Annotated in this window: 54 protein-coding genes and 1 pseudogene (1 of these 55 running past the window's edge); 28 read left to right on the forward strand and 27 right to left on the reverse strand. The window is 73.6% G+C overall.

The genetic code is table 11. The features are described 5' to 3' along the window. Window positions 1–201 carry the end of a glycoside hydrolase family 6 protein gene (locus tag VFZ92_RS15705; protein ID WP_330876661.1) on the forward strand. It extends 1,560 nt beyond the left edge of the window, so only the last 201 of its 1,761 coding nucleotides appear in the window; the start codon falls outside the window, past its left edge; its stop codon occupies window positions 199–201. Between the two features lie 90 nt (window positions 202–291). On the opposite strand, the gene VFZ92_RS15710 is transcribed toward VFZ92_RS15705, so the two are convergent. Beyond that, entirely contained in the window at window positions 292–666 is a 375-nt protein-coding gene (locus VFZ92_RS15710) for a hypothetical protein (protein WP_330876662.1), read from the reverse strand. A 182-nt stretch (window positions 667–848) separates the two neighbouring features. Between VFZ92_RS15710 and VFZ92_RS15715 the strand changes: the two genes are divergently transcribed. From VFZ92_RS15715 to ilvA, 4 genes and pseudogenes are all read left to right on the forward strand, one after another. Next, window positions 849–1,475, forward strand: coding sequence for an SGNH/GDSL hydrolase family protein (locus tag VFZ92_RS15715; RefSeq protein WP_330876663.1), 627 nt, complete (start codon window positions 849–851; stop codon window positions 1,473–1,475). A 111-nt stretch (window positions 1,476–1,586) separates the two neighbouring features. Continuing rightward, a complete protein-coding gene (locus tag VFZ92_RS15720) occupies window positions 1,587–3,200 on the forward strand; it encodes a peptide chain release factor 3 (RefSeq protein WP_330876664.1) in 1,614 nt (537 codons plus the stop codon). Between the two features lie 840 nt (window positions 3,201–4,040). Beyond that, on the forward strand, window positions 4,041–4,715 hold the full coding sequence (locus VFZ92_RS15725) for a DUF1062 domain-containing protein (protein WP_330876665.1): 675 nt from the start codon (window positions 4,041–4,043) through the stop codon (window positions 4,713–4,715). Window positions 4,716–4,828: 113 nt separating this feature from the next. After that, window positions 4,829–5,785, forward strand: a pseudogene (ilvA, locus tag VFZ92_RS15730) (threonine ammonia-lyase IlvA); the annotation flags it as partial. A 14-nt stretch (window positions 5,786–5,799) separates the two neighbouring features. Here the strand turns inward: ilvA and VFZ92_RS15735 are convergent. Further along, a complete protein-coding gene (locus VFZ92_RS15735; RefSeq protein ID WP_330876666.1) occupies window positions 5,800–6,012 on the reverse strand; it encodes an RGCVC family protein in 213 nt (70 codons plus the stop codon). Window positions 6,013–6,209: 197 nt separating this feature from the next. Here VFZ92_RS15735 and VFZ92_RS15740 point away from each other — a divergent pair, with 197 nt between their 5' ends. Beyond that, window positions 6,210–7,667, forward strand: a complete 1,458-nt coding sequence (locus VFZ92_RS15740; RefSeq protein WP_330876667.1) for an alpha/beta hydrolase — start codon at window positions 6,210–6,212, stop codon at window positions 7,665–7,667. Here VFZ92_RS15740 and VFZ92_RS15745 read toward each other — a convergent pair. The 4 genes from VFZ92_RS15745 to VFZ92_RS15760 all read right to left on the reverse strand — a co-directional run bounded on the left by VFZ92_RS15745 (window position 7,610) and on the right by VFZ92_RS15760 (window position 10,752). Further along, the gene (locus VFZ92_RS15745) at window positions 7,610–8,308 is read right to left on the reverse strand and encodes a DUF2306 domain-containing protein (RefSeq protein WP_330876668.1); all 699 of its coding nucleotides are present in this window, start codon (window positions 8,306–8,308) and stop codon (window positions 7,610–7,612) included. The genes VFZ92_RS15740 and VFZ92_RS15745 overlap by 58 nt on opposite strands. A gap of 80 nt (window positions 8,309–8,388) precedes the next feature. Further along, a complete protein-coding gene (locus VFZ92_RS15750; RefSeq protein ID WP_330876669.1) occupies window positions 8,389–9,063 on the reverse strand; it encodes a response regulator transcription factor in 675 nt (224 codons plus the stop codon). Continuing rightward, window positions 9,060–10,193 carry a sensor histidine kinase gene (locus VFZ92_RS15755; RefSeq protein WP_330876670.1) on the reverse strand — a complete coding sequence of 378 codons (1,134 nt, stop codon included), beginning with the start codon at window positions 10,191–10,193 and terminating at the stop codon, window positions 9,060–9,062. The genes VFZ92_RS15750 and VFZ92_RS15755 overlap by 4 nt, the downstream gene beginning before the upstream one ends. Before the next feature lie 34 nt (window positions 10,194–10,227). Continuing rightward, on the reverse strand, window positions 10,228–10,752 hold the full coding sequence (locus tag VFZ92_RS15760) for a PadR family transcriptional regulator (protein ID WP_330876671.1): 525 nt from the start codon (window positions 10,750–10,752) through the stop codon (window positions 10,228–10,230). 41 nt (window positions 10,753–10,793) lie between these two features. Here VFZ92_RS15760 and VFZ92_RS15765 point away from each other — a divergent pair, with 41 nt between their 5' ends. From VFZ92_RS15765 to VFZ92_RS15775, 3 genes are all read left to right on the forward strand, one after another. Then, window positions 10,794–11,168 (forward strand): nuclear transport factor 2 family protein, encoded by a 375-nt coding sequence (locus VFZ92_RS15765; RefSeq protein ID WP_330876672.1) that lies wholly within the window; start codon window positions 10,794–10,796, stop codon window positions 11,166–11,168. A gap of 180 nt (window positions 11,169–11,348) precedes the next feature. Continuing rightward, the gene (locus tag VFZ92_RS15770; protein WP_330876673.1) at window positions 11,349–11,669 is read left to right on the forward strand and encodes a hypothetical protein; all 321 of its coding nucleotides are present in this window, start codon (window positions 11,349–11,351) and stop codon (window positions 11,667–11,669) included. Continuing rightward, entirely contained in the window at window positions 11,666–12,802 is a 1,137-nt protein-coding gene (locus tag VFZ92_RS15775; RefSeq protein WP_330876674.1) for a hypothetical protein, read from the forward strand. The genes VFZ92_RS15770 and VFZ92_RS15775 overlap by 4 nt, the downstream gene beginning before the upstream one ends. A gap of 39 nt (window positions 12,803–12,841) precedes the next feature. On the opposite strand, the gene VFZ92_RS15780 is transcribed toward VFZ92_RS15775, so the two are convergent. Beyond that, a complete protein-coding gene (locus VFZ92_RS15780; RefSeq protein WP_330876675.1) occupies window positions 12,842–15,010 on the reverse strand; it encodes a discoidin domain-containing protein in 2,169 nt (722 codons plus the stop codon). Between the two features lie 287 nt (window positions 15,011–15,297). Here VFZ92_RS15780 and VFZ92_RS15785 point away from each other — a divergent pair, with 287 nt between their 5' ends. From VFZ92_RS15785 to VFZ92_RS15795, 3 genes are all read left to right on the forward strand, one after another. Continuing rightward, window positions 15,298–16,212 carry a DUF1996 domain-containing protein gene (locus tag VFZ92_RS15785; protein WP_330876676.1) on the forward strand — a complete coding sequence of 305 codons (915 nt, stop codon included), beginning with the start codon at window positions 15,298–15,300 and terminating at the stop codon, window positions 16,210–16,212. A gap of 127 nt (window positions 16,213–16,339) precedes the next feature. Beyond that, a complete protein-coding gene (locus VFZ92_RS15790; protein ID WP_330876677.1) occupies window positions 16,340–18,358 on the forward strand; it encodes an ATP-dependent Clp protease ATP-binding subunit in 2,019 nt (672 codons plus the stop codon). 70 nt (window positions 18,359–18,428) lie between these two features. Beyond that, window positions 18,429–20,033 (forward strand): CocE/NonD family hydrolase, encoded by a 1,605-nt coding sequence (locus VFZ92_RS15795; RefSeq protein WP_330876678.1) that lies wholly within the window; start codon window positions 18,429–18,431, stop codon window positions 20,031–20,033. Window positions 20,034–20,099: 66 nt separating this feature from the next. Here the strand turns inward: VFZ92_RS15795 and VFZ92_RS15800 are convergent, their stop codons facing one another. The 3 genes from VFZ92_RS15800 to VFZ92_RS15810 form a co-directional block, all read right to left on the reverse strand. Then, entirely contained in the window at window positions 20,100–20,663 is a 564-nt protein-coding gene (locus tag VFZ92_RS15800) for a dihydrofolate reductase family protein (protein ID WP_330876679.1), read from the reverse strand. Window positions 20,664–20,729: 66 nt separating this feature from the next. After that, on the reverse strand, window positions 20,730–21,404 hold the full coding sequence (locus tag VFZ92_RS15805; protein ID WP_330876680.1) for a response regulator transcription factor: 675 nt from the start codon (window positions 21,402–21,404) through the stop codon (window positions 20,730–20,732). Next, window positions 21,401–22,645: a sensor histidine kinase gene (locus tag VFZ92_RS15810; protein WP_330876681.1), complete on the reverse strand. Its 1,245-nt coding sequence runs from the start codon at window positions 22,643–22,645 to the stop codon at window positions 21,401–21,403. Before VFZ92_RS15810 ends, VFZ92_RS15805 begins: the two co-directional genes overlap by 4 nt. A 204-nt stretch (window positions 22,646–22,849) precedes the next feature. Here VFZ92_RS15810 and VFZ92_RS15815 point away from each other — a divergent pair, with 204 nt between their 5' ends. The 4 genes from VFZ92_RS15815 to VFZ92_RS15830 all read left to right on the forward strand — a co-directional run bounded on the left by VFZ92_RS15815 (window position 22,850) and on the right by VFZ92_RS15830 (window position 27,819). Then, window positions 22,850–23,542: an ABC transporter ATP-binding protein gene (locus VFZ92_RS15815; protein ID WP_330876682.1), complete on the forward strand. Its 693-nt coding sequence runs from the start codon at window positions 22,850–22,852 to the stop codon at window positions 23,540–23,542. 44 nt (window positions 23,543–23,586) lie between these two features. Then, window positions 23,587–25,848 carry an FtsX-like permease family protein gene (locus VFZ92_RS15820; protein ID WP_330876683.1) on the forward strand — a complete coding sequence of 754 codons (2,262 nt, stop codon included), beginning with the start codon at window positions 23,587–23,589 and terminating at the stop codon, window positions 25,846–25,848. 127 nt (window positions 25,849–25,975) lie between these two features. Beyond that, on the forward strand, window positions 25,976–26,710 hold the full coding sequence (locus VFZ92_RS15825) for a sugar phosphate isomerase/epimerase (RefSeq protein WP_330876684.1): 735 nt from the start codon (window positions 25,976–25,978) through the stop codon (window positions 26,708–26,710). After that, entirely contained in the window at window positions 26,707–27,819 is a 1,113-nt protein-coding gene (locus VFZ92_RS15830; protein ID WP_330876685.1) for a Gfo/Idh/MocA family oxidoreductase, read from the forward strand. The genes VFZ92_RS15825 and VFZ92_RS15830 overlap by 4 nt, the downstream gene beginning before the upstream one ends. 46 nt (window positions 27,820–27,865) lie before the next feature. Here the strand turns inward: VFZ92_RS15830 and VFZ92_RS15835 are convergent, their stop codons facing one another. Then, the gene (locus tag VFZ92_RS15835; protein ID WP_330876686.1) at window positions 27,866–29,659 is read right to left on the reverse strand and encodes an ABC transporter ATP-binding protein; all 1,794 of its coding nucleotides are present in this window, start codon (window positions 29,657–29,659) and stop codon (window positions 27,866–27,868) included. Beyond that, complete coding sequence (locus VFZ92_RS15840; protein WP_330876687.1) at window positions 29,656–31,308, reverse strand: ABC transporter ATP-binding protein; 1,653 nt, start codon at window positions 31,306–31,308, stop codon at window positions 29,656–29,658. The genes VFZ92_RS15835 and VFZ92_RS15840 overlap by 4 nt, the downstream gene beginning before the upstream one ends. A gap of 141 nt (window positions 31,309–31,449) precedes the next feature. On the opposite strand from VFZ92_RS15840, the gene VFZ92_RS15845 reads away from it, so the two are divergent. Continuing rightward, the gene (locus VFZ92_RS15845) at window positions 31,450–32,091 is read left to right on the forward strand and encodes a TetR/AcrR family transcriptional regulator (RefSeq protein WP_330876688.1); all 642 of its coding nucleotides are present in this window, start codon (window positions 31,450–31,452) and stop codon (window positions 32,089–32,091) included. A 277-nt stretch (window positions 32,092–32,368) separates the two neighbouring features. On the opposite strand, the gene VFZ92_RS15850 is transcribed toward VFZ92_RS15845, so the two are convergent. From VFZ92_RS15850 to VFZ92_RS15875, 6 genes are all read right to left on the reverse strand, one after another. Then, window positions 32,369–33,016, reverse strand: coding sequence for a maleylpyruvate isomerase family mycothiol-dependent enzyme (locus VFZ92_RS15850; protein ID WP_330876689.1), 648 nt, complete (start codon window positions 33,014–33,016; stop codon window positions 32,369–32,371). Between the two features lie 37 nt (window positions 33,017–33,053). Continuing rightward, on the reverse strand, window positions 33,054–33,602 hold the full coding sequence (locus VFZ92_RS15855) for a TetR/AcrR family transcriptional regulator (protein ID WP_330876690.1): 549 nt from the start codon (window positions 33,600–33,602) through the stop codon (window positions 33,054–33,056). Then, window positions 33,595–34,431: an alpha/beta hydrolase gene (locus tag VFZ92_RS15860; RefSeq protein WP_330876691.1), complete on the reverse strand. Its 837-nt coding sequence runs from the start codon at window positions 34,429–34,431 to the stop codon at window positions 33,595–33,597. Before VFZ92_RS15860 ends, VFZ92_RS15855 begins: the two co-directional genes overlap by 8 nt. Before the next feature lie 74 nt (window positions 34,432–34,505). After that, window positions 34,506–34,844, reverse strand: a complete 339-nt coding sequence (locus tag VFZ92_RS15865) for a LuxR family transcriptional regulator (RefSeq protein ID WP_330876692.1) — start codon at window positions 34,842–34,844, stop codon at window positions 34,506–34,508. 123 nt (window positions 34,845–34,967) lie between these two features. After that, window positions 34,968–36,137 carry an AI-2E family transporter gene (locus VFZ92_RS15870; protein ID WP_330876693.1) on the reverse strand — a complete coding sequence of 390 codons (1,170 nt, stop codon included), beginning with the start codon at window positions 36,135–36,137 and terminating at the stop codon, window positions 34,968–34,970. Window positions 36,138–36,241: 104 nt separating this feature from the next. Further along, a complete protein-coding gene (locus VFZ92_RS15875; RefSeq protein WP_330876694.1) occupies window positions 36,242–36,508 on the reverse strand; it encodes a GlsB/YeaQ/YmgE family stress response membrane protein in 267 nt (88 codons plus the stop codon). Window positions 36,509–36,744: 236 nt separating this feature from the next. On the opposite strand from VFZ92_RS15875, the gene VFZ92_RS15880 reads away from it, so the two are divergent. Further along, window positions 36,745–37,149 carry a hypothetical protein gene (locus VFZ92_RS15880; RefSeq protein WP_330876695.1) on the forward strand — a complete coding sequence of 135 codons (405 nt, stop codon included), beginning with the start codon at window positions 36,745–36,747 and terminating at the stop codon, window positions 37,147–37,149. Window positions 37,150–37,213: 64 nt separating this feature from the next. Continuing rightward, window positions 37,214–37,606: a hypothetical protein gene (locus tag VFZ92_RS15885; protein ID WP_330876696.1), complete on the forward strand. Its 393-nt coding sequence runs from the start codon at window positions 37,214–37,216 to the stop codon at window positions 37,604–37,606. 615 nt (window positions 37,607–38,221) lie between these two features. On the opposite strand, the gene VFZ92_RS15890 is transcribed toward VFZ92_RS15885, so the two are convergent. Further along, complete coding sequence (locus VFZ92_RS15890) at window positions 38,222–38,680, reverse strand: Lrp/AsnC family transcriptional regulator (RefSeq protein WP_330876697.1); 459 nt, start codon at window positions 38,678–38,680, stop codon at window positions 38,222–38,224. Between the two features lie 62 nt (window positions 38,681–38,742). Here VFZ92_RS15890 and VFZ92_RS15895 point away from each other — a divergent pair, with 62 nt between their 5' ends. Genes VFZ92_RS15895 through VFZ92_RS15905 form a run of 3 tightly spaced genes read left to right on the forward strand, consistent with a single transcriptional unit; the run spans window position 38,743 to window position 40,372 of the window. Next, complete coding sequence (locus tag VFZ92_RS15895; protein WP_330876698.1) at window positions 38,743–39,435, forward strand: AzlC family ABC transporter permease; 693 nt, start codon at window positions 38,743–38,745, stop codon at window positions 39,433–39,435. Further along, window positions 39,428–39,757 (forward strand): branched-chain amino acid transporter permease, encoded by a 330-nt coding sequence (locus VFZ92_RS15900; protein WP_330876699.1) that lies wholly within the window; start codon window positions 39,428–39,430, stop codon window positions 39,755–39,757. Before VFZ92_RS15895 ends, VFZ92_RS15900 begins: the two co-directional genes overlap by 8 nt. Before the next feature lie 21 nt (window positions 39,758–39,778). Then, complete coding sequence (locus VFZ92_RS15905) at window positions 39,779–40,372, forward strand: TetR/AcrR family transcriptional regulator (RefSeq protein ID WP_330876700.1); 594 nt, start codon at window positions 39,779–39,781, stop codon at window positions 40,370–40,372. A gap of 4 nt (window positions 40,373–40,376) precedes the next feature. Here the strand turns inward: VFZ92_RS15905 and VFZ92_RS15910 are convergent, their stop codons facing one another. Continuing rightward, complete coding sequence (locus VFZ92_RS15910; protein WP_330876701.1) at window positions 40,377–41,171, reverse strand: SDR family NAD(P)-dependent oxidoreductase; 795 nt, start codon at window positions 41,169–41,171, stop codon at window positions 40,377–40,379. A 148-nt stretch (window positions 41,172–41,319) separates the two neighbouring features. Further along, window positions 41,320–42,177, reverse strand: coding sequence for an alpha/beta hydrolase (locus VFZ92_RS15915; protein ID WP_330876702.1), 858 nt, complete (start codon window positions 42,175–42,177; stop codon window positions 41,320–41,322). Between the two features lie 187 nt (window positions 42,178–42,364). On the opposite strand from VFZ92_RS15915, the gene VFZ92_RS15920 reads away from it, so the two are divergent. Further along, window positions 42,365–44,809: a LuxR family transcriptional regulator gene (locus VFZ92_RS15920; protein ID WP_330876703.1), complete on the forward strand. Its 2,445-nt coding sequence runs from the start codon at window positions 42,365–42,367 to the stop codon at window positions 44,807–44,809. A gap of 7 nt (window positions 44,810–44,816) precedes the next feature. Here the strand turns inward: VFZ92_RS15920 and VFZ92_RS15925 are convergent, their stop codons facing one another. Next, window positions 44,817–46,067: an ABC transporter substrate-binding protein gene (locus VFZ92_RS15925; RefSeq protein ID WP_414719908.1), complete on the reverse strand. Its 1,251-nt coding sequence runs from the start codon at window positions 46,065–46,067 to the stop codon at window positions 44,817–44,819. A gap of 243 nt (window positions 46,068–46,310) precedes the next feature. On the opposite strand from VFZ92_RS15925, the gene VFZ92_RS15930 reads away from it, so the two are divergent. Together VFZ92_RS15930 and VFZ92_RS15935 are read left to right on the forward strand one after the other, a co-directional pair. Further along, window positions 46,311–46,748, forward strand: coding sequence for a hypothetical protein (locus tag VFZ92_RS15930; protein WP_330876704.1), 438 nt, complete (start codon window positions 46,311–46,313; stop codon window positions 46,746–46,748). A gap of 241 nt (window positions 46,749–46,989) precedes the next feature. Further along, the gene (locus VFZ92_RS15935) at window positions 46,990–47,784 is read left to right on the forward strand and encodes an NPP1 family protein (protein ID WP_414719906.1); all 795 of its coding nucleotides are present in this window, start codon (window positions 46,990–46,992) and stop codon (window positions 47,782–47,784) included. Between the two features lie 36 nt (window positions 47,785–47,820). Here the strand turns inward: VFZ92_RS15935 and VFZ92_RS15940 are convergent, their stop codons facing one another. Continuing rightward, entirely contained in the window at window positions 47,821–48,636 is an 816-nt protein-coding gene (locus tag VFZ92_RS15940; RefSeq protein ID WP_330876705.1) for a helix-turn-helix transcriptional regulator, read from the reverse strand. 101 nt (window positions 48,637–48,737) lie between these two features. Between VFZ92_RS15940 and VFZ92_RS15945 the strand changes: the two genes are divergently transcribed. Then, complete coding sequence (locus VFZ92_RS15945) at window positions 48,738–49,784, forward strand: LLM class flavin-dependent oxidoreductase (protein ID WP_330876706.1); 1,047 nt, start codon at window positions 48,738–48,740, stop codon at window positions 49,782–49,784. Window positions 49,785–49,788: 4 nt separating this feature from the next. On the opposite strand, the gene VFZ92_RS15950 is transcribed toward VFZ92_RS15945, so the two are convergent. Beyond that, window positions 49,789–51,069: a class I tRNA ligase family protein gene (locus VFZ92_RS15950; protein ID WP_330876707.1), complete on the reverse strand. Its 1,281-nt coding sequence runs from the start codon at window positions 51,067–51,069 to the stop codon at window positions 49,789–49,791. A gap of 182 nt (window positions 51,070–51,251) precedes the next feature. On the opposite strand from VFZ92_RS15950, the gene VFZ92_RS15955 reads away from it, so the two are divergent. Continuing rightward, window positions 51,252–51,737 carry an SsgA family sporulation/cell division regulator gene (locus VFZ92_RS15955; protein WP_330876708.1) on the forward strand — a complete coding sequence of 162 codons (486 nt, stop codon included), beginning with the start codon at window positions 51,252–51,254 and terminating at the stop codon, window positions 51,735–51,737. A 21-nt stretch (window positions 51,738–51,758) separates the two neighbouring features. After that, the gene (locus VFZ92_RS15960) at window positions 51,759–52,568 is read left to right on the forward strand and encodes an arylamine N-acetyltransferase family protein (RefSeq protein WP_330876709.1); all 810 of its coding nucleotides are present in this window, start codon (window positions 51,759–51,761) and stop codon (window positions 52,566–52,568) included. Window positions 52,569–52,644: 76 nt separating this feature from the next. Here VFZ92_RS15960 and VFZ92_RS15965 read toward each other — a convergent pair whose 3' ends face one another. From VFZ92_RS15965 to VFZ92_RS15975, 3 genes are read right to left on the reverse strand one after another with little or no spacing between them, the layout of a single operon-like run. Next, on the reverse strand, window positions 52,645–54,015 hold the full coding sequence (locus VFZ92_RS15965; RefSeq protein WP_330876710.1) for a fatty acid--CoA ligase family protein: 1,371 nt from the start codon (window positions 54,013–54,015) through the stop codon (window positions 52,645–52,647). After that, entirely contained in the window at window positions 54,015–55,112 is a 1,098-nt protein-coding gene (locus VFZ92_RS15970) for a 3-dehydroquinate synthase II (protein ID WP_330876711.1), read from the reverse strand. Before VFZ92_RS15970 ends, VFZ92_RS15965 begins: the two co-directional genes overlap by 1 nt. After that, entirely contained in the window at window positions 55,109–55,921 is an 813-nt protein-coding gene (locus VFZ92_RS15975) for a 2-amino-3,7-dideoxy-D-threo-hept-6-ulosonate synthase (RefSeq protein ID WP_330876712.1), read from the reverse strand. The genes VFZ92_RS15970 and VFZ92_RS15975 overlap by 4 nt, the downstream gene beginning before the upstream one ends. Between the last annotated feature and the right edge of the window lie 6 nt (window positions 55,922–55,927).

Below are 55,927 nucleotides of genomic sequence, written 5' to 3' on the forward strand. Positions count from 1 at the left end.
CCGGGCGAGTCCGACGGCGCGAGCAAGGAGATCCCGAACGAGGAGGGCAAGGGCTTCGACCGCATGTGCGACCCGACCTACGAGGGCAACGCCCGCAACGGCAACAGCATGTCCGGTGCACTGCCGGACGCGCCCCTCTCGGGCCACTGGTTCTCCGCCCAGTTCCAGGAGCTCATGAAGAACGCCTACCCGGCGCTGTAGTGACCTGAACGACCAGCGGATGCCGTCCTCGTCCCACGCGAGGGCGGCATCCGCCGCTTCACCTCGATCCGGTGGTCGACCCGCGCCACGTCAGGCGACCGCGCCCCTGGCGACGGGCCCGCACCCCCTGACCGACAGCACGACGATCAGCACGCCGCTCAGGGCCGTGCGGGCGTAGACGAGCGTGACCGGTTCCAGCGTGGCCGGTGCGGTGAACTGGGAGAGGACCAGCCCGCCGTAGCCGAGCACCAGCGCGACGCCGAACCGGCGCGCGTTCTTCCACCGGCGCGCCATGACCACCCCGAGCACGCCGGTGCAGATCCGCAGCAGCGGGTCCGTGGTGTCGAACGGGAAGATCGGGTGGAACGCCGTCACCAGGTGGAAGAGCCCGACCGCCAGCGCGATCCACTGCAACCTCCCGAACGGGACGGCCTTCCGCGTCTTCCGCAGGTTGGACCTCGCCACGACGCCTCCTCGCGGATCGTTCGAAGAGTCGCAGCGCACCACCTTTCGCCGCTCCCGTCCTGGGATACCCGCCCGGACGGGCGCGAGTCCACCCGGCAGGGCGAACTCCGAGCGGGTTCCGTCACTGTCCGCTCAGGACGAACAGCGGAACCCCCGGTCGTGCACGGGTCGTTGAGGGGTCGATGACCACTTCGGACCCGACCGTCCTGCGCTTCCACGTCCTCGGCGACTCGCTCGCCGCGGGCGTCGGCTGCACGCGCGCCGAGGAGACCCTCGGCCACCGGCTGGCCCGCGCCCTGCGCGCGGCCGGGCACGGGGTCGACCTCCGTGTGCTCGCCGTGTCCGGCGCCCGTTCCGCCGACCTCGCCGCCCAGGTCCGCACCTCGCTGTCCGCGGGCGTCGACCTCGCCCTGGTCGTGATCGGCGCCAACGACCTCACGTCGTTCGTGCCGAGCGCGGTCGGCGCGGGCCTGGTGCACGACGCCGTGGCCGCGCTCCGCCGGGCGGACGCGCGGGTCGTCGTCGCCACCGCTCCCGACCTGGGCGTCGTCTCCCACGTGCCGCCCGCCTACCGCGGCCTGGTGTCGTCCATCAGCGGTCAGTACGCCGGTGCCCAGGGCGACGCCGTGCGGCGCGCGGGCGGCGTCGTGGCCCCGGTCGGCGCCCAGCTCTCCGCCCGCTTCGCGGCCGACCGCTCGCTGTTCTCCGCCGACCGCTTCCACCCGTCCCCCGCCGGCTACGCCGTGATCGCGTCCGCGCTGGAACCCACCGTGACGGCGGCGGCGGAGCACCGCCTCCCGGCGCGGTGAGCCCCCGGCGACGGGCGGTGACGGAGATAGCACCGATCGGCGCGGAAGGGAACAAGCGGCCAGGGTAGATTTCCGGTGACCCCTGTCAGCGACAGATCGGATGGACCACGCATGACCGCCGCCACTCCGGTGGACACCTCGCCGTCGGCCGCTTTCCGCGAAGCGAGCAGGCGCCGGACGTTCGCGGTCATCAGCCACCCCGACGCGGGCAAGAGCACGCTCACCGAGGCGCTCGCGCTGCACGCGAGGGTGATCTCCGAGGCCGGTGCCGTGCACGGCAAGGCCGGCAGGCGCGGGGTCGTCTCCGACTGGATGGAGATGGAGCAGGCCCGAGGCATCTCGATCACCTCGGCGGCCCTCCAGTTCTCCTACGGCGACGCGGTCATCAACCTGCTCGACACCCCCGGCCACGCCGACTTCTCCGAGGACACCTACCGCGTCCTGTCGGCCGTGGACTGCGCCGTCATGCTGCTCGACGCCGCGAAGGGCCTGGAGCCGCAGACGTTGAAGCTGTTCGACGTCTGCCGCCACCGCGGCATCCCGGTGATCACGTTCATCAACAAGTGGGACCGGCCGGGCCGCGACGCGCTCGACCTCTGCGAGGAGATCAAGCAGCGGATCGACCTGGAGCCCATGCCCCTGACCTGGCCCGTGGGCGAAGCGGGCCGGTTCCGCGGCGTCCTCGACCGCGCCGACGGCAGCTTCATCCGCTACACCAGGACCGCGGGCGGCGCCACCGCCGCGCCCGAGGAGCGGATCGAGCCGTCCCGCGCCCTCCAGGAGGAGGGCGAGGACTGGACCCACGCCGTCGAGAGCGCCGAACTGGTCGACATCTCCGGCGGCGAGTTCGACGTGGCCAAGTTCTTCGACGCCACCGCCACCCCGGTCCTGTTCGGCTCGGGTGTGCTGAACTTCGGCGTGCGCCACCTGCTGGACCTGATCGTGTCCCTGGCGCCCCGCCCCACCCCCAGGCACGACGTGAACGGCGAATCCCGCCCGCTGAACTCCCCGTTCTCGGCGTTCGTGTTCAAGGTGCAGACCGGCATGGACAAGTCCCACCGCGACCAGGTCGCCTTCGCACGAGTCTGCTCGGGCGTCTTCGAACGCGGAATGGTCGTCACCAACGCCACCACCGGAAAACCGTTCGCCACCAAGTACGCCCAACAGGTCTTCGGCCGGGAACGCACCACCTTGGACGTCGCCTACCCCGGCGACGTCATCGGCCTCATCAACGCCTCAGCCCTCCGGGTGGGCGACACCCTCCACGCCGGAAAACCGGCCGTGCGCTTCCCCGGCCTCCCCAGCTTCGCCCCGGAACACTTCGCGGTAGGCCGCCTCACCGACCTGAGCAGGGCCAAGCAGTTCCGCAAGGGCGTGGACCAACTGGCGCAGGAGGGCGTGGTCCAGGTCCTCACGTCAGACCGCCGAGGCGACGGCGTCCCGGTATTCGGCGCAGTGGGCCCCATGCAGTTCGAGGTAGCGGTACACCGCCTACTGGCAGAATTCGGCTGCGTGGTCAAAATGGACCACCTCCCGTACACGATGGTACGACGAATGCCAGACCCAAAACTGCGCTCCACGATCAACCTGGGCAACCGAGGCGAATTCCTCACCAGGGCAGACGGCGCAGAACTGGTGGTGTTCAACGACCAAACAGCACTGAACGTAACCCTGCGGCTCAACGAGGGCTTGGTCCTGGAACCACTGGTAGCCGGCACCACCTGACCAACCAGGCCGAGGGCGGGGCCGGGCCCGGGCCGGAGGGGGCTGGGGCTGAGGGCCAGGCTGGGGCTGGGGCTGGGGGCCAGGCTGGGGCTGGGGCTGGGGCTGGGGGCCAGGCTGGGCTGGGACCGGGCTGGAACTGGAGCTTGGCCTGGGACCGGGCTGGGCGGCGGCCAGGCCGGAGCTGGAACCGAGGCCGGGGCCGGGGCCGGACTGCGACTGGAACTGGAACTGGAACTGGAACTGGAACTGGGACCGGTCAACAAACGGGACCGCAACCAGGAACGGGACCGCAATCGGGAACGGGACCGCAATCGGGTCAGCAGTCGGGACCAACCAAGGCGAGCCGCTGCCTTCCCTAAACCAGTGGCCGATTTTACTTGGGGGATTTGACCCTTACCCTGGTAGATCGGGCAGGTTGACACCACCTGCCCTTTAGCCCGATCAAAGGGTCAAATCGAGGGGCCCCAAGTCAAATCGGCCACCCCCGCCGGGACTTGCAGCCACCCCAATCCCCGCTGAACCAGCAGCCACCCCATTCCCCCACTAAAACCAGCAACCACCCCGCCAAAACCAGCAACCACCCCGCTGAAACCAGCACCCACCCCGCCCCCTCGGAACCAACACCCCCAGACCCACCCGAAAACCAGTTGCCCATCCCCACCAGCCACACCACCATGACGCCCATGGATCAGTAAGTGGCACCACGTGGAACCAGCCGGGTCAGAGGCAACTCCCCGTCTCCTCCACGCACCTCCCCCACCCCGCGACGAGATCACCCGTCGCGCGACCAGGCGTGCCCGTTTCCGCCTACCCCTGAGCCACCTGATCCGACGGGGACCCATGTCCAGCACCCGACCCACCGACCGCAAATCCCTCTGGACCGTCAGGCGACAAGCCCTGCCCACCATCCTCAAACCCTGCCCGGCGTGCGACTCCACCCGCCACCACCCCACGGGCAAGTTCCGCGTCAACGCCAACGGCAAGCTCCTGGACGTCTGGCTGCTGGTCAACTGCGACCGCTGCGGCCGGACCTCCAAGGTCCCCGTCCACGAGCGCGCCCACGTCCACTCCCTCAACCCCACCCACCTGAGGGCGTTCGAGACCAACGACAGGTCCGCGGTCGACCGCCTGGCCGCGGACCCGACCCTGGCGACCAGGAACCAGTACCGCCTCGACTGGACCGACACCTGGTACCTGGACACGGACACGCAGTTCTACGACGTCACCGACGGCACCCCGCTGGAGGTGGTGGTCCGGTTCGAACTCCCCGCCCCCATCCGGGTGGAGAAGCTGGTCACCGCCGGGCTCAACACCACCAGACCCACAGCCAGGAACCTGGTCGCGGAAGGCCACCTCCACCTCCCGCTGCCCCTCCGCTCCAAGGCCCGAACGGACTTCACGTTCCACCTCACCCCACCGAACACCCCACCGAACACCCGACCGAACACCCCGCCAACAACTCCACCGAACACCCCGCCAGACACTCCACCGAACACCCCGAACAGGGGCCGCTAGGGGTCGATCCCGCACCCACCGGGCACGGACCATGGACCACGACGGAGGTGATCCCCTTGACCGCTCAACCACACACGGTGCTCCCGGCCCACCTGGGCCTGCCGGAACTCCGGATCGGCGCGGCCAAGGTGGACGAGGCCGCGCGCCAGCTCTTCGGCGTGGTCACCCGGACCCCCTTGCAGCACAACGCCCGCCTCTCCGCCAAGACCCCCGGCCAGGTCTGGATCAAGCGCGAGGACGCGCAGCCCGTCCGCTCCTACAAGCTGCGCGGCGCCTACCGGCTGCTCGCGTCGCTGGAGGACACGGCCACCGGCGTCGTGTGCGCCAGCGCGGGCAACCACGCGCAGGGCGTGGCCTACGCGTGCGCCGCGCTGGGGGTCCGGGGAACCGTGTTCCTCCCCGGCACCACACCGGCCCAGAAGCGGACCCGGATCGCCGCCATCGGCGGCGAGTGGATCACCATCGCCATCGCGGGCGACACCTACGACGACGCCCGGGCGGCGGCGGAGCGGCACGCGAGGGACACCGGGGCCGTGGTGGTCCCGGCGTTCGACGACCTGCGGACGCTCGTGGGGCAGGGCACCGTCGCCGTCGAGATCATGGCCCAGCTGGGCCGGGTCCCGGACCGCATCGTGGTCCCCGTCGGCGGCGGCGGGCTGCTGGCGGGCATGGCCACGTGGCTGCGGGCCCGGCACAGCGAGGTGGAGCTGATCGGCGTGGAACCGGCGGGCGCGGCGAGCATGGCCGCCGCGCTCGACGCCGGACGTCCGGTGACGCTGCGCGACCTGGACACGTTCGTGGACGGCGCCGCCGTCCGGCGGGCCGGTGACGTGACGTTCCCGATCGTGCGGGACAGCGGCGCGCGGCTGGTGTCGGTGTCCACGGCCGCCGTGTGCGTCGAGATGCTCGACCTCTACCAGGTCGACGGCATCATCGCGGAACCCGCGGGCGCACTGGCGACCAGCGCGATCGGGCGGGCGCTGGACGGCGACACGGGCGGGCTGACCGTGTGCGTCGTGTCCGGCGGCAACAACGACGTGACCCGCTACCCCGACGTGATGGAGCGGGCCTCGCTGGAGGCGCCCTACTTCTCCAGGTAGCCCTTGCTGGAGTTGCTGTACGTCATGCCGCTGGACTCGCCGGAGCACAGGCAGCGGCGGAGGTTGCCGCTCGCGGCCATCGCGGTGCAGTAGCGCAGCGCGACGGGGTCGTGCGTGGCCACCGGGTGGGGGCACACGGCGCACGCCGCGTCGGTCGTGGAGTCGGAAGGGGTCGCGTGCACGTCGGCCGTTGGCATCTGCCCGGTCCTCTGCGTCGTCTTACCTGGTCCGGCGGCCGGGTCGGTGCGACCACGGCGCGGAAGGGTCGCGGTCCCCGGCGGACCGGGGTGGTCAGGGGCGACGGCCCTACGCTACCCCGCCCGCCGGGAACGGACACGATGTGGTCCCGGTCACAGTGAGAACCCGTGAGCGCGTCGTCACCGTCTGGCCCGGCATGACCATCACGAGCACCTCGATCGGAGCCGTCGCGGCACTGGCGGCGGGCCTCCTCACGGCGGTCGCGCCCACGGCGTCGGCCGCTCCCCCATGGCTGACCTGGTCGTCCTGCCCGGACGCCACCGAGGCCGACTGCGCGACCCTGACCGTTCCCGTGGACTGGAGCAGGGAGGGCGGCCCGACCGTCGACCTCGCCGTGGCGCGCCGCCCGGCCACCGATCCCGCCCGCCGCATCGGCGTGCTGGTGGTGAACCCCGGCGGTCCCGGCGGGTCGGCGGCCGAGTTCGCCAAGGAGGCGCCCTCGACGTTCAGCCCCGAGGTCCTGGCCCGCTTCGACGTCGTCGGCGTCGACCCGCGCGGTGTCGGCGACAGCAACCCGATCCTCTGCGACACCTCCGCCACCGGCGTGCCCTACCCGACCGGCAGGCCGGACACGCCGGAGCGCTTCGCGGGGCTGGCCGCGTTCAACCGCGCCGTGGCCGCCGACTGCCGGGCCAGGACCGGGCCCGTCTTCGACCGGGCCGACGCGCGGAGCGCCGTGCGCGACGTCGACGCCCTGCGCGCCGCGCTCGGCGAGCGGAGGATCAGCTACTTCGGCGTCTCCTACGGCACGCTGTACGGGCAGGAGTACGCCGAGCGCTTCGGCCACCGGCTGCGCGCGATGGTGGTCGACAGCGTCGTGGACGGCAGCGCCGACCTGTCCGGCCTGATGCTCCAGGGCGCGCGGGCCGCCGAGGACGTCTTCGCCGAGTTCGCCCGCTGGTGCGGCGCCACGCCGACGTGCGCGCAGCACGGCCGGGACGTCCCTGCGCTGTTCGACGCGCTGCGGGGCAGGGCGGAGCGCGGTGAGCTGCACGAGCCCGGCGCGCCCGACGAGCCGCTGGAGGTCGACCAGCTCGTCGAGCGGACCGTGCGCGCGGGCTACGGCCCGAACTGGGACCTGCTCTCCGCCTACCTCGCGGACCTGGAGGCCCAGACCGGCGCACGGACCTCGCCCGCGACCGACGGCGTCGGCGCGTCCGCGGTCTCGCGCAGGCCGCACCTCGCGGTGCTGTGCGAGGACTTCACCGGCCACCCCACGTCGGCGGACGACGTCGTGAGGATCGACCGCGAGGTGCGCGGGGCGGCGCCGGTGGTGCGGGCCGCGCCGATCTGGAACCGCGCGCTGACGTCGTGCGTCGGCTGGACGGGTCCGGTGCTCAACCCGCCGGGACCGTGGACGCCCCGGCACGCGCCCCCGGTGCTGATGCTCAACTCCCTGCACGACCCGTCCACCGGCCACGAGGGCGCGGTGACCGCGTGGCGGCAGTCGCGCGGTGCCGCCACGCTGGTGACCTACGAGGGCACGGGCCACGGGGTGTACACCCGCACCGACTGCACCCGCGCCACGGCCGACGCCTACCTGCTGGACCTGGTGGTGCCCGCCGACGGCACGCGCTGCCCCGCCGCCGGGTGAGCCCCGCGCCGCGCCGCGACGCGGGGCGACCGGCGGATCACCCACTCGGCGACGACCACGTTGACCACCCAGCCCGCGGCCATCAGCAGCGTCCTGGTGTCCTCGCCCGGCACCACGCCCGCGACCACCCAGGGCAGGTGCGTGAACACCTGCGTGCCCGCGCCGAGGCCGATGGCGTAGCCGCGGACCATCCACGCGCGGTGCGCGGGGAAGTCCCGCCGCCGCACCGCGAGGAAGCCGAGGACGATCGCCGCGGCCATGGCCGTGCCGAACACGAGCCGCAGCGGGGTGAGGAGCGCGCCGTCGCCGGGCGGCTGCGGGTAGACCAGCGCCATCCACAGGCCGGTGAGCGCCGCGACGAGTCCGGCCGGGACCAGGACCCGGCCGGACCGGCGGTGCCAGGCCCGGTGGCGGGCGCGGAAGCCGGGCGCGAACTGGAAGGCGCCCAGCACGCAGAACAGCGTCGCGCCGACGATGTGCAGCACGACGGGCAGCGGCATCGCGACGAAGCGCTCGTTGGCGGACGTGACCTCCGCGCCGCGCGCCAGTTCGGTCACCCGCACGGCACCCGCCACCGAGGGCACCAGGGAGAGGAGGATCAGGGACGCGGGGACGAGCCTGTCGGCCCTCGTGGTCGTCATGGGTGAATCCTGACGACGGCGGGCGCGCCGATCATCGGTGGAAAGGCCAGAGCAGACCTGGTCCGGAGTACCGGGCGGCGCTAGTACTTTCGGTCGGGACCGCCCCGGACGCGGTTCGTCTCGTAGGCCCAGATGGCGATCTCGACCCGGTTGCGGACCCCCAGCTTCGCCATCAGGCTGGCGACGTGGGTCTTGACGGTGCTCAGCGTGATGAACAGCTCGTCGGCGATCTCGCCGTTCGTCCGTCCGCTCGCGACGGTCGCGAGCACCTGCTCCTCCCGCTCCGTCAACGGTTCCACGGGCTGCACCGGCGGCGCGGACGGCCCGCCGTCGGCGAAGGCGCTCAGCAGCCGCGCGGTGACGCTCGGCGCGATCAGCGCGTCGCCCTCGGCCGCGGCGTGCACGGCCTGCGCGAGCAGCGCGGGCCCGGCGTCCTTGAGCAGGAACCCGCGGGCACCCGCCCGCAGCGCCGCGTAGACGTACTCGTCGAGGTCGAAGGTCGTGATGACGACGACCGCCAGCGGTTCGGCGACGGTCGGCCCGGCCAGCAGCCGGGTGGCCTCGATGCCGTCCAGGTCGGGCATCCGGATGTCGAACAGGCACACGTCGGGGCGGAGCCGCCGGGCGAGGTCCACGGCCCGCCGCCCGTCGGCGGCCTCGCCGACGACCTCGATGCCGGGCTGCACGTCGAGGATCATCCTCAGCCCGGTGCGGACGATCTCCTGGTCGTCGGCCACGACCACGCGGACGGTCACGCCGGGACCCCGGTGCGCGGGAGCACTGCGGTGACGGTCCAGCCCCGGCCGGGGTTCGGGCCCGCCTCGCAGGTGCCGCCGAGCAGCCCGGCGCGCTCGGCCATGCCGATCAGCCCGTAGCCCGGCGCAGGGGACGCGGGGCCGGTGTCGCCGTCGTCGCTGACGCGCAGCCGCACGGACGTCGCGTCGGCGGCGACGCGGACCTCGATGCGGGTCGCGTGCCGGGCGTGCCGCCGGGCGTTGGTCACGGATTCCTGGGCCAGGCGGTAGATCGCGGTGCCGACCGACGGCGGGAGGTCGTCGACGTCCCCGACGATCCCCACGTCGACCGCGGGACCGGAGCGCGGTCGGCCCGCGAGCCGTTCGAGGTCGGCGACGCGGGGGTTGGGCGTCCGTTCGGCGGGCAGGTCGCGGCGCAGGACCCGGACCATGGCGCGCATCTCCACCAGCGCGGTGGACGCCTCGGACTCGATCAGCCTGAGCGCGTCGACCGCCGCGTCCGGGCTCAGCGCGGCCGTGGCGATCCCGGCCTGGGCGCGGATCGCGATGGCGGAGACGTGGTGCGCCACGGTGTCGTGCAGGTCGCGCGCCAGCCGTTCGCGCTCCACCAGCTTCACCTGGTCGAGCATCCGCGCCCGCGCCCCGGCCCGGTACCGCACCGCCGTGCCGAGCGACCCGGCCGTGAACGTCACGAGCAGCCCGGCCACGCCGTCACCGGGGCTGGTGTGCCCCAGCGACACCGCGAAGGCCACGTGCGCGAGGATCACCGCCAGTCCGATCACGGCCTCCCGCCCCGACCCCCAGCGGAACAGGGCGTAGACCAGGATGAGCAGGAACGCCATCGTGTAGGACTCGGGCGGGTGCCCGTCGGTGAACAGCGGTGCCAGCCCCGTGACGACGAAGGCGACCGCGAACACCGGCAGCGGGCTGGTCCGCCGCCACAGCAGCGTCGGCACCAGCGCGACGGCGAGCGCGACCGCCACCACCCGCCACGGCGAGTCCGGGCGCAGGAACCCCTCCGCGACGGCGAGCGGTACGAGCACGCCCACGAGCGCCCAGTCCCGCCACACCCTCCCTGGGGCGTCGGACGGACGGGGTTCGCCCCACAGGGAGCGCAGGAGTTCCACCACGCGCCGATCGTAGAAGGGCGGCGACCGTTCCGGATCAGTCCGAAGTACGGTTCACGGTCTCGCGGGCCTCCTCGATCCACGCGAGGTCGGCCTCGGCGCGGTTGATCGCGAAGTGCGCGGTGAGCGCGCGGACGGACCGCTCGACGCCGCCCGCGAGCAGGTCGCGGCAGAAGTCGAGCGTGTGCCGGACCTCGGCCTCCCACCGGTCGAGCTGCGCCAGCAGGTGGTCGCGGCTGGTGTGGTGGCCGAAGTAGAGCTGGATCTGCAACGGCTGCCTGCCGTGCTCGGTCACCGCGTCGAAGCCGTCCAGCCAGGCGCGGAACGCGAGCCGCCCCGCCTCGGTGGCCGTGTAGACGCTCTTGTCCGGCGCTCCCGCCTGGGGCACCACCACGACCGTGGCGTGGCCCCGTTCGACGAGCTTGGGCAGCTCGGCGTAGATGTGCGAGCGGGTGATCGGCCAGAAGTACGCGACCGCCCTGGACGCGCGGGCCCCCAGCTCGTAGCCCGAGGCCGGGCCGTCGAGCAGGAGTCCGAGAACGAGGTGACCACCGGTGGACATGGAGCGAGTATAGTCCAGACTTGACTAGTGAGGAGTTGACTATGGATCCCCAGGACGCCGTCAAGCAGTACGTCCACGCGTGGACCCTGACCGACGAGGCCGACATCCGGTCCGCGCTGGCCGGGTGCTGGGCCGACGACGCGAGCTACACCGACCCGAGCACCGACCCCGTCGTGGGGGTCGAGGGGCTCACCCGGCACATCCTCGGCTTCGCCGAGCAGTTCCCCGACGCCACCATGGCGCCGACGAGCGGCCTGGACGCGCACCACGGCGTCGGCCGGTTCACCTGGCTGCTGTCGTCGCCGACGTCCCTCGTCGCGGACGGGGTCGACCTCGGCCCCGCGCTGCCCGGCCTCGACTTCGTCGAGTTCGCCGAGGACGGCCGGATCCAGCGGGTCGTCGGCTTCTTCGGCTGACACCGGCCGGGGGCGCGGTGCTCCCCGGCGGCACCGCGCCCCGGACCCGCCGCCGCACCACTCCCCTGCGCCGTACAGCCGATTGATCGCCCCGTGGCGGGTGCGCGACCCTGCTGTCATGTCGGACCACAACGGGTGTCGGCGAGCCCTCGCCGCCGACGAGGACCGGGACGGCGACCGGTGACCGGCGGGTACGAGGTCGTCGACGACGACCTGACCGGACACGCCCGCACGCTCGACGGCGTCGGGGACGACCTGGAGGCGGCGCTGAGCGCCGTGGAGCGGGTGAACCTGACCGCCGACGCCTACGGGGCCGTCGGCAGGCGGTTCGTCCCGGTGGCCGAGCAGGTCGCCGCGGCCTGGTGCGACGCCGTGCGCACGAGCGTCGTCGAACTCCTCCAGGCCGCGAAGGACGTGCGCGGCACGGTGACGACGCACCAGCGGGACGACGGTTCCGGTGCGGCCCGCTTCGGCGACGACCCACCGGCGGTCACGTCGTGACCAGCGCCGGGCTGAACGGGCTGGACGCGACCATCCGGCCGGTCGAGGACCTCGCGGCGGCGGGGCTCGGCCGGCTCACCGGGTACGTCCAGCCGTTGCAGGACGCCGTGGACCGCATGAGGGGCAACGCCGCCGTGGTGCGGACCTTCACCGACGCCTGGACGACGGCCGCCGAGAGCGTCCTGGGGACGGCGGAGCGGCTCACCACCGCGGTGGGCCGGGAGACCGCGCGCTGGCACGGGGACTCCGCCGACGGCTACCGGGGCAGGAGCGCCTCCACCGCCGCCGCGCTCCAGGACGCGGCGACGCTCGCGGCCGGGCTGGGCGAGGTGTGCCTCTCGGCGGCGGAGGCCGTCGCCGGGGCGAGGAGGGACGCGGGCGGCCTGCTCGCGGACCTGGTGCGGCGGCTGATCGACTTCGCCAGACCGGCGGTCGCGGCGGAGGGCGTCACGACGGCCGTGCTCGCCACGGCCACCTCGATGGTCGACGCCTGCGCGGGTCCGATCGCCGAGCACGAGGAGCGCGCGGGAACCGCGCTGGCGCGGGCCGAGTCCGCGCTCCTGGCGCTGGTGACGCAACCGAGGACGCGACTGGCCACCCGGCCCGACCACGACCCCGAGCGGGAGACGCCCCCGCGGACCCGGATCAGGCCCGCACCGTGGGAGCGCCACCCCTCCTACGACGAGATGGCCCCGGACCAGCGCCACCGGCTCCAGGAGGCGATGAGGGACCGGACCGCGCACGTCGGCAGGGCCGAGCCGCTGAGCACCGTCAACATCGAGCAGTCCCTGCGCGGCGGGCCGCCGGGCACCAGCCCCGGCGTCGCCCCGGACCCGTCTGAGGTCGCGGTGACGTTCGCGGACGACCGCGTGCGCGCGGCGCGCGACGTCCTGAGCATCGACCCGACCGCGGCGACCGCGGCCCAGGACGTCGACAACGCGCTGCTCAGGCTGTCGCCGTTCACCCGGCTCGGCGACTCCACCACCGCCGAGCTGTGGATCCAGGTCCCCAACGGCACCGGCACCGACGACCTCGGGGCCCTGCACGGAAGGTTGACCGTGCCCCAGGAGGGCATCAGGGCCCACTTCCGCGACCAGACCGGCAGGGTCCTCGGGACGTTCGGCGCCCCCTGACGACCGGTGCGGGCGCCGGGCGCCCGCACCGGTCGGCGCTCAGCGGCGGTACACGCCGAACTCGTAGAGCGCGTAGCCCCACGCGGTGCCGCGCTGCGTGGCGTTGACGCGGACGTACCGGGCGGACGTGGCGACGGGCACGTCGTCCGCTCCCCCGTCACCGGTCGTGGTCGCGAAGACCGACCTCCAGGTGTTCCCGTCGTCGGAGACCTGGACCTCGTAGGCCTTGCCGTACGCGGCCTCCCAGATGAGCTGGACGTGGTTGATCGCGGTGACCGAACCGAGGTCGACCCTGATCCACTGCGGGTCGCTCCAGTCGCTGGCCCACCGGGTGGTGGCGTTGCCGTCGGTGGCCCGCTCCGGCGGGTACGGCGCTCCGTCGCCCACCTGCTGGTAGGACGACGCCGTGGTCGGCTTGCCCTGCGCGACGTTCGTGCCCTGCACCGGCGGGGCGACGACGCGGAACGACTTCGTCTCGATGCCGATGTTGCCCTTGCCGTCCCTGGCGTACAGGTACACCTTCCACACGCCGAGCATCTGCGGCGCGGTCACCGTGAACGGGCCGTTGCCGGTGAACGCCGCGGAGATGATGCCGCCCGCACCGTTGATGTACTTGCTGTTCAGGCCGATCGTGTAGCTGATCGGGTCGCCGTTGGGGTCGCTGACGCTCGCGGACAGCGTGAACGTGCCGCCCGCGGGGACGTCGGTGGTGCGGCTGAGCGCCATGTTCGAGATGACCGGCGGGGTGTTGGCCGCCGCCGCGCCGCCGTACATCTGCCGGACCGCGTAGTAGGACAGGCGCTTCTCGCCGTTGGGGATCAGGTTGAACCACACGCCGCCGAAGTCGCCCTCGGTGCCGTAGTGGAACAGCGTGGCGCCCAGCGCGACACCGGTGTGCCCGGTGACGCAGTTCCACGCGCGGGTGTAGCCGTCGCGCTTCTGCACGTCGGTCGGCTCGGTCGCCACGCCGTTGGCGTCGTTGGGGACCTCCCACTCACCGGCCGGTCCGCCCTCGGTGACGATGTAGGGCTTGGTGTAGCCGCCGCTGATCCAGTCCTGCCGGACGTTGCACACGGCGTTGTAGGCGTTGACCGAGTACAGGTCCAGGTCCGGGGCGTTGGCCTTGAGGTAGGGCCACGCGCCGGTCCAGGCGTCGGTGTTGGTGACGGGGTGGTTCGCGTCGATCGCGTGGATGGCGCGCGCCGCGTCGTTGACGAACCGGGCGTAGGCGTTGCGCTGGTTCTCCAGCTCGGTGCCGGAGAAGCAGTTCCCCATGCCGAGGATGGACTCGTTGCCGACGTTCCACATCAGGACGCCCTGGTGGCCCCTGTACTCGGTGACCCACCGCTGGATCTCCGAGAGCATGGTGGCCTTGTAGGCCGAGTCGGTGACGTAGTTGACGCAGCCGCCGCTGCCGGGGCCGCCGCCGGGCTGGAGCCAGAAGCCCGCCATCACCTTGATGCCGTTCGCGGCGGCGGCGTCGAACAGGGCCCGGCTGGTGGCGTCGGTGCCCCAGGTGCGGATCGTGTTGGCGCCCATGGCCTTCAGGTCGGGCATCCGGGCCGCGGCCTCGGAGACCGGCGGCCCCCAGGTGAGGCCCTTGACCACGTACGGGGCGCCGTCCACGGAGAGCTGCCAGTTGCCCTGCGAGCCGGTCACCCGCGTGACGCCGGGTCCGCCGGGGTTGGGACCGGTCGTGCCGGGCGTGCCGCTGACCTGGAACTCCCACAGGGAGTAGCCGTAGCCGCCGACGCGCTGGGTGCCGAGCACCCGCACGTACCGGCCGGTGCCGGTGACGGCCAGCGTCTGGTTGCCGCCGCTGCCGGTCGTGGTGCTGTAGACCGACCGCCAGTCGGTGTCGTTGTCGGAGACCTGGATCTGGAACGCCGTGGCGTAGGCCGACTCCCAGCGGAGCACGACCTCGCTGATCGTGGCGGTGGACCCGAGGTCGACCCGCAGCCACTGCGGGTCGCTGAACGCGCTGCCCCAGCGGGTGCCGGGATCACCGTCGACGGCGGCGGAGGCGGGCGTGCCCGCTCCCTCGCTCGACGACGCCGTCACGGGTTTGCCCTGCGACAGCAGGGTCGCCGCCTGGGCCGGGTTCGCCGTGACCACCAGGAAGCCCAGGAACAGGGCGACCAGTGCGGCCAGTGCGACGGGACGGGTTCGCCTGCGCTGCGGGGACGCGTCGGGCGGGTGGGTGCGCATGACATCTCCTACCTCGGTGGGGACCGCGCCGGGATGAGCCGCCCCCTACCCGCCGTGGCGGGCAGCAGTGGGAGAGCGCTCTCCGGTGAAGCACGAGTGTTACGAGTAGATGTCGACGCTGTCAAGCTCGCGACCTGCGAAATTGTGTTCCGGTACGACGAATGGCCTGCAACGGACCCTTGACAGCGGATGATCGGGGTCACATCCTACGGGAGAGCGCTCTCCAAGATTGGCGCTCATGCTTCGCGCCGCGACCCTGCGGCGTTCCTCTCCCTGCTGGAGGACCCGTGCTCCGCAAGCTCTCGCTCCTCGTGGCCGGCGCGCTCGCCGCGGCCACCCTGACCACGGCCGGATCGGCGGCCCAAGCCGACGAGCTCGTGACCCACCACGAGTTCCAGACCAACTGCTCGGTGACCAAGCGGGCGCCGGACGACCCGATCATCTTCCCCAACCTGCCGGGGGCGTCGCACGACCACTCGTTCGTCGGCAACAAGACGGTGAGCGCGAGCACCACTCTCGCCTCGCTGGTCGCGGCGGGCCCCTACAACACGTCGTGCGTCAACCCCGACGACCTGTCCGCGTACTGGTTCCCGACGGTCTTCAAGAACAACCAGGCCGTGCTGCCGATCGGCAAGCAGGTCATCTACTACAAGAGCGGCATCCTCGACTACCGCGCCGTCCGGCCGTTCCCGCCGGGCCTGCGGTACGTGGTGGGCAACGCGAACGCGTCCCAGGAGGAGTTCCGCACCGCCCCCGGCGCCGTCGAGGGCTGGGAGTGCGGCAACAGCTTCCACAACTGGGACTTCCCGGCCAACTGCATGGTCGGCAGCCAGGCCAACATCCGCTACCAGGCCCCGAGCTGCTGGAACGGCCGCGACCTCGACACGGCCGACCACAAGAGCCACATGGCGTACCCGGTCAACGGCGCGTGCCCGGCCGGCCACCCCAACCCCGTGCCGATGCTGGAGTTCAAGATCGCCTTCCCGGTGGACGGCGACATGTCGACGGTCCGGCTGGCCAGCGGTCGCGGCTACACCTGGCACTACGACTTCTTCAACGCCTGGGACGCGCCCACGCTGGCCGCGCTGGTGAGCCACTGCATCAACGGCGGTCTCCAGTGCGACCCGAAGGGCTACGACCTCTACAAGCCGAACCGCGGGCAGGCGCTCGGCGACGACTACCGCCTGCCCGGCAGGCCCTGACCGTCCCTTGTGGACGAATGAGGACCGGCGGGAGAGTGCCCCGCCGGTCCTCGGCCACGACGGTGGCGGTCTGGTCCGCGGAAGCGGAGTATCGGGGTGACACCCCCGACGCAGAGGCGGCTCGCACATGGCTGACGACTGGATCGGCTCGCTGGACGACCTGGTCGGCAAGCTGTTCGGCGGTCTGGGCGGCGGCGAGCAGTCCGGCCCGTCGACGCGGCGGACCGACCACTTCGGCCGCGACCTCACCGCCGCGGCCAGGGACGGGCAGCTCGACCCGGTGGTCGGCCGCGACGACGTGATCGACGAGGTGCTGGAGGTCCTGTCCCGGCGGACCAAGAACAACCCCGTGCTGATCGGCGATCCGGGGGTCGGCAAGACCGCGATCGTCGAGGGCATCGCCCAGCGCTTGGCGGGCGGCGAGGTGCCCGCCACCCTGGAGGGAAGGCGGCTGGTCTCGCTGGACCTCGCGGGCATGGTGGCCGGGTCGAAGTACCGGGGCGAGTTCGAGGAACGGCTCCAGGGCGTGATCGACGAGGTGTCGGCGGCCAACCGGATGGTGGTGCTGTTCCTCGACGAGCTGCACACCGTCGTCGGCGCGGGCAGCGCGGAGGGCGCGCCGATGGACGCCGCGAACATGCTCAAACCGGCGCTGAGCAGCGGCAGGCTCCAGGTGGTCGGCGCGACCACGGTCGAGGACTACCGGCGGCACATCGCGAAGGACCCGGCGCTGGAGCGGCGCTTCCAGCCCATCCTGGTCAACGAGCCGTCGCGGGACGAGGCCGTCGCCATCCTGCGCGGACTGCGGGCCCGCTACGAGAGCCACCACGGCGTGCGCGTGACCGACGAGGCCCTCGTCGCCGCCGTGGAGCTGTCCACCCGCTACATCGCCGACCGCTTCCTGCCGGACAAGGCCGTCGACCTCCTCGACCGCGCGGGCGCGCGGGTCCGGCTGCGGGAGAAGTCCGCCGCGCCCGACCCGCTGGGCGTGCAGCGGCGGATCGACCACCTGGAGCGGGAGGTCGAGGCGGCCGGGGACGACCACGGCCGGGTCCTGTTCCTGGAGGACGAGCTGGCCCGCGCGACCGCCGACCTGGAGACCGCGCGCGCCGCGATGGCCGACGCCCCGAGCGTCGACGCCGACGACGTGGCCGAGGTGGTGTCGCGCAGCACCGGCATCCCGGTCTCCCGGCTCACCGAGGCCGAGCGGCACCGGCTGCTGCACCTGGAGGAGCACCTGCACCAGCGGATCGTCGGCCAGGACGAGGCGGTGGAGGCCGTCTCCGACGCCGTCCGCCAGGGCCGCGCGGGCCTCAAGCACCCGGACCGCCCCGTCGGCTCGTTCCTGTTCCTGGGCCCGACCGGCGTCGGCAAGACCGAGGTCGCGCGGGCGCTCGCCGAGGCGCTGTTCGGCTCGCGGGACCGGCTGATCCGGTTCGACATGAGCGAGTTCTCCCAGCAGCACACGGTGACCCGGCTGACCGGCGCGCCGCCCGGCTACGTCGGCTACGACGACGCGGGCCAGCTCACCGGGGCGGTCCGGCGCACCCCGTACTCGGTGCTGCTGCTCGACGAGGTCGAGAAGGCCCACCCGGACGTCTTCAACACCCTGCTCCAGGTGCTGGACGCGGGCCGGTTGACCGACGCGCAGGGCCGGACGGCCGACTTCGCCAACACCGCGATCATCATGACCAGCAACATCGGCGCCGAGCAGCTGCTGGCCGCGGCCTCGTCCGGCCGTCCGGCGGAGGACCTGCGCGAGCCGCTGATGGCGGCGGTCCGCCGCTACTTCCGGCCGGAGTTCCTCAACCGCCTGGACGAGGTGATCCTGTTCCGCGGCCTGGACGCCGACCAGCTGCGGCAGATCACCGGGCTGCTGCTGGAGGAGACCCGCCTGCGCCTGCGCGAGCAGGACATCACCATCGAGGTGGACGAGCAGGCCGTCGACTGGCTCGCCGCCCGCGGCTACGACCCCGAGCACGGGGCCCGTCCGCTGCGCCGCACCATCGGCCGCGAGCTGGACCGGCGGCTGTCCCGCGCCCTGCTCGGCGGTGAGCTGCGCGGCGGCCAGCACGTCGTCGTCAGCGTGGTGGACGGCGCGCCGACCCTGACCGTCACCGATCGGGGGGACCCGACGCCGTCGTGATCACCGGCCGGGTCCGGGAGCTCGGGGTAGCCTCGGGTCCTCGACGTCGACCGCGCAAAGGTGGCCGCCCGTGCTGGAGCGCCTCATCGACAAGGTTCTCGGTCTGCCCGCGGCGCGGGTGCCGAAGCCCGTGGTCACGAGGGATCTGGTGATCCCGATGCCGGACGGTGTCCGGCTGCTGGCCGACCGGTACCGGCCACCGGGCTCCGACCCGCTGCCCGTGGTGCTGGTCCGCTCGCCCTACGGCCGCCGGGGGGTGATGGGGGCGCTGTTCGGCGCGGCGTTCGCCCGCCGCGGCTTCCAGGTCGTGGTGCAGAGCGTGCGCGGCACGTTCGGCTCCGGCGGCGAGTTCCGGGCGTTCCGGCAGGAGGGGGAGGACGGTCTGGCGACCGCGGCGTGGCTCCGGGAGCAGCCGTGGTGCGACGGCAGGCTGGCGATGGCGGGCGCGAGCTACCTCGGGCACACGCAGTGGGCGGTCGCGCCGTACCTCGACCCGCCGCTGGAGGCGATGTGCCTCGGCGTGACCGCGTCGGAGTTCACCACGGCGTTCTACCCCGGCGGGGTGCTGGCGCTGGACAACATGCTGTCGTGGTCGGCCACGATCGGCAGGCAGGAGGAGCGCTTCGCCGCCCTGCCGAACCCGGTGCGGGCCAGGCGCACGCGCGCGGCGATGGCGCACCTGCCGCTGCGCACGGCGGACGTGGCCGCGATCGGCAAGCCGGTGCCGTTCCTGCGGGACGTCACGACGCACGCCGAGTCGCCACTGGACTGGGCCGAGACCGACCACAGTGGACGGCTGGCCGAGCTGGGCACGCCGACGAGCATGGTCACCGGCTGGTACGACCTGTTCGTCGCCCGGCAGCTCACCGACTTCACGGCCCTCCAGGCGGCCGGGGCCCGCACCAGGCTGACCGTCGGCCCGTGGAAGCACGGTGAGCCCGCGAGCGTCCGGCCGATGATCGCCGACCAGACGTCGTGGCTCGCGGCGCACCTGCTCGACGACCGCGCCCAGCTCCACCGCGCGCCCGTGCGGATCTTCCTCCAGCGGGCGGGCACGTGGCTGGACCTCGATCGGTGGCCACCCGCCGAGTCGAAGCCGAAGACCCTCTACCTCCAGTCGGTCGGCGGGCTGTCCGACGACGAGCCGGGTGACTCGCCGCCGGACTCCTTCACCTACGACCCGGCCGACCCGACGCCGACGGTCGGCGGCCCGATGCTCAGCGGTGAGGCCAAGCAGCACGACAACCGGGCCGTCGAGGCGCGCGCCGACGTGCTGGTCCACACCGGACCCCCGCTGGAGCGGGACCTGGACGTGATCGGCGAGGTGACGGCGACCATCCACGTCCGCACCTCCACGCCGCACGCCGACGTGTTCGTGCGGCTGTGCGACGTGGACCCGCGCGGCGTCTCGCTCAACGTCTGCGACGGCGTGCGGCGGGTGTCCGGTGGCGAGGGCGTCCAGGAGGTCGAGGTCGCCCTCGACCCCACCGCCTACCGCTTCCGCCGCGGCCACCGGGCGCGGGTCCAGGTCGCGGGCGGCGCCTTCCCGCGCTTCGCCCGCAACCACGGCACCACCGACCCCACCGCCGACGCCGTCACCACCGAGCCCTGCCGGTTCGAGGTCTTCCACGACCCCGAACGCCCGTCGAGCATCACGCTGTCGGTGTTCGGCTGACGCCACGCGCCCGTCACCCCGGCGTCGTGCCCGGACGCCGGCGAGCGCTCCTGGACGCCGAGCGCGCTACCGGACCACGCGGTGGCGGAGGTGGACGACCCCCGAGGCGAACGTGCGGGTCTCGACGAGTTCGAGGTCGACCTTGCGCCCGTGCGGGGCGAAGTACGGGGTGCCGCCGCCGATCAGCACCGGGTGGACCCTGGCCCGGTACTCGTCGATCAGGCCCAGCTCCTCCGCCTGCGAGGCGAGGGTGGGGCCGCCGATCCCGATGGGGCCCTCCCCCGGCTCGGCCCGCAGCCGCTCGACCTCCTCCGCCAGGCTGCCGGTGGCCAGGCGGGCGTTGCCCCGCACCTCGGACAGCGTCCTGGAGAACACCACCTTGGGCAGCGCGTTCCAGAGTTCGGCGAACTCCAGTTCCGCGGCGTCGAACGCGGGTTCCCGGTCGGTGTCCTCCCAGTAGAGCATCGTCTCGTAGAGCCGCCGTCCCATCAGGTGCACGCCGAGCGCCCGCACCTCGTCGGTGGCGAAGCGGAAGACCTCCTCGTCGGGCACCGCCCAGTCGATACCGCCGTCGGGTCCGATGACGAAGCCGTCGAGCGACAGGGCCAGCGAATAGGTCACGTCACGCATGGGAAATCCTCCTCAAGGGGTTCGACAGTATGACCCGCGACCCCGGAGGAACTCATCGTCGCCGCGTCACACCGGTCGCGCGCTCGGGCTGACCAGTCCGGTCTCGTACGCCACGATGACGGCCTGGACGCGGTCGCGGAGGCCCAGCTTGGCGAGGATGCGGGCCACGTGCGTCTTCACGGTGGCCTCCGAGAGGTGCAGGCGGGTGGCGAGTTCGGCGTTGCTCAGGCCCTCGGCGAGGTGCCGCAGCACCTCCAGCTCGCGCGGGGTGAGGGTGGACAGGTCTCGGTGCGGTGCGGCGGTGCCCGCGTCGCGGCCCGCGAACCGCTCGACCAGGCGGCGGGTGATGGCGGGGGCGAGCAGGGCGTCGCCGGAGCGGACCAGGCGGACCGCGGCGACCAGGTGTTCGGGCGTGACGTCCTTGAGCAGGAAGCCGCCCGCGCCCGCGGACAGCGCCGCGTACACGTAGTGGTCGAGGTCGAACGTGGTCAGGATGATCACCCGCGGTTCGCCCTCCGCGCCGGTCAGGATGCGCCGGGTGGCCTCCAGGCCGTCCATCTCGGGCATCCGCACGTCCATCAGCACGACGTCCGGCCGGGTGCGGCGGACCGCGTCGACGGCCTCGGCGCCGGTCGTCGCCTCGGCGACCACGTCGATCCCGTCGGCGGTGAGGATCATCCGGAAACCGGTGCGGACCAGCGTCTGGTCGTCGGCGACGACGACGCGCAGGGGGGTGGTCACGTCGACTCCAGGGGGATCAGGGCGGTCACGCGGTACCCGCCGAGCAGGCGCGGTCCGCTCCGCAGGGTGGCACCGTAGACCGCGAGGCGTTCCCGCAGGCCGATCAGGCCCCGCCCGTTGCCGGTGGCCGCCGCGGCGGACGGGGTGCCGCCGGTGTCGGTGACCTCCACGCTCAGGGTGTCGGCGCCGTAGTCGACCGCGACCGAGGCGGACGCGCCCGAGGCGTGCTTCACCGTGTTGGTCAGGGCTTCCTGCACCACCCGGTACGCGGCCAGCTCGACGCCCGGCGGCAGCGACCGCCGCTCCCCCGAGACCGCCAGCTCGACGGGCAGGCCCGCGTCCCGGACGCGCGCGACCAGCGCCTCCAGCTCACCGAGGCCCGGCTGGGGTGCCAGCTCGCCCGGCGCGTCGGCGTCCGGTGTGAGCAGCCCCATCACGTGGCGCAGCTCGGACATCGTCGCCCGGCCGCTCGCCTCCACGGCCAGCAGCGCCTCGCGGGCCTGGTCGGGCGCGGCGTCCATGACCTTGCGTGCCGCGCCCGCCTGGATGACCATCACGCTCACGTTGTGCGTCACCACGTCGTGCAGCTCGCGGGCGATCCGGGCGCGTTCGGCCTCGACCGCGCGGCGCTCCGCCTCCGCCCGGTCGCGCTCCAGCGCCAGGACCCGCGCCTGCCCCTCCTCGGTGCGCAGCTTCCACGTGCGCATCCCGTTGGCCGCCACGACGATCGGCACGAGGATCAGGAACGGCGCGTACTCGTTCGGCACGACCGGCAGGTCCGTGTCGGTGAAGGCGCCGACCACCAGCACCGACACCAGCACGCCCGCCAGCGTCGGGACCCGGTAGGGGCTGTAGGCGGCGGCGGTGTACGCGGCGATGACGCAGGCGTAGAAGACGACGCGCGGCGTGCCCTCGGGGGTCAGCACGGCGGCGAACAGCACGGCCCACAGCACGGCCAGCGGGTACCCGCGGCGGTGGACGAGGGCCAGCGCCGCCAGCGCGGCCAGCACCGCCGCCCAGATCCTGCCGTCCGACGGCGTGTCGCGCACCAGCACCGCGCTGCCGAGGAGGGAGGGGTGGGGCTTCGGCGCGTCGCCGCGGTTGAGGGCGTACTCCACCGTGACGACGCCGACCACCAGCGCCAGGCCGACGTCGAACACCCGGCCGCGCGTCGTGGGCGCGGGCGGCGGCCCGCTCGGCCGGGTCCACGCCCGCAGCAGGTCCACCGCCCTCGTCCTCACCGGACCATTCTGGCCGACCGGCCGAGGCCGGGGCATCCTCCGCCGGACCCGCCCCGCCGCACCGCCGGACTACGCCTCGGGGATGACGCGCGACCGGCTCGTCCCAGCTCGGTACCGGAAATGGCCCGCTGTGCGGACTCGCCGCGACCCGCCGCGCTCCTAGCGTCCTCCGGGCCCGGTACGACACCTCCTGGGGAGCCACCGATGACCACACCGCTGATCGACCTGCACGACGTGAGCCGCGAGTACGGCGACGGGCCGCCCGCCCTCGACGGGGTGTCGTTCTCCGTGCGGGCGGGCGAGGCCGTTGCGGTCCTCGGCCCGTCCGGCAGCGGGAAGTCCACGCTGCTCAGCCTGATCGCGGGCCTGGACCGGCCGAACACGGGCACGGTGACCGTGGCAGGCGTGCGGGTGGACCGGCTGGGCGAGGCCGCGTCGGCCCGCTACCGGCGGGCCGCGGTCGGCATGGTCTTCCAGTTCTTCAACCTGCTCGACGACCTGACCGTCGCCGACAACGTCGCCCTGCCCGCCCAGCTCGCGGGGACGGACCGCGCCGAGGCGTCGAGGAGGGCGGTCGAACTGCTCGGGAAGCTCGGCGTCGACGGGTACGCCCGCGCCTACCCCGGCAGGCTGTCGGGCGGGGAGCGGCAGCGCGTGGCGGTGGCCAGGGCGCTGGTGAACCGCCCAGCCCTGCTGCTGGCCGACGAGCCGACCGGGGCGCTGGACACGGCGTCCGGCGAGGACGTCGGCGCGCTGCTGTCCGAGCTGAACGCCGACGGCCAGACCCTCGTCGTGGTCACCCACGACCTCGCGCTGGCCCGCTCGTGCACGACCCGCACGATCAGCCTGGTCGACGGCCGCGTCGCCGAGGACGTCACCGCCGGGCCAGCCCGATGAGCGCCCTGGGGAGGGTGGTCCGCTCCGGGGTGGGCCGCGGGCGCGTGCGCACGGTCGTGGTCGGCCTCGCCGCGGCGGTGGCGGTGACCGCCTCCGTGCTCGCCGGGTCGCTGCTGGTGGCCTCCAGCGCGCCGTTCGACCGGGCGTTCGCGCAGCAGAACGGTCCGCACCTGGCCGTCCAGTTCGACGCGGGGGCGACCACGGCGGCGGCCCTGGAGGCGTCCAGGACCGCGGCGGGCGTCACGGCGGCGGCCGGACCGTTCCCGGTCGTCCCGGTCTCCCCGCGGCTCGACAGCGGACCGAGGGTCCCGCCCATGACGGCGGTCGGCCGGGCCGAGCCCGGCGGGCCGGTCGACGCCGTGGCGCTCGTCGAGGGCACCTGGGTCACCGGTCCCGGCCAGGTCGTGCTGTCGGCCGACTTCCGCACACCGGACGTCCTGGACCGCACGCTGCGGTTCCCCGACCTCCCCGGCGCGCCGGAACTGGAGGTCGTCGGCGTGGCCCGGTCGATCAGCCGCACCGCCGACCTGTGGGTGTGGCCGGACCAGGTCGCCGCCCTGACCCCGCCCGGCACGGCGGGCGGCTTCCAGGTGCTCTACCGGTTCGCCGACGCCGCGACGGCCGAGCAGGTCGACGCGAGCAGCGCCGCGGCCGTCCCCGCGCAGGGGCGGACCGGGTCGCGGTCGTGGCTCGCCGCGCGGCGGGACGCGGTGAAGGAGGTCGCGCTGTTCGTCCCGTTCCTCGTGGCGTTCGGCGCGCTGGGGCTGGTCATGTCCGTGCTCGTCGTCGGCAACGTGGTCGCGGGGGCCGTGGCGTCCGGTCTGCGGCGCGTCGGCGTCCTCAAGGCGCTCGGCTTCACGCCGGGCCAGGTCGTGCGGGCGCACGTGGCGCAGGCGTTGGTCCCGGCGGCCGTCGGGGCGGCGTTCGGCGTGGTGGCGGGGAACCTGCTGGCCGTGCCCGTGCTGGCGGAGACGAGCGAGGTCTACGGCACCACCGTGTCGCCCGTCGCGCCGTGGGTCGACGTCGCCGTGGTCGCCGGAGCGCTGGGCGTGGTGGCGGTGACCGCGTGGACGAGCGCGTGGCGCGCCGGACGGCTGCGCGCGGTCGACGCGCTCGCGGTCGGTCGCACGCCCGGCGTCCGCCGCGGCCTGTGGGCGGCCCGGACGACCGCGCGGCTCCCGCTGCCGCGCGCGATCAGCCTCGGCCTCGCCCACCCCTCCACCCGGCCCGCCCGCGCGCTGGCGATGCTCGCGGCGATCGTGTTCGGCACCACCGCCGTCACGTTCGCCATCGGCCTGGGGGCGTCGCTGACCGACGTGCAGGAGGCCAGGGACCACACCACCGACGTCGTCATCGGCACCGACCGGCCGTCCCCGACCGGCGCGCTGCCCGCGACCCTCGACGCGGACGCGGTCCGCGCCGCCATCGCCGCCCAGCCGGGCACGCTGGCGCACTTCAGCACGGCCCGGCGCGAGGTGGGCATCGCCGCGTTCTCCGGGTCCACCACGCTCCTCGCGTTCGAGGGCGACACCTCCCCCGGCGACTACCGGATGATCGCGGGCGAGTGGTTCGACGCGCCCGGCGAGGCCGTCGTGCCGTCGCCGTTCCTGAGGGCCACGGGCACGGGGATCGGCGACGCGGTCACCCTCGACGACCGGGGCGAGCCGCTGGTGGTGCGGATCGTCGGCGAGGTGTTCGACCTCCAGAACGACGGGATGCGGGTGTTCACCGACGCCGCGACGATCACCGACCCGGTGGTCACGAGCTTCGACGTCGGGCTGCGGCCCGGCACGGACGTCACCGCCTACCTCGACGGCCTGAACGCCGCGCTGCGCCCGCTGGGCGTCACCGCGCGGGCGGGCGAGGAGGGGTCGAGCGACGTGCTCGTCACGATCGTCGCGCTCACGGCGTTCCTCACGCTGCTGCTCATCGCCGTGGCGGGGCTCGGGGTCCTCAACGGCGTCGTGCTCGACACCCGCGACCGCGTCCACGACCTCGGTGTGCACCGGGCGCTGGGGATGACGCCGGGGCAGACGGTCGCGATGGTGCTCGCGTCGGTGGCGGTCGTCGGCGTGGTCGGCGGCGTCGTCGGGGTGCCGCTGGGCGTCGTGCTGCACGACGCGGTGCTGCCCGCGATGGGGCGGGGCGCGGGGACCGACCTGCCCGCCTCGTCGTTCGCCGTGCTCGGACCGGTCGACCTGGTCCTGCTCGGACTCGGCGGACCGGTCGTCGCCGTGCTCGGCGCACTGCTGCCCGCGGTCCGGGCCGCGCGCACCCGCACCGCGACGGCGTTGCGGACCGAGTAGCGGTCGTCCGTTCCACGTCAGCGGGAAAACCGGTTCCCAGCACGGTACTGGCGGCAATTTCTACCACGTGGTAGAGATTGTGGGAGCGCTTCCACACTGCCTCCACCGGAGAAGTCAGGAGTTGGAGATGACCGAACCCTCCGTGCAGCTGTACTCGGTCCGCGACGCGTTCGCGGTCGATCCGAACGACACCCTGCGGCGGCTGGCCGCCATCGGCTTCACCCTGGTCGAGCCCTACGGGGTCCTGGAGAACGCCGAGGTCCTGCGGACCCGGCTCCCCGAGCACGGGCTGAGCGCTCCCACCGCGCACGCGCGGCTCGTGGGCGTCGAGCAGGCCCCGGTGTTCGCCGTCGCGGCCGAGTGCGGCATCGGGGTCGTCATCGACCCGTACATCGACGAGGAGAGGTGGCAGGACGCCTCGGACGTCGCGGCCACGGCCAAGGCGCTCAACGAGGCGGCGGCCGTGGCCGCCGAGCACGGCGTGCGGGTCGGCTACCACAACCACTGGTGGGAGCTGGAGTCGCGGATCGACGGCCGCAGCGCGTTCGAGGTGCTCGCCGACCAGCTCGACCCCGCGGTCGTGCTGGAGGTCGACACCTACTGGGCCACGGCGGGCGGTGAGGACGCCGCGGCGCTGCTGCGGCGCCTCGGCGACCGGGTGGTGGCGATCCACGTGAAGGACGGCGGCCTGAACACCGACGGGACCGGCCAGGTGCCCGCGGGCCAGGGACGGGTCCCGGTCGGCGAGGTGCTCGCGGCGGCCCCGAACGCGCTGCGCGTGGTCGAGTTCGACGCCTACGACGGCGACGTGTTCGCCGGGATCGCCGCCAGCCGCGCCTACCTAGCGGACGCCGACCGGTGAGCGCGCGGGTGGGTCCGGTCGGTGTCGGGGTCATCGGCGCGGGCGTCATCAGCGACGCGTACCTGAAGAACCTCACCTCGTTCCCGGACGTGCGGGTGCTGGCCGTGGCCGACCTCGACCTCGAACGGGCCGCCGAACGGGCGGAGCTGCACGGCGTCCCCCGCTCCGGCGGGGTGGCCGCGGTGCTCGACGACGCGGAGGTCGAGATCGTGGTGAACCTGACGATCCCGGCCGCGCACGTGGAGGTCGGGCTCGCCGCGCTGGCCGCGGGCAAGCACGTGTGGACCGAGAAACCCCTCGCCCTGGACCGGGAATCGGCGCGCAAGCTGCTGGACCTCGCCCAGGAGAAGGGTTTGCGGGTCGCGAGCGCACCGGACACCGTGCTGGGCGCGGGTTTGCAGACCGCGCGGCGGGCGGTCGACGCGGGCCGGATCGGCGAACCGCGCACGGCGCTGGCGATCTTCCAGACGCCGGGCCCCGAGTCGTGGCACCCGGCACCGGAGTTCCTGTTCCAGGCGGGCGGCGGACCGCTGCTGGACATGGGCCCGTACTACCTGACCACGCTGGTGCAGCTCTTCGGGGCGGTCCGGCGGGTCACGGCCACCGCGAGCCGGGCGCGCGACACCAGGGTGATCGCGTCGGGTCCGCGCGAGGGCGTCGAGTTCGCGGTGACGGTGCCGACGTCGGTCCTCGCGCTGGTCGAGTTCGAGCGCGGCGGTTCGGCGCAGGTGGTGCTGAGCTTCGACGCCGCCGTGCCGCGCACCGGTTTCGTCGAGGTGACGGGCACGCGCGGCACCGTCGTGCTGCCGGACCCGAACCGGTTCGACGGGTCCTCCACGCTGCACCTGCCGGGCGTGGAGGACCCGGAAACCCTGGTGGCGGAGGGACATTCCGCGACCAGGGGCACCGGGGTGCTGGAGCTGGCGCGCGCGATCCGGGCCGGTGTCCCGGAACGGGCGTCCGGTGCGCTGGCGCACCACGTGCTCGACGCGATGCTGTCGATCGACGAGTCGGCGGCGCTCGGGCGGTCGGTGGACGTGACGAGCACCGTCGAGGTGCCGCCGGCGCTGCCGGACGGCTGGGACCCGCACACCGCCACCCTCGGGTAGCGGCGCACCGGCCCACCAGCGCGGGTGGGCCGGTGCGCGACCTCCGTCAGTACCGCCGGGACCACGCGCTCCACAGGTCGGCGTACCGACCGCCCAGCGCGACCAGCTCGTCGTGCGTGCCGAGTTCCACCACGAGCCCGTCCGCGACGACCGCGATCCGGTCGCACGCCCGCGCCTGGGTGAGCCGGTGCGCCACGACCACCGCGGTCCGGCCCTCGACCAGCGCCGCGGCGGCCCGTTCCAGGTCGCGGGCGCCGGAGCTGCCCGCCTCGGCGGTGGCCTCGTCGAGGACGACCACGGGCGGGTCGCGCAGCAGCAGGCGGGCCAGGGCGAGCTGCTGGACCCTGGCGGCGGTCAGCGGGTGCTCCCCCGCCCCGACCGCGGTGTCCAGGCCCGCGGGCAGCGCCGCCACCCACGCCCCGGCCCCGACGGCGCGCAGCGCCGCGTGGACCTGCTCGTCGGTGCTGCGCGGGGCGGCGAACAGCACGTCGTCGCGCAGCGAGCCTGCGAACACGTGCGTCTCCTGCGACACCACGCCGATCCAGTCGCGCACCTGGCCGGGGTCGAGGTCGCCGACGTCGACGCTCCCCCGCGCGTCCACCAGCAGCGTGCGCCCCGCCGACGGCGGGAACACCCCGGCCAGGACGCCCGCCAGGGTCGTCTTGCCCGCCCCGCTCGCGCCGACCACGGCCAGCGACGTCCCGGCGGGCACCTCGACGTCGATCCCGCGCACCACCTCGTGGCCCTCCTCGTAGGAGTGCCGGAGCCCGCGCGCCACGACCCCGACCGGTCCGGCGTGCGGCCGGTCCGGCTTCGACGCGGGCGGCGGGACGAGGGTGACGCCGACGATCCTGGCCAGCGCCGCGCCCGCGCGCTGCACGTCGTCGAACGACAGCAGCACCGTGCCGAGCGGGTCGAACAGGCGGTGGAACAGCAGGGCCGCCGCGGTCACCTCGCCGACCGTGACCGCGCCCGCGTCGACCAGCCAGTAGCCGGTGAGCAGGATCGCCGACAGGCCGAGGGCCTCCGCGGCGTTCATCGACTTCATGAACAGGACGAACAGCCGCAGCGCCCGCGTCGCGGCGGTGAGCGTCCGCTCGGACGCGACCGCGACCCGCCGGGTCTGCGGCTCGGCCACGTCGTAGGCGTGCACGGTGGCCAGGCCGTGCAACGACTCCAGCACCACCTGGCCTCGCTCGGCCGCCGCCCGCCGTTCCGCCGCGTACAGCGGACCCGCCTTGGGCAGGTAGGCGCGCAGGCTGACCCAGTGCACCGGGAACACGACGGTGAACGCGAGCGCCAGCCGCCAGTCCACGGTCGCGAACCCGGCCGCCGACACCACGATCGTCGTGCAGGCGCTGAACACCGTGGCGGCCAGGGGGACCGCGGCGACGAAGTTCTCCACGTCCTCGGTGACCCGCGAGGCGACGTCGCCGCTGCCGACGCGTTCCAGCACCCGCGACTCGATGCCCAGCGCCCGCTCCAGCACCCGCTCGCGCAGGTCGGCCGCGACGCGCGCCCCCAGCCGTTCGGCCGCCCGCCGGGCCAGCGCGGCGAGGACGGCTCCGACCACGACGCCCGCCGCCGTGAGGAGCAGCAGCGGCACCAGGTCCTGGCGGGCTCCCGCGCGGACCGCGTCCACCAGCTCGCCGAGGAACAGCGGCACCGCGACGAGCCCGACCCCGGCGAGCAGCGTCAGCAGCAGCGCCGCGACGCACTCCCCCGCGTGGTCCCGCAGCGCCGCGCCCAGTCCGGCCAGGCTCTGCCGGGCGGTGGCGACGGGCAGGGTGGGCGACGCACCGTCCGTCCACACCGGGCGGTCGATCAGGACGGTGCTCACCGCAGCACCGCCTCGGCGTACGCGGGGACCTCGACGAGCCGTTCGTGCGTCGAGACCACGGGTGGTCCCCCACCGTCGAGGAACACGACGCGGTCGCACCGGGACAGCAGGGGCGGCGACGTCGTGACGACCACCGTGCCCCGGTCGCCGGTGCCCCGCAGCGCCCGCAACCCCTCGGCCACCGCGTCCTCGGTGACGGCGTCGACGGCGGTCAGCGGGTCGCGGAGCACGAGCACCGGCGGTTCCGCCGCCAGCGCCCTGGCCAGCGCCACGCGCTGCCGCTGCCCGCCGGACAGGTTCGCGCCGCCTTCGAGCAGCACTCCTCCCTGCCGGGCGAGGGAATCGCGCACCTCCACGGCACAGGCGGCGACCAGCGCCCGGTCGACGGCGGCACCGCCCCGACCCGTGTCGAGGGCGGCGGCGAGCGTTCCGCCGAGCAGGTAGGCGGCGTGCGGCTCGACCAGCACGTGCCTGCGCGCGTCCACGGCGTCCGCCGGGACACCGCCGAAGCTCACGTCGCCCGCCGACGGGGGCACGCGGCGGGCCAGCAGTCCGACGACGGCGTCCGCGGCGGCCGGATCGGTCGTCGCGACGCCGAGCAGCTCGCCCGGCGCGAGGGTGAAGTCGAGCCCGGTCACCGGCCCGACCGACACGGCCCGCACGGACAGCGGCCCGAGGTCGGTCCCAGGGGCCCGCGGTCGCACCGGGACGGTCAGCAGGGCGGCGACGCGGGCCGCGCCCGCGCGGGCGCCCGCGACCTGCTCCACGCTGGAGGCGATGCGCCGCACCGGTTCCGCGACGAACGACGCCATCACGACGACGGTCACGAACTCGCCGACCGTGATGCGGCCGGACAGCGCCATCACCCCGGCCGCGGCGGCCGTGCCGACCAGCACGGCGCCGGTGGCGAGCTGCCCGACCACCGTCACGACGGCCGACGCGGACGCCGTGTCGAGCACGGTCTCCAGCGAGCGCCCGCTGGTGCGGCGGTACCGCCGGACCGCCTCGGGCACGCCGCCGAAGCTGCGCAGCGGGCGGAGGGCGTGGACGAGTTCGGCGGCCAGCGCGGCGGCCAGACCGCTCGCCTGCTGCCGGGCGCGGACCTTGCGCTCGACCCACGGGCCGAGCCGGTCGACGCCCAGCACCAGCAGGGGCGGCACGAGCACGATGCCGAGGCCCAGCCACAGGTCGACGCGCAGCAGCACGACGACCGCGACGGCCAGGCCCGCGCAGCCGGAGGCCAGGTGGGCGAGGACCCGCACGATCTCCGCGGTCGCCCTGGTGTCGGAGGTCAGGATGCTCGCCAGCTCCCCCGGCCTGCGGTCGCGGCCCGCGTCCGGGTCGGCGAGGACGTGGCCGATCGCGCGGACCCGCAGCTCGTGGGCTTCGCGCAGGGCGGTGGAGGCGAGCAGCCACGACGCGACGCCGCCGCCGGTCGCGAGCACGGTGAACAGCAGCAGGACGGCGGCGACGGCGATCAGGACCGCGATCGGCGGGGCGCCGTCGACGGCGTGGTCGACCGCGAGGCCGATGGCGAGCGGCACCAGCGCCTCGCAGGCCTGGTGGACGACCGAGGCCGCGCACCCGGCGGCGGCCGGGCGGGCCCGGCGGCGCAGGACGTCGGCCAACAGGGAGTTCTCTGGACGCAAGGGGCACCTCGGACCGTGGGGACGGGCCGCACCGCGAGGTGGGTGGCGTGGTCGCCAACGGGGCGGCGGACTTTCGAGTCACGCTGACTCGAAAGTCACGCTAACACATGCGTGACACGCTGTCTCGGTACAGTTCGCCCGATGGCTACCGAAGCGACCGCGCGGATGGGCCGCCCGCGCAGCGAGCGCGCACGGCGGGCGGTCCTGCACGCGGTGGACGACCTGCTCGTCGACGTCGGCTACGCGGCGATGACGATGAAGGGCATCGCCGAACGCGCGGGCGTCGGTCGCCAGACGCTGTACCGGTGGTGGACGACGAAGGCCGAGATCCTCCTGGAGGCGATCGTCGACGACGTCGAGGAGGAGCTGACCACACCCGCGCACCCGGACGCCGCCGACGACCTGCTGGCCTACGTGCGGGCGTTGAGCGGGTTCCTGCTCACCTCACCCTCGGGGCTGGCCTACCGCGCGCTGGTCGGCGAGGCGCAGCACGACCCGGCGGTCCGGGACCTCGTGCACGCGGCCGACCTGCTGGGCACGAGCGCGCGCACGGTGCTCGACCGGGTCCGCCCGGCCGCCCCCGCCATGCCACCACCGGGCCTGTGCGCGGCGCAGTTCGTCGGGCCGGTGGTGTACCAGGTGCTCACCGCGCAGGCGGCGTTCACCGACGAGGACCTGCGCGACCACGTCCGCACCCTGCTGGCGTCGTGGTCGGGCGGGCGGACGGCGAACCACCAGCACCGCGAGGGCGGTGGCACCGCGGCCCGGAGTTCGCGGCGGTGACGCTCCGGCAACCCCCGGATCGCGGCACCGCGACGGGCAGGCCGGCATCCCGCTCCCCTGGCGACCCGCGCTGACCGGCGAAGGCACCGGATGTCCCCACCGCTGGTGGCCCGCATCGCTGGTGGCCCGCATCGCGACCTCGCCGCCGTAGAGCCGGACGCCGCCCGCGAACCCGTCGCGGAACGCATCCCCGAGCCGGAACGGCAGCGGCTCCTCGACCTGCCGCACGGGGACGCGGAAGCCGCCCAGGACGACACCGACCGACCAGGCGTCCGCGCTACGGGCGGTAGGCGGGCCACGGTCCCAGCGGGGGCAGCGGCACGGCGCACGTCGGAGGTGCGTCGGGCACGCGGCCCGCGAGCCACGCGGCCAGGTCGTGGGCCGCGGCCGTGATCTCCGCGCCCGTCCCCCACGTCCGGTCCACGTCCGTCGCCCGCACGCCGAACCCCTCGGGCAGCCGCGGGTGCAGGAAGTCGACGGCGTGGCAGGAGAAGTCGACCGTCCACGCGCTCGGCCGGACGCCCACGTCGAGGTCGACCAGGTGGATCCACACCTCGCGCCACCGGATCTCCACGGCGGAGTCGAACCCCGTCCAGTCCACGACGCCCGCCCACGCCCGCTCCAGCCCGGCGGAGTGCTCGGCGACGGCCGCGCGGTGCTCCGCCGCGCCCCGGGTCGCGGTGGCCTCGATGATCGCGTCGCGCTCACCCGGCTCCCACAGCGCGACGACCTCGCCGCGCAGCGCGTGCTCGACCACCCGCGCACGGGCTCGGGCGGCGTCCGCGAGGTGGGCGAGGACGTGGCCGCGCGTCCAGCCCGGCAGCAGCGACGGACCGGCGACGGCGGAGTCGGTGAGGTCGACGAGCGCGGTGTCCAGGCTCCGGTGCGCCGCCGCGACGGCGGCGAGGGGCGGGGTCGCGGTCACGCCTCCGGAGCCTAGTGCGGTGACCGCGCCTGCGGGCTCACGTGCGCAGCCCGGCGATCACCATGCGGATCAGCAGGTCGTAGCTCTCGTCCAGCTCCTCCGGCAGCTGGAAGCCGTTCTCCGCCTCCAGCACCGCGAAGCCGTGGGCTGCCGCGCGCAGGCAGCGGGCCGCGTGGATCGCGTCGGAGTCCTCCAGGCCGTACGCGCGCAGGGCGGCCAGCACGATGGCGACCAGCCTGTCCCCGGCCTGCGCCACCATCGGTTCGGCCGCCTGGACGACCGCGGAGTAGCGGTGCGGGTGGGCCACCACGTAGGCGCGCCAGGCCAGCATGAGCGCGCGGATCGCCTCGTCGGCGGAGCGGCCGAGCACCGCCCGGCCGGTCCGCTCGGCCAGCTCGTCCATCACCCGCACCGACACGAGCGCGCGCAGCTCGGCCAGGTTGCGGACGTGCTTGTAGAGCGACGGCGTGGCCACCCCCGCGCGGGACGCCACGGCGGCGAGGGTCAGGGCGGCGGGCCCCTCCTCGTCGACCAGGCGCAGCGCGACGTCGACCACGGCGTCCGCGGACAGCGCCGCCCTAGCCACGGGCGTGCGCCTTCAGGAACTCCAGGACCGACCCGGCGACCCTGTCCGGGAACTGCGCGTGCGGGTAGTGGCCCGCCCCCTCGACCACCTCGACCCGGCCCAGTCCGGACGGCATCTCCGCCACGACGCCCTCGCCCTCGGCGCGGGGGTCGACCCAGTCGGGGTCCAGCGAGCCCTCCAGGACCAGCACGGGGCACCGGACGTCGCCGAGCCGGGCGCCCGCGTCGGTGGGGGCGGACATGGCCATCCGGCCCAGCACGGCCATGCGGCCCGGCCTGCGCAGGTCGGCGTCGAGCGCGGCGAGGTGCCCGGCGAAGCCCGCGGGCTTGGCGCCGGGGTAGGCGTGGTCGAGGTAGCGCTTCCACAGGCCGACGCTGCGGAACACCCCGGCTCCCATGAGCAGCAGCATCCCCTTGCGGTAGCGGGCGTTGGAGAGCAGCCCACCGACGGCGACCTTCTGCGCACGGGTGAACGGGGCGATCTCGACGACGGCGGTGACCGACCCCGGCTCCTGGGCGGCGGCGATGGTGACGGAGCCGCCGGTGAACGAGTGGCCGACGAGCACGGCCGGGCCGCCGAGGTGGCGGACGACGGCGAGCAGGTCGCCCGCGGAGTCGGTGCGGGTGTAGGACGCCCAGTCGGCGCTCGACTCGCCGTGGCCGCGCTGGTCGACGGTCGCGACGCGGTACCCCGCGTCCGCCAGCAGCGCGGCCACCTCGCGGTAGACGGCCCGGTTGTCGCCCATGCCGTGCGCCAGCACGACCAGCGGCCCCTCGCCGACCACGTCGTAGGCGAGCCGTCCGCCGTCGTGCTCCAGGAACTCGGTCATGGCCATCTCCTCCGCTAGCTAATGCCTGTAGCCCGAAAGCTAATGGTATTAGCCGGAGGTGTCAAGCGGGTGGCTCAGACGCGGACCCCGATGGCCACGGTGAGCAGCACGACGGAGTCCGCGACGGCTTCCACGCGGTGCATCCGGTCCGGGACCGCGAGCAGGTCCCCCGGTGAGCCGTCCCACGAGTCGGGCCCCGCCACCAGGCGCACGTGCCCCTGGAGGACCTGGAGGGTGGCCTCACCGCCGCTCTCGTGGTCGTGCAGGTGCTGGCCGCCGAGCAGCGCGATCACGGTCTGGCGCAGCGCGTGCTCGTGCCCGCCGTTCACGGTGTGCGCGCTGCGCCCGCTCGACGCGTCGCGGGCGATCTCCAACTGCTGGTGGGCCAGCGAGGTCAGCGAGGTCTTCGACATGCGGTTCCCCTCGTTCGTGGGCGCGGTCCGCGTCCCGTGGCACTACGACCGGACGGCCGCCCGGTCCGTGACACGACGGGTACCCCGCTCACCCGCCGTTCACGACAGGCGCGGGGCGGACCGTCACGGCGCCCGGCCCGCCTCGGTGTCCAGACCGGGTTCGTCCGGGGCGGACTCCTCCGGCTCGCTCGCGTGCACGTCCGCCGGGTCCACGTGCTCGTCGGCCTCGCTGAGCAGCGACCGGATCCCGGAGTTCAGCACCGCCAGCAGCGGGACGGACAGCAGCGCGCCCGCGATGCCGCCGACGAGCAGGCCGCCCGCGATGGCCAGCACGACCGCCAGCGGGTGCAGCTTCACCGCGCGGCCGAGCAGGAGCGGTTGCAGCACGTGGCTCTCGAGCTGCATCACGGCGATCACGATGCCCGCCACCACGAGCCCCGCGACCACACCGTTCGCGACCAGCGCGATGAGGATCGCGATGCTGCCCGCGACGACGGCTCCGATGATCGGGATGAAGGCGCCGAGGAACACCAGCGCCGCCAGGGGGATCGCGAGCGGGACGCCGAGCACCGCGAGCCCGATGCCGATGCCCACGGCGTCCACGACCGCGACCGCGGACGTGGCGCGCACGTAGCTCACCAGCGCCGCCAGCCCGCGCCTGCCCGCCACGTCCACCCTGGTGCGCACGCGGTCCGGGGCGGCGCGGATGAGGAACTGCCAGATGCGCGGGCCGTCGTAGAGGAAGAAGATGAGGGTGAACAGCACCAGCAGCGCCTGGGTGAGGATCTCGCCGACCGTGGCGGCCGTGGTCAGCGCTCCCGTGGTGATGTCGGCCTGGTTCTCCGTCAGCGTCGCCATGAACCGGGAGGACGCCTCGCGGATCTGGCTGTCGCTCAGGTGCAGCGGCCCCTCGGTCAGCCACCTCGTCGCCGTGTCGACGCTCTGCGACAGCTGCGAGACCAGACCGGGGACGCCGTTGACGAAGGTGACGACGACGAACGTCAGCACCCCGCCGAGGATCACCAGGCCGCCGATCAGGACCAGCGCGGTCGAGATGCCCCTCGGCACGCCGAGCCCGGTGAACAGGTCCACGCCGGGCGCCAGCAGCGCGGCCAGCAGCAGCGCGATGGCCACCGGCACCACGATCCCCGCGAGGTACCCGGTCACGGTGCCGACCACGTAGAGCGCGGCCACCACGACGAGGAACCGCCAGCCGATCGCCGCGGTCACCCGCAGGATCCGGGGCACGACGTCCTTGACGTCGCCCTCGGGGGATCTCCCGCTTCCGTTCATGCCGTCACCGCTCCGCCGTGGTCCACCGAGAAGTCCCCAGGACATGACGAACCCCGGCGACAGGGGGGTGGGTCGCCGGGGTTCGTTCCGCACACCTCGGTGGTCTAGGCGTGCGCGCGCCTGCCCGTCACCAATCGGTAGATGCCGAGCAGGATGAGCGAGCCGAGGATGGCGAGCAGCCAGGTGCTCAGGTCGAAGAAGCTGTTGATGTCGCTGTTGAACAGCGCCCGGCCGACGAAGCCGCCGAGGATCGCACCGACGATGCCGATCAGCATCGTGACGATGATGCCGCCGGGGTCCTTGCCCGGCATGATCGCCTTCGCGATGGCTCCGGCGATGAGACCCAGGACGATCCAGCCCAACACACCCACGGTAGTTCTCCTTCATCCGACGGCGGCAACGGGTTCCGCCGCCGCTCAGGTCCTGCTTGGTGGAGGAGTGCCCTCCGCACACCGGCTTCAAACAACATTCGCGGGCGGATCCTCGCCGTGGCCGACCGGCCCCGGTGGCGCGGCGGCCGTTCGGTCGCCCGGACTGGTCCACCCGCTTCACCCGGCTGAGTAGTCCTGCTCTGGCGGGTGACGCCGAGGTGGCGCACAGTGAAGGCATGAGTACCGAACGGACACCTGCCAGGTCGCTCCTCTTCGCACTCGGTCTCGGCGTGCTCTCCGTCGGCACGTGGTGGGCCTTCCTCGGCACGGACGGCACCCGCGACGTCGACCCCGTGACCGGCTCCACCACCGGCCCCTACGAGGCGCCACAGGTCATCGCGTGCTGCCTCGTCCTCATCGGACTGGTCGCCGCGGGGGCGGTCGTCGCCCCGCCGTGGCTGGCCGTCGTCTCGGTCGCCGTGCCGTTCACCGTCGCCTGGAGCCTGCACGCGGCGGCCCAGGACGACTCCGGCCTGTGGGCGGTCGGCGGCGTGCTGGTCCTGCTGGGGACCGTCGGCGGCGGTGCGCTGGTCGCCGCCGGGACCGGGTTCCTGCGGCGCCGGGTCAGCTCCTCCCGCTGACCGTCCCGCGGCGCGGGCGGGCCTCCGCCGGGCCCGGCCGCGCGTCCACCGTAGGCTGGGCGGCATGACGTTCTCCCTGCCCGGTCTGGGCGAGCTGGCGCCGGTCGACGGCGCGCCGGACGGCGTGACGTGCTGGACGACGACGAGCGGCGGCGAGACGGTGGCCGTCCTGGTCGAGGAGCCGTCCACAGTGGACGACCTGGACCCCGCCTTCATCACCGGCGTGCTGGCCGACCGCGAACGCCTCCTGGCCGTCGCCCGCGCCGCCGTGGCGGACGCGCTGGGCGCCGCCGTGGCCGAGTCGGCCGACGAGCCGGAGTTCACCTTCCACACCGGACAGGACTGGGTGCTCCGCTTCGCCGAGTGCGCCGAGCCCGGCCTCACCGAACTGGGCGTCCTGGTCGTCTTCGAGGGCCACGAGGTGACCGAGGTCGACGACTTGGCGGAATCGGAGTAGCCCTCCGCGCCGGTGCGGTCACAACGTCCAGGGCGTGCACCGAAGTCGATCAGAGCCACTCGTTGACCGCGGCGACGTGCACGGTGGTCACACTCCACCGCGTGACGTTGTTCGCAGTCCTCGGGGAGCAAGGCCCTCGCACCCCTTGGCCTTGCGATGCGCGTCCTGGTCGGCCTCGCTCGGGATGGTCGTCTTGATCCCGCGACGACGCAGATGCTCCCGGTTGGCCTTGGACGTGTACGCCTTGTCGTCCGGGCCGACCACCGGCCACCCGAGGCACCCGGATCCCGCGCGACACCGGGACGAACTGCGGGCTGCCACCACGCTGACCGCGCACCGACGCCTACTCGCCGGCGGATCCCGTCGATCAACTGCCGCGTGCTCCACGAGGACCGGACCGGGACGGCGTGGGCAGCAACGGTTGCGGCGTCGCCCATCGCGCGTCGGTCAGGTCGAACCGCCCCGCCACCGCCAGGACGTTCACGAGGTCTCCGGTGTTCAGGTTCTTCATGGTCGACGAACCGATCGCCGGAGACCTCGCTCATCTTCGATCACCAACACGCTGAACAGCGCCAACCTCGATCGACGTCACCTCAGCCGACTTCGATGCAGGCCCTAGTCTGCGGACTTGACCTCGCGCATCGTGAGGTGCGAGTCGACGCGGGCCATCGCCGGGAGGCTCATCACCTTCTCCACCAAGAACTTCTCGTACGCCTGCGCGTCCTCCACGAGCACCCGCATCAGGTAGTCGGGCCTGCCGAAGAGCCTCCGGCACTCGACGACCTCCTCGTAGGAGCGCAGCAGCGCCTCCAGCTCGTCCACCGTCGCGCGGTCGTTCACCCGGATCTCGGCGGTCACGACGACCTCGAACCCCCGACCGGTCGCCGCGAGGTCCACGCGCGCCCGGTAGCCGGTGATGATCCCGGCGTCCTCCAACCGCTTCACCCGCCGCAGGCACGGCGGTGGCGTCAGCCCGATCCGCCTGGCCAGTTCGACGTTGGTCAGACGACCGTCCTGGCTCAGGTGGAACAATATTTCCCGATCGACCGAGTCCAGTGACAGTTTGTTGCTCACAAGGCCAGTCTACGGGCAGAAGACGACACCACATCACGTCCGTTTCGAAATATGGTTTCCCCATGTCCCGCATCGCACCCCTGGCCCGCCGAGCGCTCCGCGACACCCGGTCCGTGAGCGTCGCCTTCCTCGCCCTCGGCGCGACGCTCGGCGTCCTGGTCGTCCACTCCGGACTGGAGTGGTGGTGGGCCACCGCGTTCACCTCGCTCGTCTACGCGGGCTCGCTGGAGTTCCTGCTCGTCGGCATGGTGGTCGCCGCCGCCCCGCTGGCGACCGTCGCGGTGACCGCCTTCCTGGTCAACCTGCGGCACGTCTTCTACGCCGTCTCCTTCCCGCTGCACCGGATCCGGGGCGCGGCGGGCAAGGCGCTCGGCACGTTCGGCCTGACCGACGAGGCGTTCGCACTCGTCACGGCCGCACCGCCGCACGAGTGGACGGGCGCGCGAATCCTGTGGCTGCAAGGCTTCTGCCAGCTCTGCTGGGTCGGCGGCGCGACCGCGGGCGCGCTGCCGGGCCCACTGGTCCCCTCCTCCGTCGCGGGCCTGGAGTTCACCCTGACCGCGCTGTTCGTCGTGCTGGCCCTGGACGCCCACCACACCCGGCGGGACGTGCCGACGGCGGTCACCGCCGCGCTGAGCGCCGTCGGCGCGCTGCTGCTGTTCCCCGAGCGGATGCCGCTCGTGGCGATGGCGCTGTTCACCGCGGGCCTGCTCGTGCGGCGAGCGGCGTCGACCAGGAGGCGCGCCGATGCCTGACCACGCCTACGTCTGGGCCGCCGTCGGCGTCAGCGCCGCGGTCACGTGGCTGCTGCGCGCGCTGCCGTTCGCGGTCCTCGTGCCGCTGCGCGACTCCGCGGTCCTCGCCTACCTCGGCCCGCGGATGCCCGCGGGCGCGATGCTGGTGCTCGCCGTCCACACCCTGCGCGACACGCACCAGTCCTCCGCGCCGGCGGTCGTCGTCGGGCTCGCGGTGACCGCCGGCCTGCACCTGTGGCGGCGCAACGCGGTGCTCAGCGTCCTGGGCGGCACGGCGGTCCACGTGGTGCTCCTCACCGCACTGGAGTTGTCAGTCCGGTGACCGGTGGTTAGCGTCGGGATCATGACCAGGACGTTGACGGCCAAGGGCGCGGCGACCAGGGCGCGCATCGTCGAGGGCGCGGCGGAGCTGTTCCGCACCGGCAACGTCGTGACCACGACGCTGGACGACGTCCGGCTCCGCACCGGCACCAGCAAGAGCCAGCTCTTCCACTACTTCCCCGACGGCAAGGAGCAGCTGCTGCTCGCCGTGGCCGAGCTGGAGGCCGAGCGCGCCGTGGAGGACGGCACGTTCTGCCTCTCGCACCTCACGACGTGGGCCGCCTGGCACGAGTGGCGCGCGACCGTGGTCGACCGCTACCGCTCCGAGCGCGACGGCTGCGCCCTGAGCGCCCTGTACCTCCAGCTCGGGCACGGCACCCCGGCGGCCAAGGCGGTCCTGCGGCTGCTGCTGGGCCGCTGGGGCGACCAGCTCGCGGCGGGGATGCGCGCGATGCAGGCCTCGGGCGAGCTGTCGCCGTCGTTCGAGGTCGACCGCGCCGCCCCCGCCCTCCTGTCGGCGTTGCAGGGCGGCGTGACGATCCTGATGGCGACCGGCGACAGCTCCCACCTGGAGGCGGCGCTGGACGAGGCCATCGAGCGGATGCGCGCCGCCTGAGCGGTCACGCCGCCGCCGAGTACCAGTTCCCGTCGAACCGCAGCGTGATCCCGGTCAGGAAGTCCGCCACCGGGCTGGCCAGGTACGCCACGGCCGAGGCGATCTCCTCCGGCCGCGCGATCCGGCCGATGTCGTTGGGCGCCACCGCCCGCACGACCTCGGACTCCATCTCCTCCCACGTGCCGGTCAGGCCACGGGCGCGGCCGACCTCGGTGAGCCGCGTCCTCGACGCGGGGGTGAGGATGCCGCCGGGCGCGACCACGTTCGAGGTCACCCCGGACTCGCGCAGGTCACGGGCGAGCGACAGGGACAGGTTGTCCCGCGCCGCGTTGGTCGCGTTGTAGTGCGGCTGCACGGCCAGCGGCATCACCGACATCACGCTGCCGATCTGGACCACCCTCCCCCACCGGCGCTCGCGCATGGACGGCACCAGCCGCTGGACCATCCGCACGCTGGAGATCACGTTGGTGTTGTAGATGTCCGCCCAGTCGGCGGACGTCGCGGTCGTCCAGCTCTTCGACATGTCGAAGACGCCGACGTTGTTGACCAGGACGTCGATCCGGCCAGCCGCCCGCGCGACCTCGTCGGCCCCGGCGTCGGTCCCGACGTCGCCGATCGCGGTGGTCGCCGTCCCGCCGTCGGCCTCGATCTCCTCCACCACGGCGGCGGCGCGCGCCGCGTCCCGCCCGTGCACCACCACCTCGGCGCCCTCCGCCGCCAGTGCCTTCGCGATGGCCGAACCGAGTCCGGAGCTCGACCCGGTCACCAGCGCCCGCTTGCCCGTCATCCGCAGATCCACCGTGCGTTCCACCTTCCTGGGTTGTGGAACCCACGGTGCCCCGCAAAAAATGGACCGGCAAGTCCAGTCTTGGGGTCCTCCGCGGATGGACACGCCGAACGCCGCGACGACTGAGGGATCGTCGCGGCGCCGGGCAGGGAGCGGCGGGTCAGGAGTTGGGGCAGGTGTTGCGGTATTCCTGCACCAGGGTCCCGCTGGACGGTCCGGGGCAGAGGAACTGCTCGTAGCGGGTGTCGTTGTCGATGAAGCGCTTGAGCCAGGAGATGCTGTACTTCGCGACCGTGACGTTGGCGCTGGTGGGCGCGCCGTGGCTCGCGTTGTTCAGCTCCAGGTACGCCTTGTCCGGGGCCGAGCTGAGGCTGGTGTAGAACGGCTCGGCGTGCTGGGCGACCGGGGCGGTGGTGTCGTTCTCCGCGCCGATCACCATCGTCGGGACGCGGACCGTGGTCCAGCTCTTGGTCGTGTGCCACGGGGCCAGCGGGATGGCCGCCTGCAACGCCGGTCGGGTGCGGGACGCGGCCAGGGAACCGCCACCGCCCATCGAGTGGCCCATGACACCCAGGCGGGTGCCGTCGACGCGGGTGCGGGCCGCGCTGGAACCGGTGAGGTAGTCGAGCGCCGCCAGGAGCTGCGCGCCGCGGCTGTCGGGCTGGTCCAGCGTCGAACTGGTGTCGATGGTGAACACGACGAAGCCCTGGGACGCCAGGCGCGGACCCAGCCAGCTCACGCTGGACTGGGAGGCGGTGAAGCCGGGCGAGATGGCGATGCCGCCGAACGTGCCGTCGGCGGTGCTGGTCGGGTAGTAGATCGTGCCGCCGCCGAAGCCGGAGACCGAGGACCGCGAGACGGTGGTCGTCGTGACGGCGTACGGGCCGCGCGCCGCCTCGACGCTGGCGGTGGTGGGGGCCGGTCCGCGTTCGTAGGGGTTCGCGGCGGCCGTCGCGGGCACGGCTGTGACGCCTGCCAGCAGCACGGCCAGCGCGGGGATCAGGTTGCGGAGTCGCACAGGGAAGCTCCTCGTTCACGCAGGGGATGAACACCGCTGACCTAACGGCAGCGCCGCGCCCGCGCGCATCGGCGGATGTGCCGGTCCACCGCAACCCCGACCGCAACCCCCGCGCGCCGGGGCATCGGTGGGAACACCCGACTCGCGGCGGTTCCCACGGCCGCCGGGATGTGGCAGAACTGGGACCATGCTGCTTGGACGTGACCGGCAGCGCGTCGCCGTGGACGCGGTGCTCGATCGCGCCCGTGCGGGCCGCGGCGGTGCGCTGGTGCTGCGGGGCGAGGCAGGCTCCGGCAAGACGTCCCTGCTGCGGGCCGCGCGACAGGCGGGCGCCGACTTCGACGCCGACGGCGACCGGCGGGTGCTGCTGTGCGTGGACGACGCGCACCTGCTGGACGCGGCGCACCTGCTCGACCTGGTGGCCGCCGTCGAGGCCGAGCCGGTGGCCGTGCTGATCGCGACCGAGGGGTCGACGCACGGGCTGCCGTGCGTGGAACTGGAGCCGCTGGACCACGCCACGAGCATCCGGGTGCTGCGGGACCTGCGGCCCGGCCTGTCACCGGACCTGGCCGACGACCTGGCGCACACCGCGTGCGGCAACCCGCTGGCGCTGGTGGAGCTGTCCCGTTCGCTGACCAGCGAGCAGCTCGGCGGCGCCGCGCCCGCTCCCGCAGGCCTGCCGGGCGACAGCTCGCTGCGCAGGCGGCTGCGGGCCCGGCTGGAGGCGCTCTCCCCCGCCGCGCACCGGGCCCTCGCGATGGTGGTCGTGGACGGCGACGTCGACGTCGACACGCTCGTGCGTCTGCCGGACCTCGGTGTCGCCGCCGTCGAGGAGGCCGCCGCGCTGATGGACCCCAGGCCGCTGGTCCGGGAGACCCTGCGCACGGAACTGACCCTGTCGTCCCGCTACGCCGCCCACGCCGCGCTGGCGGAGGTCCTGCCACCGGGTCCGCGCCGCACGTGGCACGAGGCCGCGCTGGCACCCGGCGCGCGGGACGCGCAGGCGGACGCCCTGGCGCACGCGGCGGCGCTGGCCCGCGGCCGGGGCGACTACGCCGCGGCGGCCCGCGACCACGGCCGCGCCGCCGTGCTGACCACGGGGTCCGACGAGCGGGCGCGCAGGCTGGTGGCGTCGGCGGCCGACCACTGGAAGCGCGGGGTGCCCCACCGGGCCCGAGCGCTGCTGCGCGAGGCCACGCCCCTGTCGGACCGGGTCGAGCTGCGGGCGCTGGCCGACGTCGTGCGCGGTGGCCTCGACCTGGGCAACGGCCTGCCCGACACGGCCGCGCGCAGGCTCATGGGGGCGGCGGGTGAGCTGCTCGGCAGCCGCAGGGCGCTCGCCATCACCGCGCTCGGGTTCGCGGGCGAGGCGGCGGCCATCGCGGGCGACCACCGCCTGCACGGTCAGGTGGCCGACTTCGCCGCCTCGCTGCGGTCGGCCGACGACCCGCCGGGGACGGCGCTGACGCTGGACCACCTGACGGGCACCGCCGCGAGCTACGCGGGCAGGCACGCCGAGGCGTTGCCCGCGCTGCGGTCCGTGGTCGCGCTGGCCGACCTCGACCCGGCCCCGCAGTCGAAGGTCTGGGGCGGTCACGCCGCCTACATCCTGGGCGACGCCGCCAAGGCCCACGAGCTGGCGGGGCGCGGGGTGACCGCCGCGCGGGAGAGCGGCCTGACCACGCTCGTGCCGTGGGCGCTGACGTGCCGCGCCCTGTCCGCGCTGATGGTGGACCAGCACGCCGCCGCCCACACGTCCGCGTTCGAGGGCGTGCACGCCGCCACGGCGGCGGGCCAGCACAACGCGGTGGTCGACCACCTGGCCGTCCTCGCGCTGCTGGCCGCGCTGCGCGGCGACGCGGACACCGCCGCGCACCGGATCGACACGGCGGGCGAGCAGATCGACCAGCGCGGCCTCGGGCGGTGCGGCACGATCGGCGCCTGGGCGAACGTGTGCGTCGACCTGGCCCGCGACCGGCCGTCCGACGCGCTGCGCCGCATCCCCCCGATCGCCGCGGGCGGCGTGCACGCGGGCATCAAGGCGATGGCCGCGCCGCACCTGGTGGAGGCCGCCGTGGCGTGCGGTCGCCCGTCCACCGCCGACCGCGCGCTGCGCCGCTTCGACGACTGGGCGCACAGCACCGGCAGCCCCGGCAGGCTGGCGCTCGCCCACCGCTGCCACGCGCTGGTCTCCACCGGAGGGGAGGCCGACGAGCACTTCGACGAGGCGATCCACCTGCACCAGGTCAGCGGTACGACGATGGAGCTGGCCAAGACCGAGCTGTTCCACGCGACCCGGCTGCGCCGCAACCGCAAGCCCAAGCGGGCGCGGGAACTGCTCCGCGACGCCGTGCGCCACTTCGAGCACCACGAGGCCGACTACTGGTCGGACCGGGCCCGCGCGGAGCTGCGCCTCGCGGGTGAGCCCAGCACCGAGCCGAAGGCGGGGCGGGCCGCCGAGCTGACGCCCCAGCAGTCGCAGATCGCCAGGCTGGTGGCCGAGGGCGCGACCAACCGCGAGGCCGCCGCGAGGCTGTTCCTCAGCCAGCGCACCGTGGAGCACCACCTCCGCAACATCTTCACCAAGCTCGGCATCCGCTCCCGCGTCGAGCTGACCAAGGTCTTCAGCTGAGCGGGCGCTACTTGGCGAGCTTCGTCGCGCCCTCCACGGCCTGGCGCCACGCCTCGTCGACCTCGGTGCCGTTCTCCACGGCCTGGAGGGCGTCGGCGAACACCTTGTCCTGGATCTGGCCCGCGGCGGGACCCTTGTGCTGCGCGGTGGAGACCTTGTTGGCCTGCTCCGCGAACAGCGCGCCGACCTTCGCGTTGCCGAAGTACGGGTTGGTCTGGTTGAGCAGCGCGGGTGAGAGCAGCGCCTCGTTCTGGCTCGGGAAGGCGCCCTTGGCGGTGAACGCCTTGATCTGCTGCTCCGGCGCGGTCAGCCACGCGGCCAGCTCCGCGGCCTCCTTCGGGTGCTTGCCCTGCTTCGGCACGGTCAGGAACGAGCCGCCCCAGTTGCCCGCGCCTCCGGGGAACGAGGCCGTGACGGCCCACTTGTCCTCGTTCTCGGGGCCGGACTGGGCCTCGATGACGCCGAGCATCCACGACGGGCAGGTCTTCGTGGCGAAGGCGGCGGTCTTGAACGCGGTGTTCCACTCGTTGCCGAACGCCACGAGCTTGGCGGACTGGCCGCCCTCGACCGCGGCGGTCACCTGGTCCCAGTCCTTCTTCACGGCCTCGTTGGTCTCCACGACCAGGTTGTCGTCCAGGTCGTAGTAGCCGACCTTGTTCTGGTTGACCATCGCGTTGAACACCTGGGAGGCGCTGTCGAACCAGGCCTTGTCGGACTTCGCGACGAACTGGGCGCCCGTGGCGAAGTAGCTCTCCCAGGTGGCGAACAGCTCGCCGACGGCCTCGGGGTCCGACGGCAGGCCGACGTCCTCGAACAGGTCGCGGCGGTAGCACATCGCCATCGGTCCGATGTCGGTCCCGTAGCCGATCAGCTCGCCGTCGCGGTTGCTGGCGGTGTCGGACTTCCACTGGAGCCAGCGTTCGGCCGTGACGTCGGGCGGCCCGATCTGGTTCAGGTCGTTGAACTGGTCGGACTTGGCCATGACCTGGTTGATCCAGCCCTCTTCGACGGCTTCGACGTCGGCCAGCCCGGACCCGGCCGCCAGCTTGGTGAACAGGGTCTGGTGGTGGTCGTCGGCCTTGCCGGTCTTGCGGTGCGTGATCCGCACGTGGGGGTGGGTGTCCTGGTACTGCTTGATCAGGTCCTCGTAGCCGAACTCGTTGAACGTCGCGATGGTCAGTTCGACGTCGTCGACAGCGGTCGAGGCGTCCTCACCCCCGCACGCGGCGGTGAGGGAGAGCAGCGCGGCGCAGGTCAGCGCCGTGACCCGTCTGTGGGCACGGTGGGGCACGTGTCGACTCCTCTGGCTGGGGGCAGGGGGAACTGGGAGCGCTCCCAGACAGGGAGTGTGCGCAGCGCCACACGACAGTGTCAAGGTTTGGTGTCCAGCCCGTTACCGTTGATCACAATCCCGCTGATCTGCGGAAACGCTGGGTATCGCCACCAATCCCGTCCGTTACCGGGCCCGTCACACCCGAGGGCCGCGCGCCGTCCGGATGACATGACCACCAACGCTCGACGGATCGTCCTGCTCCTCCTCGCGCTCACGGCCGCCGTCGTCGGCTCGTGGGCCTACCTCGCCCCCGTGCACTGGTACTCGACCTTCCCCGGCTTCGGCAGGCGGTGGCTGCCGGTGCTCGGCCCGTACAGCGAGCACCTGGTCAAGGACGTCGGCGCGATGTACCTCGGGCTGCTGGGACTGAGCCTCGCCGCCGCGTGGCGCGCGACCGACACGTTCACCGTCCGCGTGGCGGGCGTCGGGTGGACCGTGTTCAACGTCCTGCACCTCGCCTACCACCTCCAGCACCTGGGCATGTACCAGCCGATCGACCAGGTGCTGAACGCCGTGGCCCTGTCGTCGTTCGCGGTCGCGGGCGCGGTCCTGCTGCTGCCCGCGAGGGCGACGCGACCGGCCGCGGTCGCGGAGGCGCGCACCTGAGCACGCCTCCGAGGTCTCACCGGCGCGGCGCCCGGCTCCGGGGTGCCCGCCGGGTGTGATCACTGTTCTCCTGCCGCGTCCCGCGCATTCATCGGACGTCCCACCCACCGCCACTTGACTTCGATCTCATATTCGCAACACTTCTTCATGTTTGGCCCTGGTGACGGGCCTCACACCGGTAGCGCACACCGAGCCGCCGCGGTGGTCGCGGGTCGTTTGGACGAGGAGCACCATGCGAGCAGTGAGTTCACGGACGTCGGAGCGTCCACCGGTACGGCGGCGGGCCGGGAGGGTGTCGTTCGTCCTGGGCACCGTGGCGGCGGTGCTGTTCGCGAGCGCGGGGGTCGCGCTCGCGGACCCGCCGCAGGCGCTCGACTGGTCAGCCCCCTGGGAGGACCGCACCTACGAGCCCGCCTTCGACTACGACGGCGACGGCTGCTACCCCACCCCCGCCATCGGCCGGGACGGCACCATCGCCCCCGGCCTCAAGACCACCGGCGCGGTCAACGGCAGCTGCCACGACTCGTGGGACCTGGACAACACCAACGCGTACTCGCGGGTGAAGTGCAACAACGGGTGGTGCGGCTACATCTACGGCCTGTACTTCGAGAAGGACCAGGCCGTCGCGGGCTCGGGACTCGGCGGGCACCGGCACGACTGGGAGCACGTCGTGGTCTGGGTGCAGAACGGCACCGCGCAGTTCGTCTCGACCTCCGCGCACGGCAAGTACAACACCTACGCCCGCAACCAGGTGGCGTGGGACGAGACGGGCAACCACCCCAAGGTGGTCTACCACAAGGACGGCCTGTCCACGCACTGCTTCCGGCTCGCGGGCTTCGGCGAGCAGCCGGAGAACCACAAGGGCACGTGGCAGTACCCGCCGCTGGTCGGCTGGGACGGCTACCCCGCGGGCCTGCGGGACCGGCTGACGTCGGCCGACTTCGGCTCGGCCCAGTTCGGCCTCCGCGAGGGCTCGTTCTCGGGGGAGCTGTCGAAGGCCAAGCCCGCGAGCATCCCGTTCAACCCGAACGGCTGACCTGACGAGGGCCGGGGAGGCGCGGCCTCCCCGGTCTCAGGACACCAGCGAGTCCAGCAGCCGCAGGCGCTCCGCCGAGTCGGACCCCGGCGCGGCACCGCTGAAGATGACCCGCTGGCCGGGGTCGTCGGGCAACCGGAGGCTCTCCTCGTTCAACGTCATCCGCCCCACGAGCGGGTGGTCGTACTGGCGCACCGAGTGCAGGCACTCCGCCACCGGGTGCGTCGCCCAGATCCGGGCGAACTCCGCGCTCCTGATGCTCAGGTCGCCGATCAGCTCGGCCAGCAGCCGGTCGTCGGGCTGGTCGCTCGACGCCATCCGCAGGTACGACGCCGCGTTGCGGGCCTCGGCCTCCCAGTTCACGACCAGGTCCCGCATCGCGGGCTCCAGGAACACCTGCCTCGCCAGGTTCGGTCGCTCGTCGGGCCTGAGCCCGAGCAGCGCGAACCCCAGCCGGTTGCCGCCGAGCAGGTCGGTGCGGCGGCCGACGATGATCACGGCCTGCTCGGTGGTGCCCTCGGCCAGCGCCAGCACCGGGTCCCGCACCACCTCGGGCCCGGTCTCGCGGCGGGTGACCTGCGCGGGCCACGCCAGGCGCAGCAGGTGCAGCCGCTCGCCCTCGTCCAGGCGCAGCGCGTTCGCGAGGGCCTCCATGACGGAGTCGGACATCTGGTGGCTCTCGCCCTGCTCGATGCGGGTGTAGTAGTTCACGCTCACGCCCGCGAGCCGCGCGACCTCCTCGCGCCTGAGCCCCGGCACCCGGCGCGGCGTGCCGTAGGTCGGCACACCGGTCTCCGCGGGCGACAGCGCCGCCCGCCTGGACCGCAGGAACTCGCCCAACTGCTCGCTCATGCCCCCATCGTCCTTCCCCGTCCCGGCCCGTGCCCTCCCCTGTCGTGGGTACCCACGAGGTGGTGGGGCGCGGGCACCCGCACCCGGTTCAACATCGGGGCATGACGACGTATTCGAGCGGCACCACGCTCGGTCTGGACACCTTCGGCGACGTCCTCACCGACGACGCGGGAGCGCCGATGTCCCACGCCGAGACCCACCGAGGCCTGGTCGACCACGGTGTGCTCGCCGACCAGGTCGGACTCGACTTCTTCGGCATCGGCGAGCACCACACGGAGGAGATGCCCCTGTCGGCGCCGGACCTCGTGCTGGCCGCCGTCGCGGCCCGCACCTCCCGGATCCACCTCGGCTCCGCGGTCACGGTGCTCAGCTCCGACGACCCGGTGCGGGTGTTCCAGCGGTGCTCGACGCTGCACGCGCTCTCCGACGGCCGCGCGGAGGTGGTCCTGGGACGCGGGTCGAGCACCGAGTCGTTCCCGCTGTTCGGCTACGACCTCGCCGACTACGACGAGCTGTTCGAGGAGAAGGTGGACCTGTTCGCCCGGCTGCTGGAGGAGGAGCCGGTGCACTGGTCCGGCCGGACCCGGCCGCCGCTGACCGGGCAGCGGGTCGTGCCGCGCACCGAGTCCGGCCCGATCCCGACGTGGATCGGCGTGGGCGGCAGCCCCGAGTCGGTGCTGCGCACGGCGCGGCACGGGATGTCGCTGATGCTCGCGGTCATCGGCGGCCCGGCGGCGCGGTTCCGGCCGTTCGCCGACCTGTTCCGCGAGGCCCAGCGGCGGCTGGACCGGCAGGCGAGGCCGATCGGCGTGCACTCGCCCGGCCACGTCGCCGACACCGACGCCGCCGCGCGGGAGCAGCTGTTCCCGCACTACCTGGAGGTGCTCACGCGGATGTCGCGGCAGCGCGGGTTCCGGCCGCCCAGCAGGGAGGTGTTCGAGCAGGAGGTCTCCGAGAACGGCTCCTGGTACGTCGGCTCGCCCGAGACCGTCGCCCGCAAGATCGCCGCCACGCTGCGGACGCTCGGCGCGACCCGCTTCGACCTCAAGTACGGCATCGCGGGCCTCCCGGCCGGTGCGGTGCTGCGCAACATCGAGCTGTACGGGACGAAGGTCGCGCCGATGGTGCGCGACCTGATGGCCTCCTGACCGGTCAGAGCCGCCGCAGCAGGTCCTGGTGCGGCGGCAGCGCACCGGTCAGCGTGATGCACTGCTGGGCGATCCGCGTGGCCAGGGCGGGCACGAACGGAGTCAGCTCGCGGGCCAGCACGCGGCAGGCCGACAGCTGGGCCGCGAGCACGACGTCGAGCCTCCTGCCCGCCGCGGCGTCGCCGCCGCGGTCGGCGCGGGCCAGGTCCCACGGGCGGGCGAGGCGGGCGAACGCCCGCGCCTCCTCCACGATCCGCCACACGGCCGTGGTCGCCCGCTCGAAGTCGACCGAGGCGAGCGCGTCGCGCACCCGTTCGGGGGCCTCGCGGCACACCGCGTCCAGCGCCTCGGCGCCCTCGACGGGCCCGCCGGCGACCGGCGGCTTCCCGACGCGGTAGCGGTGGACCATCACGGTGACCTGGTCGACCAGGTCCGCCAGGCCCTTCAGCAGGTCGCCGTTGCCCCGCGAGACGACCCGCGACGCGGCGGAGGCCGTCGTGCGGGGCGCGTCGCGCAGCAGCCACCACCGCACCGCGTCCGAGCCGTACCGCCGGGCCAGGTCACCGGGCCAGGCGGACTCGTCCTCCCGGCTCTCGACGTCGTCGAGCACCAGGACGTCGGTGGGCAGCGGCAGGCCGGCGGACAGCAGCACCGCGGGCCAGTGCACGGCGTGCGAGCGCAGCAGGCGGTGGGCCACCACGTGCGCGCGGCGGTCGCCGCCGGTCCACCAGCGCCGCACGTTCGGGCCGTCGACGCCGTGGCCGAGGCTGGTCACGTACGTGGCGACCTCGTCCCACCACGGGGCGACGAACCGGCCGGGGTCGCCCGGCACCGGGATGGTGCCGGGCCCGGAGGCCGCGACGTCCGGGAGCCCCCGACCGAGCAGGTCGAGCACCTCGTCGCGGTGGACGGCCGGTTCGACCCCGACCTTGCCGCCGCCGATCAGGTCGCGGAGCCGGTCGACGTGGCGGGACAGCCGGAAGTACCAGGTCCCCGCCTCGACGTGGAGGTCACCGGCCTCGGCGCACGCCAGCCAGAGCCGCTCGACCCCGGCGGAGTGCCTGCCGTCGCGGCCGGGGCCCGCGAACTCGGTGTAGGACAGGGCCAGCGGCTCCCGCAGCTCGGCGAACGCGTCGGACGCCGCGCCGGTCAGGAACCGCACCCGGTCGCCGAGCAGCCTGCGGTGCCTGGCGAGCACGTCGGCCCGCACGACCTCCAGCGCGTACCCGAGGTCGGGCCGCTCGCCGCGGTGGGCGACGGCGGTGGTCAGGTAGCACCGCGACATCGGGCACCTCCAGGTCTCGGGGCTCCGGCCGGACCGTAGCAGCGGAGCAGGCGCCGGTCCCCCGGTTTTCACCGTCCACAGAGGACTCACGGGCTTTGGTCGCGGTTCGATCACGAAACGCATCCAGGGCCCGCGCCGGGCCTCCTCACGGGAAAGGCCCGCCGCCTGGAAGGACCCGACCGATGAACCGCGGACCCCACTCCTACCAGCACCGCGAAGGCGACGACCAGCAGTGGTTGTCGTGCTTCGGCGTCGACACCACGCACACGGTGGTCGGCAGCAGCACCAGGACCGTCGTGGTGTCGCGCGACGGCTGGCGCCGCAACCGGACCGGCACGCCCGTGTCGCTGAGCTGGTCGACCACCGACCCGTTCGCCGTCGTGCTGCTGCTGCACGACGACGAGATCACGAGCTGGACGTTCTCCCGCGAACTGCTCGCCGAGGGCGGCGGGATCGGGGACGTGCGCGTGCGCCACGGCCTGGTGACCAGCGTCGAGCTGGACTCGCGGACGCTGCGGATCACCCTGCGGCTGTCGGTGACGTGGGTCGAGGACTTCCTCCGCCACACCCAGGACGTGATGCCGCTGGGCACCGAACCGAGCCTGGCCGACGCGGGCGAACCCGCGTGGTCGACCGAACTGGCCCGGCTGTCGGACTGGCCGGGGTGATCCACTCCTAGACTGCCGCGCATGGGACCGCTCGCCGACGCCTACCTGGACCGGATCGGGTACCGCGGCGACGTGGCGCCGAGCGCGGAGGTGCTGGGGGCACTGCACCGGGCGCACCTGGCGACCGTGCCGTTCGAGAACTTCGACGTGCACCTGGACGCCGTCGTGCCGCTGGACCGCGCCACGATCCTGGACAAGGTGGTCGTGCGCCGCCGCGGCGGCTACTGCTACGAGCTGAACACCGCGTTCGCCGAGCTGCTGGGGGCCCTGGGGTTCGACGTGACGCTCGCGTGCGCGGCGATCTGCGACCGCGACGAGGCCGACCCGCACTGGGGCAACCACCTGGCGCTGCTGGTGCGCGTCGGCGGTGGCACGTGGGTCGCCGACGTGGGGATGGGCCAGGGTTTCCTCGACCCGCTGCCCCTGCGCGCGGGCCGCCACGACCGCGGCGGGTTCGACTTCGAGGTCGCCCCCGACGACGACTGGTGGATCGGGATGCACCGGCACGGGCGGCTGCCCGGCTACCGGCTGCGCGAGGAGCCCGTCGACCTGGCCTCGTTCCAGCCGCTGCACCGGTTCCAGACGACGGCGCCGGAGTCGCCGTTCGTGCGGCTGGTGATGGCGCAGCGACCGCACGACGACCACGTGCTGACGCTGGTCGGCACCCGCCTGACGTCGGACGGACCCGCGGGCCGGGTCGAGACGGCCCTGGACACCCACACCGAGTACGCCGCCGTGCTGGCCGAGCGGTTCGGCGTGCCGACCGCCGAGGTCGACACCGCGAGGCTGCACCGGATCGCGCACGCCTCGACCACCGCCCACGCCGGGTGAGCGGTGGTCGAGGCACGAGCGCCACGACCGGCGGCCGGAAGGGGTGCCCCGCGTCGAGGGGCCGAGGTCGCCGGACCTACGGCGACCCGGCCAGCACCGACCGGTCCCGGACCAGCTTCCCGTTCGGCGTCCTGGGCAGCTTGCGCAGCACCCGCACCGCGCTCGGCTGCTTGAAGTCCGCCAGCCGCGCCGCGCACCAGCCGACGACGGTGGCCTCGTCCAGCTCGTCCGACGTCGTCGCCACGTACGCCTCGACCGCGCCGTCGAACACCACGATCGCCTCGTCCACCAGGGGGTGGGTGCGCAGCACGTCCTCGATCTCCAGCAGGTCGATGTTGTTGCCGCCGAAGATGACCAGCGAGTCCGCGCGTCCGTGCAGGGTGAGCAGCCCGTCGTCGGTCAGCTCGCCCCGGTCGCTGGTGCGCCACCAGCCGTTCGAGTAGTTGGCCCCCTCCGGCTGGATGAGGTAGGGCGAGGCGTCCATCCCGACCTCCACCTGCCCGTCGCGCACCCGCAGCCGGATGCCGTCGCACACCGGGCCGACGGTCGGCCGGGTGAGGCCGGTGACGTCCATCGTGAGGATGCCGGTCTCCGTGGTGCCGTAGCCCTGGCCGATCGGCAGGCCGTACAGGGCGGCGAAGCGCTCCTCGACCTCCCGCGGGATCAGCTCGCCGCCGGAGAGCACCCAGCGCAGCGCGGGCAGCGCGGGCGGGTCCTCGACCTGGTTGAGCGCCGCGTAGTGGTGCGGCAGGCCGGTGATCCCCACGACGGCGTGCTCCGCGGCGGTCTCGGCGATGTCCCGCCCGGACTCCTGGGTGGAGAACACGAGGGTCACGCCTGCGTCCAGCGACCGCAGGATGCCGAACGCCAGGCCGAAGCTGTGCGACGTGGAGCTGAGCAGCAGCACCCCCTCCCCCGCCACCGGCATGTTCGGCAGCCGGTTGAACACCTCCACCTCCGTCCGCAGCGACCCCGCGGTGCGGGCGATGACCTTGGGCACGCCGGTGGAGCCGGAGCTGAACTGCACCAGGCAGTGGTCGGTCGACGCGGGCACGCCGTCGGCGTGCGCCTCGGTGACCAGCTCGAAGCGCTCGCGGAACCGCACGGGCGTCCGCCCGACGTCACCCGCGCGCACCACGAACTGGCCGCGGCACCGCGCCCGCAGCGCCTCCAGCTCGACCGGGGCGAGCCTCGGTTCGACCAGCATCACCTGCGCGCCCAGCGACCAGAGCGCCAGCAGCGCCTGGACCTGGGTGAAGCTCGCGGGCGACTGGAGCACCACGGTGCTGCCGCGCCGCACGCCCGCCGCGGCGAACCCGCGCGCGTCGGCCGCGACCGCGGCCCGCAGCCCCCCTCGGGTGACGGAGTCGCGGTGGGTCAGGAACGGGGCGTCGTCGGCGCCCTTCGCCAGCAGGTCGGCGATCAGGTCCTCGATGCGGAGCGTCATCAGCTCTCCCTGCAGAACTCGCCGATGGGGTAGCCCACGTGCCGCTGGTCGGTCGCCACGTAGCCGAGCAGCTCGTCGCCCCGCTGGAGTTCCGTGACGTTGCGGACCTTGCCGCCGGGTCCGAGGACCCGCACGTGCCAGTCGTCCTGCACGATGAGGGTCACCGCGACGCCCTCCGGCGAGTGGGCGGTGATGGTGAGCAGCGGCCGGGTCTCCAGCTTCGCCCTGCCCACCACGACCTTGCGCGTCCGGCCCTCGGCGTTGACCGCGAGCACGGACCCGCCGGACCGGAGTTCGCTCAGGTAGTTGGTGCGGTTGTCCGCGCCGAGCACGTAGGAGTGCAGCGCGCCCGCGTTGACCCGGAAGGGCCGGGTCGGCATGTAGGGCAGCGGGTGGGTCTCGCTGCAGCACAGGACGAACCCGGTGGAGAAGGAGCCGACGAGGATGCCCTCGTCCTCCTCGAAGTGCGTGCACGTGTCGACGCACACGCGGTCGCCGAGTCCGCTGTGCGCCACGGATTCCACGGTGAGGGTGGTGAGCTGGAGCGGGGGTGTGGCGGCCTCCAGGAGCCGCACGACCGCGAACACGTCGTCGGCGCCGCGCGGGGCCAGCATGACGCCGTCCGAGCCGTGCTCCAGGACGCCGAGGACGATCCCGGCCTCCTCCACGTCGGCGCACACGCAGATCAGCTCGCCGCTCGCGCGGTCCGCCGCCGCGATCACGATTTCGAGGGGGATCTTCGTGGGGTCGGTGAAGCTGACCACGGTGTGCGGCAGCTCCACGGCGGCGAGGCAGGCGAGCCGGAGCGTGCGGTCGTCCCGCACCTCCACGAACGCGGCCCGGCCCGTGCCGCGCAGCGCGTGCACGCCGTCCTCGTCGTGCACGACCTGCGCCACCACGTCGACGCCGTGCTCCCCCTCGGGCGGCGGGGTGCCGTCCGGGAGCAGGAGGACTCGCTTCACGGTCGGCGGGAGTGTCGCGAGCACGGCCGGGTCGGCCGCGACGACCGCGCGCGCACGGGCGTGCACGGCGGCGTCGACGACTCCTTCGAGCTGGTGTTCGGGTACTTGGCGGACATCGATCCAAGCGAATTTCACGCGGCACCTGTCGTGGTCGTGATGGGGTGATCGGCGTGGGCGCCCCGGCGGGCGCCCTGGTGGACAGCGGACGAGAGGCCCGCGACGAGGCTGCGGGGAGCCGGGTCGGTGAAGACGCGGCGGCCGATCGCGAGACCGGCGCACCCGGCGCGCATCGCCGCGGCGGCGTACCCGAGCGGGTCGACGTGGTCCACGGGCCCGCCCGCGGCGAGCACGGGGATCGGGCAGTGCGCGGTCACGTCGGCCATGCGGCTGATCGGCAGCGCCATGGAGGTCTTGACGATGTCCGCGCCGAGGTCGGCGGCGATGTTGACGACGTGCGACAGCAGCACCGGGTCGTGCGGATCGGCGATCCGAGGGCCGCGGGCGTAGGCCATCGCGATCAGCGGGACGTTCCACGCGTCGCACGCCGACGCGACGACGCCGAGGTCGGCGAGCTGCCGCTCCTCGGTGTCCGAGCCGATGTTGACGTGGACGCTGACCGCGTCGGCGCCCAGCCGCAGCGCCTCCTCCACGTCGCCGACGAGCACCTTGGCGTTGGTGTCGGCGGCGTGGGCGGTCCCGGCGCTGAGGTGGACCACCAGCGCGCAGTCGCCGAGCACGGCCGGGTCGATCAGGCGGACCCGGCCCTTGTGGACCACGATCGCGTCGGCCCCACCGGCCACCACGGCGGTGATGAGCCCGCCCCAACGGTGGTTGGGAACGACGGGTCCGTCCGAAACGCTGTGGTCGAGCGGGACGAAGAGGTACTTTCCATCGTGCGGCCGTGATAATCGCCTCAGCCGCAGCGCTTTTCGGGTGTCAGACACGGTTGA

It is taken from the genome of Umezawaea sp., assembly GCF_036375055.1.
In the GTDB taxonomy this organism is placed as follows: Bacteria; Actinomycetota; Actinomycetes; order Mycobacteriales; family Pseudonocardiaceae; genus Umezawaea.

Bases quoted from the DNA above. Each gene is read 5' to 3' on its own strand.
- VFZ92_RS15715 (WP_330876663.1), top strand. From the start codon at position 849: ATGACCACTTCGGACCCGACCGTCCTGCGCTTCCACGTCCTCGGCGAC.
- VFZ92_RS15720 (WP_330876664.1), top strand. From the start codon at position 1,587: ATGACCGCCGCCACTCCGGTGGACACCTCGCCGTCGGCCGCTTTCCGC.
- VFZ92_RS15725 (WP_330876665.1), top strand. From the start codon at position 4,041: ATGTCCAGCACCCGACCCACCGACCGCAAATCCCTCTGGACCGTCAGG.
- VFZ92_RS15735 (WP_330876666.1), bottom strand. From the start codon at position 6,012: ATGCCAACGGCCGACGTGCACGCGACCCCTTCCGACTCCACGACCGAC.
- VFZ92_RS15740 (WP_330876667.1), top strand. From the start codon at position 6,210: ATGACCATCACGAGCACCTCGATCGGAGCCGTCGCGGCACTGGCGGCG.
- VFZ92_RS15745 (WP_330876668.1), bottom strand. From the start codon at position 8,308: ATGACGACCACGAGGGCCGACAGGCTCGTCCCCGCGTCCCTGATCCTC.
- VFZ92_RS15760 (WP_330876671.1), bottom strand. From the start codon at position 10,752: ATGTCCACCGGTGGTCACCTCGTTCTCGGACTCCTGCTCGACGGCCCG.
- VFZ92_RS15765 (WP_330876672.1), top strand. From the start codon at position 10,794: ATGGATCCCCAGGACGCCGTCAAGCAGTACGTCCACGCGTGGACCCTG.
- VFZ92_RS15780 (WP_330876675.1), bottom strand. From the start codon at position 15,010: ATGCGCACCCACCCGCCCGACGCGTCCCCGCAGCGCAGGCGAACCCGT.
- VFZ92_RS15790 (WP_330876677.1), top strand. From the start codon at position 16,340: ATGGCTGACGACTGGATCGGCTCGCTGGACGACCTGGTCGGCAAGCTG.
- VFZ92_RS15800 (WP_330876679.1), bottom strand. From the start codon at position 20,663: ATGCGTGACGTGACCTATTCGCTGGCCCTGTCGCTCGACGGCTTCGTC.
- VFZ92_RS15815 (WP_330876682.1), top strand. From the start codon at position 22,850: ATGACCACACCGCTGATCGACCTGCACGACGTGAGCCGCGAGTACGGC.
- VFZ92_RS15825 (WP_330876684.1), top strand. From the start codon at position 25,976: ATGACCGAACCCTCCGTGCAGCTGTACTCGGTCCGCGACGCGTTCGCG.
- VFZ92_RS15845 (WP_330876688.1), top strand. From the start codon at position 31,450: ATGGCTACCGAAGCGACCGCGCGGATGGGCCGCCCGCGCAGCGAGCGC.
- VFZ92_RS15860 (WP_330876691.1), bottom strand. From the start codon at position 34,431: ATGACCGAGTTCCTGGAGCACGACGGCGGACGGCTCGCCTACGACGTG.
- VFZ92_RS15865 (WP_330876692.1), bottom strand. From the start codon at position 34,844: ATGTCGAAGACCTCGCTGACCTCGCTGGCCCACCAGCAGTTGGAGATC.
- VFZ92_RS15870 (WP_330876693.1), bottom strand. From the start codon at position 36,137: ATGAACGGAAGCGGGAGATCCCCCGAGGGCGACGTCAAGGACGTCGTG.
- VFZ92_RS15880 (WP_330876695.1), top strand. From the start codon at position 36,745: ATGAGTACCGAACGGACACCTGCCAGGTCGCTCCTCTTCGCACTCGGT.
- VFZ92_RS15885 (WP_330876696.1), top strand. From the start codon at position 37,214: ATGACGTTCTCCCTGCCCGGTCTGGGCGAGCTGGCGCCGGTCGACGGC.
- VFZ92_RS15895 (WP_330876698.1), top strand. From the start codon at position 38,743: ATGTCCCGCATCGCACCCCTGGCCCGCCGAGCGCTCCGCGACACCCGG.
- VFZ92_RS15900 (WP_330876699.1), top strand. From the start codon at position 39,428: ATGCCTGACCACGCCTACGTCTGGGCCGCCGTCGGCGTCAGCGCCGCG.
- VFZ92_RS15905 (WP_330876700.1), top strand. From the start codon at position 39,779: ATGACCAGGACGTTGACGGCCAAGGGCGCGGCGACCAGGGCGCGCATC.
- VFZ92_RS15920 (WP_330876703.1), top strand. From the start codon at position 42,365: ATGCTGCTTGGACGTGACCGGCAGCGCGTCGCCGTGGACGCGGTGCTC.
- VFZ92_RS15930 (WP_330876704.1), top strand. From the start codon at position 46,311: ATGACCACCAACGCTCGACGGATCGTCCTGCTCCTCCTCGCGCTCACG.
- VFZ92_RS15940 (WP_330876705.1), bottom strand. From the start codon at position 48,636: ATGAGCGAGCAGTTGGGCGAGTTCCTGCGGTCCAGGCGGGCGGCGCTG.
- VFZ92_RS15945 (WP_330876706.1), top strand. From the start codon at position 48,738: ATGACGACGTATTCGAGCGGCACCACGCTCGGTCTGGACACCTTCGGC.
- VFZ92_RS15950 (WP_330876707.1), bottom strand. From the start codon at position 51,069: ATGTCGCGGTGCTACCTGACCACCGCCGTCGCCCACCGCGGCGAGCGG.
- VFZ92_RS15955 (WP_330876708.1), top strand. From the start codon at position 51,252: ATGAACCGCGGACCCCACTCCTACCAGCACCGCGAAGGCGACGACCAG.
- VFZ92_RS15960 (WP_330876709.1), top strand. From the start codon at position 51,759: ATGGGACCGCTCGCCGACGCCTACCTGGACCGGATCGGGTACCGCGGC.
- VFZ92_RS15965 (WP_330876710.1), bottom strand. From the start codon at position 54,015: ATGACGCTCCGCATCGAGGACCTGATCGCCGACCTGCTGGCGAAGGGC.